General features: G+C 60.8%; 58 protein-coding genes and 1 pseudogene (2 of these 59 cut by a window edge). 31 read left to right on the top strand and 28 right to left on the bottom strand.

From position 1 onward, the window contains the following. From LCH64_RS15215 to gatC, 5 genes are all read right to left on the bottom strand, one after another. Positions 1–539, bottom strand: partial view of a calcium/sodium antiporter gene (locus LCH64_RS15215; RefSeq protein WP_226500648.1) — the 5' portion only. Its footprint begins 523 nt before the window's first position; only the first 539 of its 1,062 coding nucleotides appear in the window; it begins with the start codon at positions 537–539; its stop codon lies off the left edge, out of view. A 46-nt stretch (positions 540–585) separates the two neighbouring features. Continuing rightward, complete coding sequence (locus LCH64_RS15210) at positions 586–960, bottom strand: septal ring lytic transglycosylase RlpA family protein (protein WP_003221651.1); 375 nt, start codon at positions 958–960, stop codon at positions 586–588. 192 nt (positions 961–1,152) lie between these two features. Next, positions 1,153–2,598, bottom strand: a complete 1,446-nt coding sequence (gene gatB / locus LCH64_RS15205) for an Asp-tRNA(Asn)/Glu-tRNA(Gln) amidotransferase subunit GatB (RefSeq protein WP_003221653.1) — start codon at positions 2,596–2,598, stop codon at positions 1,153–1,155. Positions 2,599–2,608: 10 nt separating this feature from the next. Continuing rightward, on the bottom strand, positions 2,609–4,060 hold the full coding sequence (gene gatA / locus LCH64_RS15200; protein ID WP_003221655.1) for an Asp-tRNA(Asn)/Glu-tRNA(Gln) amidotransferase subunit GatA: 1,452 nt from the start codon (positions 4,058–4,060) through the stop codon (positions 2,609–2,611). Positions 4,061–4,076: 16 nt separating this feature from the next. Continuing rightward, positions 4,077–4,364, bottom strand: a complete 288-nt coding sequence (gatC, locus tag LCH64_RS15195) for an Asp-tRNA(Asn)/Glu-tRNA(Gln) amidotransferase subunit GatC (protein WP_003221657.1) — start codon at positions 4,362–4,364, stop codon at positions 4,077–4,079. Between the two features lie 211 nt (positions 4,365–4,575). Here gatC and mreB point away from each other — a divergent pair, with 211 nt between their 5' ends. The 8 genes from mreB (at position 4,576) to tldD (ending at position 15,772) form a co-directional block, all read left to right on the top strand. Beyond that, the gene (mreB, locus tag LCH64_RS15190) at positions 4,576–5,613 is read left to right on the top strand and encodes a rod shape-determining protein MreB (protein WP_002555108.1); all 1,038 of its coding nucleotides are present in this window, start codon (positions 4,576–4,578) and stop codon (positions 5,611–5,613) included. Between the two features lie 141 nt (positions 5,614–5,754). Further along, positions 5,755–6,879 (top strand): rod shape-determining protein MreC, encoded by a 1,125-nt coding sequence (gene mreC / locus LCH64_RS15185; protein WP_080593219.1) that lies wholly within the window; start codon positions 5,755–5,757, stop codon positions 6,877–6,879. Continuing rightward, complete coding sequence (mreD, locus tag LCH64_RS15180; protein WP_003221660.1) at positions 6,879–7,370, top strand: rod shape-determining protein MreD; 492 nt, start codon at positions 6,879–6,881, stop codon at positions 7,368–7,370. Before mreC ends, mreD begins: the two co-directional genes overlap by 1 nt. Positions 7,371–7,414: 44 nt before the next feature. Continuing rightward, complete coding sequence (locus tag LCH64_RS15175; protein ID WP_226500647.1) at positions 7,415–8,011, top strand: Maf family protein; 597 nt, start codon at positions 7,415–7,417, stop codon at positions 8,009–8,011. Between the two features lie 58 nt (positions 8,012–8,069). Further along, positions 8,070–9,527, top strand: coding sequence for a ribonuclease G (gene rng / locus LCH64_RS15170; protein WP_226500646.1), 1,458 nt, complete (start codon positions 8,070–8,072; stop codon positions 9,525–9,527). Positions 9,528–9,602: 75 nt separating this feature from the next. After that, positions 9,603–13,406, top strand: coding sequence for a YhdP family protein (locus LCH64_RS15165; protein WP_226500645.1), 3,804 nt, complete (start codon positions 9,603–9,605; stop codon positions 13,404–13,406). Between the two features lie 58 nt (positions 13,407–13,464). Then, a complete protein-coding gene (locus LCH64_RS15160; protein WP_003221670.1) occupies positions 13,465–14,325 on the top strand; it encodes a carbon-nitrogen hydrolase family protein in 861 nt (286 codons plus the stop codon). A 4-nt stretch (positions 14,326–14,329) separates the two neighbouring features. Beyond that, a complete protein-coding gene (gene tldD / locus LCH64_RS15155; RefSeq protein ID WP_007961588.1) occupies positions 14,330–15,772 on the top strand; it encodes a metalloprotease TldD in 1,443 nt (480 codons plus the stop codon). Between the two features lie 51 nt (positions 15,773–15,823). On the opposite strand, the gene yjgA is transcribed toward tldD, so the two are convergent. Then, positions 15,824–16,348 (bottom strand): ribosome biogenesis factor YjgA, encoded by a 525-nt coding sequence (gene yjgA, locus LCH64_RS15150; protein ID WP_003221672.1) that lies wholly within the window; start codon positions 16,346–16,348, stop codon positions 15,824–15,826. Positions 16,349–16,450: 102 nt separating this feature from the next. Here yjgA and pmbA point away from each other — a divergent pair, with 102 nt between their 5' ends. From pmbA to LCH64_RS15125, 6 genes and pseudogenes are all read left to right on the top strand, one after another. Beyond that, positions 16,451–17,803: a metalloprotease PmbA gene (gene pmbA, locus LCH64_RS15145; RefSeq protein WP_226500644.1), complete on the top strand. Its 1,353-nt coding sequence runs from the start codon at positions 16,451–16,453 to the stop codon at positions 17,801–17,803. A 248-nt stretch (positions 17,804–18,051) separates the two neighbouring features. Further along, positions 18,052–18,459: a FagA protein gene (locus LCH64_RS15140; protein ID WP_226500643.1), complete on the top strand. Its 408-nt coding sequence runs from the start codon at positions 18,052–18,054 to the stop codon at positions 18,457–18,459. Next, complete coding sequence (locus LCH64_RS15135) at positions 18,440–19,816, top strand: class II fumarate hydratase (protein ID WP_226500642.1); 1,377 nt, start codon at positions 18,440–18,442, stop codon at positions 19,814–19,816. The genes LCH64_RS15140 and LCH64_RS15135 overlap by 20 nt, the downstream gene beginning before the upstream one ends. 27 nt (positions 19,817–19,843) lie before the next feature. Then, positions 19,844–20,224, top strand: a pseudogene (locus LCH64_RS28270) (hypothetical protein); the annotation flags it as partial. A gap of 27 nt (positions 20,225–20,251) precedes the next feature. Beyond that, on the top strand, positions 20,252–20,863 hold the full coding sequence (locus tag LCH64_RS15130) for a superoxide dismutase (protein WP_103521622.1): 612 nt from the start codon (positions 20,252–20,254) through the stop codon (positions 20,861–20,863). 30 nt (positions 20,864–20,893) lie between these two features. Next, entirely contained in the window at positions 20,894–21,787 is an 894-nt protein-coding gene (locus LCH64_RS15125) for a ZIP family metal transporter (RefSeq protein ID WP_226500641.1), read from the top strand. A gap of 37 nt (positions 21,788–21,824) precedes the next feature. Here the strand turns inward: LCH64_RS15125 and LCH64_RS15120 are convergent, their stop codons facing one another. The 10 genes from LCH64_RS15120 to LCH64_RS15075 form a co-directional block, all read right to left on the bottom strand. Next, entirely contained in the window at positions 21,825–22,100 is a 276-nt protein-coding gene (locus LCH64_RS15120) for an HPr family phosphocarrier protein (protein WP_226500640.1), read from the bottom strand. Between the two features lie 15 nt (positions 22,101–22,115). After that, complete coding sequence (rapZ, locus tag LCH64_RS15115; RefSeq protein ID WP_226500639.1) at positions 22,116–22,973, bottom strand: RNase adapter RapZ; 858 nt, start codon at positions 22,971–22,973, stop codon at positions 22,116–22,118. A 2-nt stretch (positions 22,974–22,975) separates the two neighbouring features. After that, the gene (gene ptsN / locus LCH64_RS15110; protein ID WP_003221688.1) at positions 22,976–23,440 is read right to left on the bottom strand and encodes a PTS IIA-like nitrogen regulatory protein PtsN; all 465 of its coding nucleotides are present in this window, start codon (positions 23,438–23,440) and stop codon (positions 22,976–22,978) included. 12 nt (positions 23,441–23,452) lie between these two features. Continuing rightward, complete coding sequence (raiA, locus tag LCH64_RS15105) at positions 23,453–23,761, bottom strand: ribosome-associated translation inhibitor RaiA (protein WP_003221690.1); 309 nt, start codon at positions 23,759–23,761, stop codon at positions 23,453–23,455. A gap of 73 nt (positions 23,762–23,834) precedes the next feature. Further along, positions 23,835–25,328: an RNA polymerase factor sigma-54 gene (locus tag LCH64_RS15100; protein WP_045122294.1), complete on the bottom strand. Its 1,494-nt coding sequence runs from the start codon at positions 25,326–25,328 to the stop codon at positions 23,835–23,837. A gap of 186 nt (positions 25,329–25,514) precedes the next feature. Then, the gene (lptB, locus tag LCH64_RS15095) at positions 25,515–26,240 is read right to left on the bottom strand and encodes an LPS export ABC transporter ATP-binding protein (protein ID WP_003221693.1); all 726 of its coding nucleotides are present in this window, start codon (positions 26,238–26,240) and stop codon (positions 25,515–25,517) included. After that, positions 26,240–26,785, bottom strand: coding sequence for a lipopolysaccharide transport periplasmic protein LptA (gene lptA / locus LCH64_RS15090; protein ID WP_103485943.1), 546 nt, complete (start codon positions 26,783–26,785; stop codon positions 26,240–26,242). Before lptA ends, lptB begins: the two co-directional genes overlap by 1 nt. Then, positions 26,772–27,344, bottom strand: a complete 573-nt coding sequence (gene lptC, locus LCH64_RS15085) for an LPS export ABC transporter periplasmic protein LptC (RefSeq protein WP_103485944.1) — start codon at positions 27,342–27,344, stop codon at positions 26,772–26,774. The genes lptA and lptC overlap by 14 nt, the downstream gene beginning before the upstream one ends. An 8-nt stretch (positions 27,345–27,352) precedes the next feature. Beyond that, positions 27,353–27,877, bottom strand: coding sequence for an HAD family hydrolase (locus LCH64_RS15080; RefSeq protein ID WP_003221699.1), 525 nt, complete (start codon positions 27,875–27,877; stop codon positions 27,353–27,355). Then, positions 27,877–28,851, bottom strand: coding sequence for a KpsF/GutQ family sugar-phosphate isomerase (locus LCH64_RS15075; RefSeq protein WP_003221702.1), 975 nt, complete (start codon positions 28,849–28,851; stop codon positions 27,877–27,879). The genes LCH64_RS15080 and LCH64_RS15075 overlap by 1 nt, the downstream gene beginning before the upstream one ends. 275 nt (positions 28,852–29,126) lie before the next feature. Here LCH64_RS15075 and LCH64_RS15070 point away from each other — a divergent pair, with 275 nt between their 5' ends. From LCH64_RS15070 to hisC, 10 genes are all read left to right on the top strand, one after another. Beyond that, positions 29,127–29,936, top strand: a complete 810-nt coding sequence (locus LCH64_RS15070; RefSeq protein ID WP_226500638.1) for an ATP-binding cassette domain-containing protein — start codon at positions 29,127–29,129, stop codon at positions 29,934–29,936. Further along, entirely contained in the window at positions 29,936–30,733 is a 798-nt protein-coding gene (gene mlaE / locus LCH64_RS15065; protein WP_003221704.1) for a lipid asymmetry maintenance ABC transporter permease subunit MlaE, read from the top strand. Before LCH64_RS15070 ends, mlaE begins: the two co-directional genes overlap by 1 nt. Continuing rightward, a complete protein-coding gene (gene mlaD, locus LCH64_RS15060; protein ID WP_007967220.1) occupies positions 30,733–31,200 on the top strand; it encodes an outer membrane lipid asymmetry maintenance protein MlaD in 468 nt (155 codons plus the stop codon). The genes mlaE and mlaD overlap by 1 nt, the downstream gene beginning before the upstream one ends. Before the next feature lie 11 nt (positions 31,201–31,211). Continuing rightward, the gene (locus LCH64_RS15055; RefSeq protein ID WP_226500637.1) at positions 31,212–31,865 is read left to right on the top strand and encodes an ABC transporter substrate-binding protein; all 654 of its coding nucleotides are present in this window, start codon (positions 31,212–31,214) and stop codon (positions 31,863–31,865) included. Continuing rightward, positions 31,862–32,167, top strand: coding sequence for an STAS domain-containing protein (locus tag LCH64_RS15050; RefSeq protein ID WP_003221709.1), 306 nt, complete (start codon positions 31,862–31,864; stop codon positions 32,165–32,167). The genes LCH64_RS15055 and LCH64_RS15050 overlap by 4 nt, the downstream gene beginning before the upstream one ends. A 116-nt stretch (positions 32,168–32,283) precedes the next feature. Beyond that, positions 32,284–32,523, top strand: a complete 240-nt coding sequence (locus tag LCH64_RS15045; protein ID WP_003221710.1) for a BolA family protein — start codon at positions 32,284–32,286, stop codon at positions 32,521–32,523. Between the two features lie 22 nt (positions 32,524–32,545). Next, a complete protein-coding gene (murA, locus tag LCH64_RS15040) occupies positions 32,546–33,811 on the top strand; it encodes a UDP-N-acetylglucosamine 1-carboxyvinyltransferase (RefSeq protein ID WP_045122295.1) in 1,266 nt (421 codons plus the stop codon). 126 nt (positions 33,812–33,937) lie between these two features. Then, positions 33,938–34,573, top strand: a complete 636-nt coding sequence (gene hisG / locus LCH64_RS15035; protein ID WP_003221711.1) for an ATP phosphoribosyltransferase — start codon at positions 33,938–33,940, stop codon at positions 34,571–34,573. 125 nt (positions 34,574–34,698) lie between these two features. Beyond that, a complete protein-coding gene (gene hisD, locus LCH64_RS15030; protein WP_003221712.1) occupies positions 34,699–36,036 on the top strand; it encodes a histidinol dehydrogenase in 1,338 nt (445 codons plus the stop codon). Positions 36,037–36,038: 2 nt separating this feature from the next. Beyond that, positions 36,039–37,091, top strand: coding sequence for a histidinol-phosphate transaminase (gene hisC, locus LCH64_RS15025; protein WP_226500636.1), 1,053 nt, complete (start codon positions 36,039–36,041; stop codon positions 37,089–37,091). 122 nt (positions 37,092–37,213) lie between these two features. Here hisC and algW read toward each other — a convergent pair whose 3' ends face one another. Beyond that, complete coding sequence (gene algW, locus LCH64_RS15020) at positions 37,214–38,368, bottom strand: Do family serine endopeptidase AlgW (RefSeq protein WP_045122296.1); 1,155 nt, start codon at positions 38,366–38,368, stop codon at positions 37,214–37,216. 103 nt (positions 38,369–38,471) lie between these two features. On the opposite strand from algW, the gene LCH64_RS15015 reads away from it, so the two are divergent. The 3 genes from LCH64_RS15015 to cysN all read left to right on the top strand — a co-directional run bounded on the left by LCH64_RS15015 (position 38,472) and on the right by cysN (position 42,312). Then, positions 38,472–39,230 carry a Nif3-like dinuclear metal center hexameric protein gene (locus tag LCH64_RS15015; RefSeq protein ID WP_226500635.1) on the top strand — a complete coding sequence of 253 codons (759 nt, stop codon included), beginning with the start codon at positions 38,472–38,474 and terminating at the stop codon, positions 39,228–39,230. A gap of 256 nt (positions 39,231–39,486) precedes the next feature. Next, positions 39,487–40,404, top strand: coding sequence for a sulfate adenylyltransferase subunit CysD (gene cysD / locus LCH64_RS15010; RefSeq protein ID WP_003221715.1), 918 nt, complete (start codon positions 39,487–39,489; stop codon positions 40,402–40,404). 9 nt (positions 40,405–40,413) lie between these two features. Next, positions 40,414–42,312 (top strand): sulfate adenylyltransferase subunit CysN, encoded by a 1,899-nt coding sequence (gene cysN / locus LCH64_RS15005; RefSeq protein ID WP_003221716.1) that lies wholly within the window; start codon positions 40,414–40,416, stop codon positions 42,310–42,312. A gap of 978 nt (positions 42,313–43,290) precedes the next feature. Here the strand turns inward: cysN and LCH64_RS15000 are convergent. From LCH64_RS15000 to LCH64_RS14990, 3 genes are read right to left on the bottom strand one after another with little or no spacing between them, the layout of a single operon-like run. After that, positions 43,291–44,196, bottom strand: coding sequence for an acyltransferase (locus LCH64_RS15000; RefSeq protein ID WP_226500634.1), 906 nt, complete (start codon positions 44,194–44,196; stop codon positions 43,291–43,293). After that, positions 44,197–46,296: a phosphate acetyltransferase gene (gene pta / locus LCH64_RS14995; RefSeq protein ID WP_226500633.1), complete on the bottom strand. Its 2,100-nt coding sequence runs from the start codon at positions 46,294–46,296 to the stop codon at positions 44,197–44,199. Between the two features lie 60 nt (positions 46,297–46,356). Further along, positions 46,357–46,683 (bottom strand): DUF3565 domain-containing protein, encoded by a 327-nt coding sequence (locus LCH64_RS14990; RefSeq protein ID WP_080593221.1) that lies wholly within the window; start codon positions 46,681–46,683, stop codon positions 46,357–46,359. On the opposite strand from LCH64_RS14990, the gene LCH64_RS14985 reads away from it, so the two are divergent. The 3 genes from LCH64_RS14985 (at position 46,652) to LCH64_RS14975 (ending at position 48,989) form a co-directional block, all read left to right on the top strand. Next, entirely contained in the window at positions 46,652–47,137 is a 486-nt protein-coding gene (locus LCH64_RS14985) for a peptidylprolyl isomerase (RefSeq protein ID WP_003221719.1), read from the top strand. The genes LCH64_RS14990 and LCH64_RS14985 overlap by 32 nt on opposite strands. A 124-nt stretch (positions 47,138–47,261) precedes the next feature. Then, positions 47,262–47,744, top strand: a complete 483-nt coding sequence (locus LCH64_RS14980) for a glutathione peroxidase (protein ID WP_103486179.1) — start codon at positions 47,262–47,264, stop codon at positions 47,742–47,744. A 141-nt stretch (positions 47,745–47,885) separates the two neighbouring features. Continuing rightward, a complete protein-coding gene (locus LCH64_RS14975) occupies positions 47,886–48,989 on the top strand; it encodes an NADH:flavin oxidoreductase (protein ID WP_226500632.1) in 1,104 nt (367 codons plus the stop codon). A gap of 326 nt (positions 48,990–49,315) precedes the next feature. Here the strand turns inward: LCH64_RS14975 and LCH64_RS14970 are convergent, their stop codons facing one another. Together LCH64_RS14970 and cysZ are read right to left on the bottom strand one after the other, a co-directional pair. Further along, positions 49,316–50,515, bottom strand: coding sequence for a glycosyltransferase family 1 protein (locus tag LCH64_RS14970; protein WP_226500631.1), 1,200 nt, complete (start codon positions 50,513–50,515; stop codon positions 49,316–49,318). Between the two features lie 54 nt (positions 50,516–50,569). Further along, on the bottom strand, positions 50,570–51,322 hold the full coding sequence (gene cysZ / locus LCH64_RS14965; protein ID WP_007968036.1) for a sulfate transporter CysZ: 753 nt from the start codon (positions 51,320–51,322) through the stop codon (positions 50,570–50,572). A 311-nt stretch (positions 51,323–51,633) separates the two neighbouring features. Here cysZ and trxB point away from each other — a divergent pair, with 311 nt between their 5' ends. Further along, positions 51,634–52,596 (top strand): thioredoxin-disulfide reductase, encoded by a 963-nt coding sequence (trxB, locus tag LCH64_RS14960; RefSeq protein ID WP_003221727.1) that lies wholly within the window; start codon positions 51,634–51,636, stop codon positions 52,594–52,596. 183 nt (positions 52,597–52,779) lie between these two features. Here trxB and LCH64_RS14955 read toward each other — a convergent pair whose 3' ends face one another. From LCH64_RS14955 to LCH64_RS14930, 6 genes are all read right to left on the bottom strand, one after another. Beyond that, complete coding sequence (locus LCH64_RS14955) at positions 52,780–53,118, bottom strand: HopJ type III effector protein (RefSeq protein ID WP_003221728.1); 339 nt, start codon at positions 53,116–53,118, stop codon at positions 52,780–52,782. Further along, positions 53,111–53,407, bottom strand: coding sequence for a DUF1244 domain-containing protein (locus LCH64_RS14950; protein ID WP_226500630.1), 297 nt, complete (start codon positions 53,405–53,407; stop codon positions 53,111–53,113). The genes LCH64_RS14955 and LCH64_RS14950 overlap by 8 nt, the downstream gene beginning before the upstream one ends. Before the next feature lie 68 nt (positions 53,408–53,475). Further along, entirely contained in the window at positions 53,476–53,847 is a 372-nt protein-coding gene (gene folX / locus LCH64_RS14945; RefSeq protein WP_003221732.1) for a dihydroneopterin triphosphate 2'-epimerase, read from the bottom strand. After that, a complete protein-coding gene (gene folE, locus LCH64_RS14940; protein WP_003221735.1) occupies positions 53,848–54,408 on the bottom strand; it encodes a GTP cyclohydrolase I FolE in 561 nt (186 codons plus the stop codon). 21 nt (positions 54,409–54,429) lie between these two features. Beyond that, a complete protein-coding gene (gene folM / locus LCH64_RS14935) occupies positions 54,430–55,140 on the bottom strand; it encodes a dihydromonapterin reductase (protein WP_226500629.1) in 711 nt (236 codons plus the stop codon). A gap of 179 nt (positions 55,141–55,319) precedes the next feature. Beyond that, positions 55,320–55,461, bottom strand: the 3' end of a protein-coding gene (locus tag LCH64_RS14930; protein WP_226500628.1) for an antibiotic biosynthesis monooxygenase. 428 nt of this gene lie beyond the right edge of the window; 142 of the gene's 570 nt are visible here — the last part of the coding sequence; its start codon lies off the right edge, out of view — the gene reads right to left on this strand; the stop codon is at positions 55,320–55,322.

The raw sequence follows: 55,461 nt of genomic DNA, 5'->3' as shown, positions 1-55,461 counted from the left end.
TGCCCGGCGAACACCAGCAGCGCCAGCCCGACAGCGATCATCAGCAGACTGCTGAACCACGGCGCCTTCGGGGTTTGCGGCAATTCCGAATGCGGGCGCGCCGAGTGCCGCGACTGGCGCAGCAGCAAGCCCAGATACAACGCCAGCACGGCGAGCAGCAGCACGCCGTCGAAGCGGCTGATCTGTTCATTCCAGGCGAGGACGAACACCAGCAGACTGGCGCCGATCATCAGCGGAATATCCAGACGCACCAGTTGTCGCGAAACCCGCAACGGAATGATCAGTGCCGACAGGCCGAGGGTCACGAGGATGTTGAAGATGCTGCTGCCGATCACGCTGCCGACGGCGATGTCGGGGTTGTGCGCGAGGGTCGCTTGCAGGCTGACTGCCATCTGCGGGGCACTGCTGCCGAGGGCGACGATGGTCAGGCCGATGATCAGTGGTCGCACATGCAAGCGTGCGGCGAGACGCACGGCGGCGCGCACCATCAGTTCGGCGCCGAGGATCAGCAGTAGCAGGCCACTGAGCAGTTCGATCACGTTGATCAGCGGTAAATCGGCTAGCGCGAAAATGGCGGGTGCTCCATCAGTCGTCGAGGGCCTGCACGCGAACCCGTGCCGTACCGCTGCCGAGCATACCGAGTTGTTCGGCGGCTTCGCGTGAAACATCAATCAGACGGCCACGGGTATGCGGTCCGCGGTCGTTGATGCGCACCACGCAGGATTTGTCATTTTTCAGGTTGGTGACCTTCACCCGCGTACCGAATGGCAGTTGGCGATGGGCGGCGGTCAGGGAATGCTGGTTGAACGCTTCGCCGCTGGCGGTGCGTTTGCCGTGGTGTTGGGCGCCGTAGTAGGAGGCGACCCCGGTCTGGTCGTAACCGTGCGGGTCGATGATGTCGTTGCTGGCGCAACCGGCGAGCAAGGAGAGCAGGGCGCAGGCGCCGAGCAGGCGTTTCATTCGAAAGCTCCCAAAATAATTGTGGCGAGGGAGCTTGCTCCCGCTCGGCCGCGAAGCGGTCGCAAAACCGGCAACCGCATTCTTTCTGGAAGAGTGCGGTTGCCGACTTGGGTCTGCTGCGCAGACCAGCGGGAGCAAGCTCCCTCGCCACAGGGGATCAGAGCCAGTAACAAATGCTGGCTCCATTTGTGGTCAGCCTTCGAGCTTGCTTTTCAGCAGTTCGTTCACTTGCTGCGGGTTGGCCTTGCCTTTCGAAGCCTTCATGGCCTGACCGACGAAGAAGCCGAACATCTTGCCGCGTTTGGCTTCGTCTGCCGCGCGGTATTGCTCGACCTGCTCGGCGTTGGCCGCGAGCATTTCGTCCAGCACCGCCGAGATGGCGCCGGTGTCGGTCACTTGCTTGAGACCGCGCTTGTCGATGATCTCGTCCGCCGTGCCTTCGCCGTTGGCCATCGCTTCGAACACCACTTTGGCGATCTTGCCGGAGATGGTGTTGTCCTTGATGCGCTGCAGCATGCCGCCCAGCAGCTCGGCGGACACTGGCGACTCGTCGATGTCCAGGCCTTGCTTGTTGAGCAGGCTGCCCAACTCGACCATCACCCAGTTCGCCGCCAGTTTGGCGTCGCCGCCGATGGCGGCGACTTTCTCGAAGTAGTCCGCTTGCTCACGGCTGGTGGCCAGCACGTTGGCGTCGTACGCCGACAGACCGAACTGGCTCTGGAAGCGCTCGCGTTTTTGCGGTGGCAGTTCCGGCAGGGTGGCACGCACCTCGCCGAGGAACGACTCTTCGATGACCACTGGCAGCAGGTCCGGGTCGGGGAAGTAACGGTAGTCGTTGGCTTCCTCTTTGGAGCGCATCGGACGGGTCTCGTCCTTGTTCGGATCGTACAGACGGGTCTGCTGGATCACTTTGCCGCCGTCTTCGATCAGCTCGATCTGCCGCTGGATCTCGGAGTTGATCGCCTTCTCGATGAAGCGGAACGAGTTGACGTTCTTGATCTCGCAGCGGGTGCCGAACTCGACCTGGCCTTTCGGACGTACCGACACGTTGCAGTCGCAACGCAGCGAACCTTCGGCCATGTTGCCGTCGCAGATGCCCAGGTAACGCACGAGCGCGTGGATCGCCTTGACGTAAGCCACGGCTTCCTTGGCACTGCGCATGTCAGGCTCGGAAACGATTTCCAGCAGCGGCGTGCCGGCACGGTTCAGATCGATGCCGGTGGCGCCGTTGAATTCTTCGTGCAGGCTCTTGCCGGCGTCTTCTTCCAGGTGCGCGCGGGTGATGCCGACACGTTTGACGGTGCCGTCTTCCAGCGCGATGTCCAGGTGGCCCTTGCCGACGATCGGCAATTCCATCTGGCTGATCTGGTAGCCCTTCGGCAGATCCGGGTAGAAGTAGTTTTTGCGGGCGAACACGTTGTGCTGACCGATCTCGGCGTCAATCGCCAGACCGAACATCACCGCCATGCGCACCGCTTCCTGGTTCAGCACCGGCAATACGCCGGGCATGCCCAGGTCGATCAGGCTGGCCTGGGTGTTCGGCTCGGAGCCGAACTGGGTAGAACTACCGGAAAAGATTTTCGACCGGGTAGTGAGCTGAGTGTGAATCTCCAGCCCGATCACGACTTCCCATTGCATGTGTGTCTCCTCAGAAGCCGGTTGGGGTGCGGGTGTGCCAGTCAGTGTTCAACTGATACTGGTGCGCAACATTGAGCAAACGGCCTTCCTGGAAATACGGCGCAAGCAACTGCACGCCAACCGGCAGACCGTCGACAAAACCGGCCGGCATCGACAGGCCCGGCAGGCCCGCGAGGTTGGCGGTGATGGTGTAGACGTCTTCCAGATAGGCAGCGACCGGGTCGCTGTTCTTGGCGCCGAGCTTCCAGGCCGGGTTCGGCGTGGTTGGGCCGAGGATGATGTCGACTTCATTAAAGGCAGCCATGAAGTCGTTCTTCACCAGGCGACGGATCTTCTGCGCTTTCAGGTAGTAGGCGTCGTAGTAACCGGCGGACAGCGCGTAGGCACCGACCATGATCCGGCGCTGCACTTCCGGCCCGAAGCCTTCGCCACGGGAGCGCTTGTACAGATCGATCAGGTTTTCCGGGTTCTCGCAGCGATGGCCGAAACGCACGCCGTCGAAACGCGACAGGTTCGAGGAGGCCTCGGCCGGGGCAATCACGTAGTACGCAGGAATCGCGTGCTGCATGTTCGGCAGGCTGATTTCCTTGATCACGGCACCGAGCTTCTGCAGCTCTTTGATGCTGTTCTGGATCAGGTCGGCGATGCGCGGGTCGAGACCGGCGCTGAAGTATTCCTTCGGCACGCCGATGCGCAGGCCCTGCAGCGAAGTGTTGAGGCTGGCGGAGTAATCCGGAACCGGCTCATCGATGCTGGTGGAGTCGTTCTGATCGAACCCGGCCATGCCTTGCAACAAAATTGCGCAGTCTTCGGCAGTGCGCGCCAACGGGCCGCCCTGATCGAGGCTGGAGGCGTAAGCGATCATGCCCCAGCGCGAAACACGACCGTAGGTCGGTTTCAGGCCGGTGAGGTTGGTGAATGCAGCTGGCTGACGAATCGAACCACCGGTGTCGGTGGCCGTGGCCGCCGGCAACAGACGAGCGGCAACTGCTGCAGCCGAACCACCGGACGAACCGCCCGGGACGTGTTCCAGGTTCCACGGGTTTTTCACCGCGCCGTACCAGCTCGACTCGTTGGCCGAACCCATGGCGAATTCGTCCATGTTGGTCTTGCCCAGAGTCACGGCACCGGCAGCGGCCAGTTTCGCGACCACGGTGGCATCGTACGGGGCCTTGAAGTTGTCGAGCATCTTCGAGCCGCAGCTGGTGCGGATGCCCTGGGTGCAGAACAGGTCCTTGTGAGCGATCGGCGCACCGAGCAGGGCGCCGCTCTCACCGTTGGCCCGGCGCGCGTCGGCGGCTTTCGCCTGCTCGAGTGCCAGCTCTTCGGTGAGGCTGATGAAACTGTTGAGCTGCGGATCGAGCTGGGTAATACGCGCCAGCAGGACTTTGGTCAGCTCTTCGGAGGAAAACTTTTTATCGGCGAGACCGCGGGCGATCTCGGCCAGAGTCATTTGATGCATTGCAGGCTCTTTCCCTTTAGTCGATGACTTTCGGAACCAGATACAGGCCGTTTTCGACCGCTGGTGCGATGGACTGATAGGCCTCGCGGTGATTGGTCTCGGTCACGACGTCGGCGCGCAGGCGCTGACTGGCTTCCAGCGGGTGGGCCAAAGGCTCGATACCGTCGGTATCGACGGCCTGCATTTCGTCGACCAGCCCGAGAATGCTGTTGAGGGCGGAAGTAATGTGCGGAAGATCGGCATCATTCAGGCCAAGGCAGGCCAGATGAGCGATTTTTTCCACGTCGGAGCGTTCTAGCGCCATCGGGATTCTCCAGTGGAAAACAGAACGGACGGCGTCCGTGTGTTAGATTGTCGGAACACTACCGCACTTCTACGGTCATAAGGCCGCGATTGTGGGGCTTGGTGCACAGAAACGCGGCCAATTTAACATATTGGCGCCTTGCCCAAAATCCCTGTCGTTGTTAGAGTTTGCCGCACTTTTTTACCCACGCGTTGCCTAGGGTCCCTTTCCCATGTTCAAGAAACTGCGTGGCATGTTTTCCAGCGATCTTTCCATTGACCTGGGCACTGCCAACACCCTTATTTACGTGCGCGAGCGCGGTATCGTCCTGAATGAGCCATCGGTTGTGGCCATTCGGACACACGGTAACCAGAAAAGTGTCGTTGCTGTCGGCACCGAAGCCAAGCGCATGCTCGGTCGTACGCCGGGCAACATTGCTGCCATTCGTCCGATGAAGGACGGCGTGATCGCCGACTTCAGCGTCTGCGAAAAGATGCTGCAATACTTTATCAACAAGGTTCACGAAAACAGCTTTCTGCAGCCCAGCCCTCGTGTGCTGATCTGCGTTCCATGCAAATCCACCCAGGTCGAGCGTCGTGCCATCCGTGAATCGGCCCTTGGTGCCGGTGCCCGTGAAGTGTTCCTGATCGAAGAGCCAATGGCTGCTGCGATCGGTGCCGGCCTGCCGGTTGAAGAAGCACGCGGTTCGATGGTCGTCGATATCGGTGGTGGTACCACTGAAATCGCGCTGATCTCCCTGAACGGTGTGGTCTATGCCGAATCCGTCCGCGTCGGCGGCGACCGCTTCGACGAAGCGATCATCACCTACGTGCGCCGCAACTACGGCAGCCTGATCGGTGAATCGACTGCAGAGCGCATCAAGCAGGAAATCGGTACGGCCTACCCGGGCGGCGAAGTGCGCGAAGTCGACGTTCGCGGTCGCAACCTGGCCGAAGGCGTTCCACGCGCATTCACCCTGAACTCCAACGAAGTGCTGGAAGCTCTGCAAGAGTCGCTGGCTACTATCGTTCAGGCGGTGAAAAGCGCGCTGGAGCAATCGCCGCCGGAACTGGCTTCCGACATCGCCGAGCGTGGCCTGGTGCTGACCGGTGGTGGCGCGCTGCTGCGTGACCTCGACAAGCTGCTGGCCCAGGAAACCGGTCTGCCGGTGATCGTTGCCGAAGATCCGCTGACCTGTGTTGCTCGCGGCGGTGGCCGTGCATTGGAAATGATGGACAAGCACACCATGGACCTGCTCTCCAGCGAATAAGCGCCGGGTTGCAATACGTGGGTGAGCGCACAGGCAGCACTTTGCAGTGCTGCCTGTTGGCGTTTATCTTCTGTCAGTCTTCATCCAGGCCGGTTTGATGCCGTATGAATAAACAGAACATTTGCCTGGGAGGAGCGGCTTATTAAACCGCTTTTCGCCAAAGGCCCTTCGTTGGGTGTGCGCCTGTTGGTGTTGGCCGTGCTGTCGGTCGCACTGATGGTGGTCGATGCCCGCTTCGACCTGCTCAAACCCGCGCGCAAACAAGCGTCGCTGGTGTTGATGGACGCCTACTGGATCACCGACCTGCCCGGACGGCTGTGGGAAGGGGTCGCCAGTCAGTTCGGCAGTCGCACCGAGCTTGTCGCCGAAAACGAAAAACTCAAGACCGAAAACCTGCTGTTGCAGGGCCGCATGCAAAAGCTTGCCGCCCTCACCGAGCAGAACGTGCGGCTGCGCGAGTTGCTCAATTCCTCTGCACTGGTCAACGAAAAGGTCGAAGTGGCCGAGTTGATCGGCATGGACCCCAATCCCTTCACCCATCGCATCATCATCAATAAAGGTGAGCGCGATGGCGTGGTGCTCGGTCAGCCGGTGCTCGATGCACGCGGTCTGATGGGCCAGGTGGTCGAGTTGATGCCGTACACCTCCCGTGTGCTGCTGCTGACCGACACCACTCACAGCATTCCTGTACAGGTGAACCGTAACGGTCTGCGGGCGATTGCCAGCGGTACCGGCAATCCGGAACGCCTGGAACTGCGGCACGTTGCCGACACCGCCGACATCAAGGAAGGCGACCTGCTGGTCAGCTCCGGCCTCGGTCAGCGCTTCCCGGCCGGTTATCCGGTGGCCACGGTCAAGGAAGTCATCCACGATTCAGGCCAGCCTTTCGCGATTGTCCGTGCGGTGCCAACCGCTGCGCTGAACCGCAGCCGTTATCTGCTGCTGGTGTTCAGCGACAACCGCACCGCCGAAGAGCGCGCCAACGATGCGGCGCAGGCCCAGGAAAATCTTGATGCGCAGGGCGGTGGCCCGGTGCTTCCGGCCACAGTGCCGAAAATCGTCAACAGCCCGGCTGCCGCTGCAGCAACAACCGCCCCCGCAGCACCTGCCGCCGCGGCCAGCACTACGCCGGCCAAACCGGTAGCGAGCAAACCGCCTGCGACCAAGCCTGCGGCAGCGAGTAAACCGCCGGCGTCCCAGCCTGCTGCGCGTCCGGCGGCGAAACCGCCGGTCACCGCGCCGGCCAATACCGGGAGACAAGAATAATGGTTGGGGCTACTGCTTCCCGTAACGGCTGGATGGTCTGGCTGACATTTCTCATCGGTCTGCTGCTCAGCGTGTCGCCGATGCCGCAATTCATGGAAATCCTGCGTCCGCTCTGGCTGGCGCTGCTGCTGGCATTCTGGGCGTTGGCCTTGCCGCAAACCGTGGGCATGGTCACGGCGTTTTGCCTGGGGTTGGCCGAAGACGTGCTGTACGGCACGCTGCTTGGCCAGAACGCCTTGATCCTGACCCTGATCACCTTCCTGGTGCTGTCCTTGCAACAACGCCTGCGGATGTTCCCGATGTGGCAGCAATGCCTGGTGATCCTGGTGATCTTCGGCCTCGCCCAGCTGGTTCAATTGTGGCTCAGTGCCCTGACCGGCAACCGCCAGCCAACTCTGGCGCTGGTGCTGCCAGCCTTGACCAGCGCCTTGCTCTGGCCTTGGGTCAGCTTTGCTTTGCGTGGATTGCGCCGCCGCTACAAAATCAACTGATTCGGTCAGGCATGTGCCCGCACCTCGACAAGGGAGATGTCTTGATGAAGCCGCTTTACCTCGCCTCTGGTTCGCCGCGTCGGCGTGAGTTGCTCACGCAGATCGGCGTGCCGTTCGCCGCCATCAGTGCGGACATCGATGAAACCCCGCTTCCCGAAGAATCGCCGTCGGCTTATGTCGAACGCCTCGCGCGTGGCAAGGCCGAGGCCGGTCGACGCATGCGGGTGTCCGACGCGGCGTTTTGCGTTCTGGGCGCGGACACCGCGGTGGTGCTCGACGGCAAAATTCTTGGCAAACCGGTGGACGAAGCCGACGCATGCGCCATGCTGATGATGTTGTCCGGCAAGGAGCATGAAGTGCTGACCGCCGTCGCGGTGCTGGAAGGCCAGCGTTGCGAGTCGCGAGTGGTGCGCAGTCTGGTGCGGTTCCGCCCGATCAGCCGTGAAGAAGCGGCGGCCTACTGGGCCAGCGGTGAACCTCGGGACAAGGCCGGCGGTTATGGCATTCAAGGCCTCGGCGCGGTGTTTGTCGCCGGGCTCAATGGCAGCTATTCGGCTGTGGTCGGGCTGCCGGTTTGCGAAACCGCAGAACTGTTGGGCCATTTCGGCATACCCTGTTGGCAAAACCTGAACGCGCAATGAGCGTCGTACGAATCAAGATGCGGCCATTATCGTGAACATGCCTGAACGAGACCCTGCCATGAGTGAAGAGATTCTGATCAACATCACGCCGATGGAATCGCGCGTGGCGGTGGTCGAAAACGGTGTGCTGCAAGAAGTCCACGTTGAGCGCACGCAAAAGCGCGGGATCGTCGGCAACATCTATAAAGGCAAGATTGTCCGGGTGCTGCCGGGCATGCAGGCGGCATTCGTCGATATCGGTCTGGATCGTGCGGCCTTCATTCACGCTTCGGAAATCTCCCTGCGCGAAGGCCCGGCGGTGGAAAGCATCAGTGCGCTGGTGCACGAAGGCCAGAGTCTGGTGGTGCAGGTGACCAAGGACCCGATCGGCTCGAAAGGTGCACGACTGACGACTCAGCTGTCGATTCCGTCGCGTTATCTGGTGTACATGCCGCGCACCGCCCACGTCGGTATTTCCCTGAAAATCGAAGACGAAGCCGAGCGCGAACGCCTCAAGCAGGTGGTCAGCGATTGTGTGGCCAAGGAAGGGATCAAGGAGGCCGGTGGCTTCATCCTGCGGACCGCCGCCGAGGGGGCCGGGGCCGATGAAATCCTCATGGACATTCGCTACCTGCGCCGTCTGTGGGATCAGATCAGCGAGCAGATCAAGACCATTGGCGCGCCGAGCGTGATCTACGAAGATCTCGGTCTGGCCCTGCGCACCCTGCGCGACCTGGTCAGCCCGAAGATCGAGAAGATCCGTATCGACTCCCGGGAAACCTTCCAGAAAACCACGCAGTTCGTCGCCGAACTGATGCCGGAAATCGCCGATCGTCTGGAACACTATCCGGGCGAGCGGCCGATTTTCGACCTGTATGGCGTCGAAGACGAAATCCAGAAAGCCCTCGAGCGCAAAGTGCCGCTCAAGTCCGGCGGTTATCTGGTGGTCGATCCGGCGGAAGCCATGACCACCATCGACGTCAACACCGGCGCGTTCGTTGGCCATCGCAATCTCGAAGAAACCATCTTCAAGACCAACCTCGAAGCGGCCACCGCGATTGCCCGGCAGATGCGCCTGCGCAATCTGGGCGGGATCATCATCATCGACTTCATCGACATGGAAGATGAAGAGCATCAGCGTCAGGTGCTGCGCACCCTGGAAAAACAGCTCGAACGTGATCACGCCAAGACCAACATCATCGGCATCACCGAGTTGGGCCTGGTGCAGATGACCCGCAAGCGCACCCGCGAAAGTCTTGAACAAGTGCTGTGCGAGCCATGCAGCAGTTGCCAGGGGCGTGGCAAGTTGAAGACTCCGGAAACCATCTGTTACGAGATTTTCCGCGAGATTCTGCGTGAAGCCCGGGCCTATCAGGCTGAGGGTTATCGGGTATTGGCGAACCAGAAAGTGGTGGATCGGCTGCTCGACGAAGAATCCGGTAACGTCGCCGAGCTTGAAGGGTTCATCGGCCGCACCATACGCTTTCAGGTCGAAACCATGTATTCCCAGGAACAATATGACGTGGTGCTGCTCTGAACCCCTGCAGCACATTTAATCCACAACGGCTGGCCTCAGCTTTTAGTAGTTTTATTGCCATGGGAGCCAACTGACATGGAGCGTCTGACACGCATTTTGGCCGCACTGACCCGCTGGGGGCTGGGCCTGTGCGCGTTGGTTCTGGTGCTGATGGCGTTGTACGTCAGCCTCGGTCGGGAACTGACGCCGCTGGTGGCGGAATACCGCACCGATATCGAAGACAAGGCCACGGCCGCGCTCGGCATGCCATTGCAGATCGGCGAACTGGAGGGCAACTGGAGCGGATTCGCGCCGATTCTGCTGGCCCACGATGTGATGGTCGGTGACGGCGCCAATGCCTTGCGTCTGGATCGGGTGCGCGTGGTGCCTGATCTCTGGGCCAGTGTGCTGGCGCGCGAAGTACGCATCGCCCATCTGGAACTGAACGGCCTGAAGATCAGCGTCAAGCAAGCGCAGGACGGCACCTGGGCACTGGAAGGCCTGCCGGTGCAGAACGACCAGCCGCTTGATCCCGAACAATTGTTCAATCGCTCACAGATTATTCAGCAACTGTCGGTGCTCGATAGTCAGGTGACCGTGCAGCCGCTGGATCAGGCGCCGATGACCTTTACCTACGTCGGCCTCAATCTGAAAACCGGCAGCAGCCGTCAGCGTCTCGACGCCCGTCTGACCTTGCCCGACGGGCAGCCGGTGGCGATGAGCCTGCGTACGCGGATTCGCCCCTCTCAATTGCCCGACAGTTCGCTGGAGGGTTATGTCAGCCTGCCGCAAAGCGATTGGTCAAAGTGGCTGCCCGAGCGTTTGACCCAGCAGTGGAATTTTTCCCAGATCAAGGCCGGCGGCGAGCTGTGGGTGAACTGGAACGACGGCGCCCTGCAAAGCGCCGCCGTGCGTTTGAATGCGCCGCAGGTGACCGGCGCTTATGCCGAGCGCAAACCGATCAAGATCAGCAATCTGGCGCTCAACGGTTATTACCAGCGGGATGACGAGGGCGCGATCGTTACCCTCGATTCGTTGGCGATGAATGTCGGCGAGACCCGCTGGGAATCCCATGTGCAGCTCAAGCAGACGGTGGCCACCGATAAAGCCGATGAGCTGTGGCACTTGCAGGCCGACCGCCTTGATCTGACACCGCTCACGCCGTTGCTCAATGCGCTGGGGCCGTTGCCCGAAAGCGTCGCCACGGTCGTCGACCACCTGAAGGTGACGGGCGGACTGCGCAACGTGCTGCTGGATTTTCGTCCGAACGCCACCGACGGCTCGAAATTCGGCTTCGCTGCCAACCTCGATAATGTCGGTTTCGATGCCTATCACGGTGCCCCGGCGGCGCGAAACGTCAGTGGCAGCCTAAGCGGCAACCTCGACGGCGGTGAACTGCGCATGGACAGCAAGGATTTCGTCCTGCACCTCGACCCGATCTTCGCCAAGCCATGGCAATACATTCAGGCCAACGCCCGCTTGACCTGGAAACTCGACAAAGACGGTTTCACCCTGATCGCGCCTTACCTGAAAGTGCTGGGCGAAGAGGGCAAGATTGCCGGCGACTTCCTGATCCGCCTGCACTTCGACCATAGCCAGGAAGACTACATGGACCTGCGCGTCGGACTGGTCGATGGCGACGGTCGTTACACCGCCAAGTACCTGCCCGAAGTCTTGAGCCCGGCCCTCGACGAGTGGTTGCGTACGGCGATCCTCAAAGGCGCAGTGGACCAGGGGTTCTTCCAGTACCAGGGTTCGTTGAACAAGAACGCCAAGGATGTCGATCGCAGTATCAGCCTGTTCTTCAAGGTGCATGACGCCGAACTGGCGTTCCAGCCGGGCTGGCCGCATGTGAGCAAGGTCAGCGGCGACGTGTTCATCGAGGACAGCGGCGTGCGCATCGTGGCCGACAAAGGCCAGTTGCTCGACACGCAGGTCAGTGACGTCTTCGTCAACATTCCCCATGTGCAGGCCGGACAACATACCCATCTGTTCCTCGACGGCGGTTTTTCCGGTGGGCTGGGCGACGGACTGAAAATCCTGCAGACCGCGCCGATCGGCACCGGCGAAACCTTTGCCGGCTGGGAAGGCGAGGGCGATCTGCAGGGCAAGGTCAAACTCGATATTCCGCTGGAAAAGGGTGATCAGCCGAAGATTGTCGTCGACTTCAAGACTGCCAATGCGCGTCTGAAACTGGCGGAGCCGAAGCTTGAACTGAGCCAGCTCAAAGGCGATTTCCGTTTTGACAGCGCGAAGGGGCTGAGCGGGCAGAACATCGCGGCGCAGGCGTTCGACAAGCCAGTCACCGCGCAGATTTTTGCCGATGGCAGCGCCAACAAGATCAAGACCCGGGTTGCGGCCTCCGGGCAGGTCGAGGTGAAAAAACTCACTGACTGGCTGGGCGTGACTCAGCCGTTGCCGGTGTCCGGGACCATTCCCTATCAGTTGCAGGTCAACCTGGACGGCAGCGACAGCCAGCTGACGGTCAGCTCCAACATGAAAGGTGTGGCGGTGGATCTGCCGGCACCGTTCGGCATGTCGGCCCAGCAGGGCCGGGACACGGTATTCCGCATGACCCTGCAAGGTCCGGAGCGGCGCTACTGGGTCAGCTACGATCAGCTGGCCAGTTTCACTTTCGCGGCGCCACCGAGCAATTTCGCCGATGGCCGCGGCGAATTGTTCCTCGGTACGGGCGATGCGGTTCTGCCGGAGGCCAAGGGTTTGCGCATTCGTGGTGTGCTGTCGGAGCTGGACGTCGCACCGTGGCAGGATCTGGTCAGCAAATACGCCGGCAATGACCCGGGTGGCAGCGCCAAGCAACTGCTCAACAGTGCCGACTTCAAGGTCGGCAAGCTCACCGCTTTTGGCACCACGCTCGATCAGGCGGCAGTGCAGGTCAACCGCAAACCGTGGGCCTGGAATCTGTCGCTCGACAGCCAGCAGGCCAAGGGCTCGGCCAGCCTGCCTGATGCCAAGGGCGCACCGATTGGGGTCAATCTGCAATACGTGCGCCTGCCGGCGCCGGATCCGACGGTGCAGGCTGACGAGAACTCGCCCGACCCGCTGGTTTCGGTCGACCCGACGAAGATTCCTGCGCTGGATATCACCATCAATCAGTTGTACCTCGGCCCGGATCTAGTGGGCGGCTGGTCGCTCAAGGTGCGGCCAACGGCCAAAGGCATTGCCCTGAACAATATGGACATGGGCCTCAAGGGCATCCTGTTGCAGGGTAATGGTGGCTGGGAAGGTACACCGGGGGCGACCAACAGTTGGTTCAAGGGCCGGATCAGCGGCAAGAACCTCGCCGATGTGCTCAAGGGCTGGGGCTTTGCACCGAGCGTGACCAGTGAAGAGTTTCACATGGACGTCGATGGCCGCTGGCCCGGTTCGCCGGCATGGCTGGCGACCAAGCGTTTCTCGGGCACGCTGGATGCCTCGCTCAATAAAGGTCAGTTCGTTGAAGTGGAGGGCGGCGCGCAGGCGTTGCGGGTGTTCGGTCTGCTCAACTTCAACTCCATCGGCCGCCGCCTGCGTCTGGATTTCTCCGACTTGTTCGGCAAGGGCCTGAGCTACGACCGGGTCAAGGGCCTGCTGGTGGCCAACGCCGGTGTCTATGACACTCGCGAGCCGATTCGCCTGACCGGGCCGTCGAGCAATCTGGAACTCAACGGTACGCTGGATCTGGTGCGTGAGCAGGTCGATGCGAAATTGCTGGTGACCTTGCCGGTGACCAACAACCTGCCGATTGCCGCGTTGATTGTCGGCGCGCCTGCGGTGGGCGGGGCGTTGTTCCTGATCGACAAGCTGATCGGTGACCGTGTGGCACGCTTCGCCAGCGTCAAGTACACCGTCAAAGGCCCGTGGAAAGAACCGAAAATCACCTTCGACAAGCCTTTTTGAACAGCCATATCCCAAGCCTATGGAGTAGCATGGCCGCATACCTGTTGCGGAGCGCGCCATGTCTTTAGCGGTGATTCAAATGGTCAGCCAGAGTGATGTGCTGGCCAATCTGGCGCAGGCTCGACGCCTGCTCGAACAGGCCGCGGCCGGCGGCGCGAAGCTGGCGGTGCTGCCGGAAAACTTCGCTGCCATGGGCCGTCGCGATATCGCCGACATCGGCCGCGCCGAAGCGCTCGGCGAAGGACCGATCCTGCCGTGGTTGAAACAGACCGCCCGTGACCTCAAGTTATGGATCGTGGCCGGTACCTTGCCGTTGCCGCCGCTCGGGCAACCGCAGGCCAAGTCCCACGCCTGTTCGCTGCTGGTCAACGATCAGGGTGAAACCGTCGCGCGGTATGACAAGCTGCACCTGTTCGATGTCGATGTGGCGGACAATCGCGGGCGGTATCGCGAATCCGATGACTATGCTTATGGCAGTGGCGTGGTGGTGGCGGACACGCCGGTCGGCCGCGTCGGTCTTAGCGTGTGTTACGACTTGCGCTTCCCGGAGCTGTACAGTGAACTGCGCGCCGCCGGTGCCGAGTTGATCACCGCTCCATCGGCCTTTACCGCGGTGACCGGTGCGGCGCATTGGGACGTGCTGATTCGCGCCCGGGCCATCGAGACCCAGTGTTATGTGTTGGCAGCAGCGCAGGGCGGAACCCATCCGGGGCCGCGGGAAACCTTCGGTCATGCGGCGATTGTCGACCCGTGGGGCCGTGTGCTGGCGCATCAGGATCAAGGCGAAGCGGTGCTGTTGGCCGAACGCGACAGTGATGAACAAGCGTCCATCAGGGCGCGAATGCCGGTGACGAGTCATCGGCGGTTTTTCTCGCAGGGCGCACAGCGGCCTGCTTCAGAACATGAATTTAAGGCGTAAACCTATGAGCGAGTTGTTGTCCTCAGTCAGTGATCACCTGTTGGCGCCCGGCGGCGTGACGATCGAGAGCCTGCAAGGCGTGCTCGGCGATCTGGCAGGCCCGGGCATCGATGCTGCCGACCTGTATTTCCAGGGTCAGATCTCCGAGTCGTGGTCGCTGGAAGACGGCATCGTCAAGGAAGGCAGCTTCAACCTCGATCAGGGTGTTGGCGTGCGTGCGCAGTCCGGTGAGAAGACCGGTTTTGCCTACAGCAACGCGATCACCCTTGAAGCGCTGGGCGCTGCGGCTCGTGCCGCGCGTTCGATCTCCCGCGCCGGGCAGAACGGCACGGTGCAGGCGTTCAGCACTCAGGATGTCGCGCAGCTGTATGCGCCGGACAATCCGCTGGAAGTGTTGAGCCGCGCCGAGAAAGTCGAGCTGCTCAAGCGCATCGACGTCGCTACGCGCGCCCTCGACCCACGGATTCAGCAGGTCAGCGTGAGCATGGCCGGGGTCTGGGAGCGGATTCTGGTAGCGTCCACCGACGGAGGCCTGGCCGCTGATGTGCGACCGCTGGTGCGTTTCAACGTCAGCGTGATCGTCGAGCAGAATGGCCGTCGCGAGCGCGGCGGGCATGGCGGCGGCGGGCGTACCGACTACCGTTATTTCCTCGCCGAAGACCGTGCCATGGGTTATGCCCGTGAAGCGCTGCGTCAGGCCCTGGTGAACCTCGAAGCGATTCCGGCACCGGCCGGCACCTTGCCTGTCGTCCTCGGTTCGGGCTGGTCCGGCGTGCTCCTGCACGAAGCGGTCGGCCACGGTCTGGAAGGCGACTTCAACCGCAAGGGCAGTTCGGCCTACAGCGGGCGGATGGGCGAAATGGTCGCTTCCAAGCTCTGCACTATTGTCGATGACGGCACGTTGAGCGGTCGTCGCGGTTCGCTGAGCGTCGACGACGAAGGCACCCCGACCGAGTGCACCACGCTGATCGAAAACGGCGTGCTCAAGGGCTATATGCAGGACAAGCTCAATGCGCGCCTGATGGGCGTGGCCCGTACCGGTAACGGTCGTCGCGAGTCTTATGCACATTTACCGATGCCGCGCATGACCAACACCTACATGTTGGGCGGCGAGAGCGATCCGGCGGAAATCATCGCGTCGGTGAAGAAAGGCATCTACTGCGCCAACCTTGGCGGCGGTCAGGTCGACATCACCAGTGGCAAGTTCGTGTTCTCCACCAGCGAGGCGTACCTGATCGAGGACGGCAAGATCACTGCGCCGGTCAAGGGCGCGACGTTGATCGGCAACGGTCCCGAGGCGATGAGCCGGGTGTCGATGGTCGGTAACGATCTGGCGCTGGACAGCGGTGTGGGCACGTGCGGCAAGGATGGGCAGTCGGTGCCGGTGGGTGTCGGTCAGCCGACGCTGAAAATCGATGCGATCACCGTGGGTGGCACGGGCGCATAAGAAGAGGTGGAGCTTCGGGTGGCGCGCATTGCGGCCACCCGCTGACGACTATCAACGCAGGCCGCGTTGCGTATCGTCCAGCTCACGGATGTACTTGAAGATCTTGCGGCTGGAAGCAGGAGGTTTGTTTTGCGCAACCTCGTGCTGAGCCTGACGGATCAGGGAACGCAGTTGTTGGCGATCGGCGTCCGGGTACTCGACGACGAATTTCTCCAGCACGGCATCGTCACCGGCGATCAGGCGGTCACGCCAGCGTTCGAGGTTGTGGAAACGCTCGTTGTACTGACGGGTGGAGGCATCGAGTTGATCGAGCAGTACCAGAATCGCGTCAGTGTCCTGATCGCGCATCAGTTTGCCGATGAACTGCAGGTGCCGTTTACGCGCGATGTTCGCGGTGTGCTTGGGCGCATCGGCCAGGGCCCGGCGCAAAGCGTCGGTCAATGGCAGTTTTGCCTGCAAGTCGGGCTTGAGTGTTGTAAGGCGCTCGCCAAGGTCAACCAGAGCATGCAGCTCGCGTTTGACCTGAGATTTGCTTTTTTCTCCCGTATCGAGGGAGTCGTCGTAAGAATCAACCATGGTGGCAGTCCGCAAAGAAACGCCGCCATGATAACCAGTCGGGGGCCGCTTGTCCGGCCCGGTCGCTCGATGACCCCAGCCGAAAGCAGAATTTGAGTGGAGATGAGCATGAGTGCAGTTCAAAGCGTCGGCCCGCAGGCATTGCCGGCACTGCAGGAACAGGTCGAGCAGATCATCGCCGAAGCCAAGCGTCAGGGCGCCAGCGCCTGCGAAGTCGCGGTGTCGCTGGAGCAGGGTTTGTCGACGTCGGTGCGCCAGCGTGAGGTCGAGACGGTCGAGTTCAATCGCGATCAGGGTTTTGGCATCACCTTGTATGTTGGCCAGCGCAAAGGCTCGGCCAGCACTTCCGCCACCGGCCCTGACGCGATTCGCGAAACCGTTGCCGCTGCACTGGCCATCGCCAGACACACCTCTGAAGACGAAGCTTCGGGCCTCGCCGATGCGGCGCTGATGGCCAGGGATCAGCAGGATTTCGATCTGTTTCACGAGTGGGACATCACCCCCGAGCAGGCCATCGAGAAGGCGCTGATCTGTGAAGCCGCCGCGTTCGACGCCGATGCGCGGATCAAGAACGCCGACGGCACCACCCTCAGCACGCATCAGGGCTGCCGTGTGTATGGCAACAGCCACGGTTTCATCGGCGGTTACGCGTCGACCCGGCACAGCCTGAGCTGCGTGATGATCGCCGAAGCCGATGGCCAGATGCAGCGCGATTACTGGTATGACGTGAACCGTCAGGGCAGCTTGCTGGCGGATCCGGTGAGTATCGGCCAGCGTGCCGCGCAACGCGCCGCGAGCCGTCTGGGCGCGCGTCCGGTGCCGACCTGCGAAGTGCCGGTGCTGTTTTCCGCCGAGCTGGCGGGCGGGTTGTTCGGCAGTTTCCTGTCGGCGGTGTCCGGCGGCAGCCTGTACCGCAAATCGTCGTTTCTCGAAGGCACTTTGGGGCAGAAGCTGTTTCCGGAATGGCTGACCATCGACGAGCGTCCGCACCTGATGCGCGCCATGGGCAGTGCGTCCTACGACGGCGATGGTCTGGCCACTTACGCCAAGCCGTTCGTCGAGAAGGGCGAACTGGTGTCGTACATCCTCGGCACGTACTCCGGGCGCAAACTCGGCATGCCGAGCACCGCCAACGCGGGTGGCGTGCACAACCTGTTCGTCACTCACGGTGACGAAGACCAGGCGGCGCTGTTGAAGCGCATGGGCCGTGGGTTGTTGGTCACCGAATTGATGGGCCATGGCTTGAACATGGTCACCGGCGATTATTCGCGCGGGGCGGCGGGTTTCTGGGTCGAAAACGGCGAAATCCAGTTCGCGGTGCAGGAAGTGACCATCGCTGGCAATATGCGCGACATGTTCAAGCAGATCGTCGCAGTCGGTAATGATCTGGAACTGCGCAGCAATATTCGTACGGGCTCGGTGCTGATCGAGCGGATGACTGTCGCGGGCAGTTAAGCCCCAGCGGTCAGACAAGAAAGGCGCGCCACCTCATCGGTGGCGCGCCTTTTTTCTTGGCCCCACACAAAACCCTGTGGGAGCGAGCCTGCTCGCGAAAGCGATTTCACAGCCGACCGCAGCGGCGATTGACACGACGCCTTCGCGAGCAGGCTCGCTCCCGCAATGGAGTCTGTGTATCAAGTACTCTTGTTTTGGTTCTCATTATCATCTAATAATGAATCTCATCTCCGAACGAGTCCCGGATCATGAGTTCTGCCTTGCATGAGCAGCCGTACCTCGAAAGCTGGCGCTGGATGAGTCGCCAGATCCGTTGCGCGATGGATCCTGACGAACCGCGCCTGATCGAACATTACCTGGCCGAAGGCCGTTATCTGGCCTGCTGTACGGCGACTTCCCCGTGGACCATCGCTGAAACCTCCTTCCGTCTGCTGCTCGACACAGCCACCGACATCGCGTTGCCGTGGCACTGGCGCAGCCTGTGTCTCGATCAAGCCTGGCGCCCGCTGCGTGAAATGGAGCGCCTGTCGCTGTGCAACTGCCGGCTCCAGCGCTGGCAGCGCTACACCTGGCAACTGGCGACCTGCGAGTTGCTTCCCTCGATTCCTCTCATTGAACCGGTGCAAGGATTTTCAGATGAACAAGACACGTATTGAGCGCGACAGCATGGGCGAATTGCAGGTGCCGGTGGACGCTCTCTACGGCGCGCAGACCCAGCGCGCAGTGGATAACTTCCCGATCAGCGGCCAATCGATGCCGAGGCAATTCATCCGTGCGCTGATCCTCGCCAAAGCCGCTGCCGCCCGGGCCAACGTCGAACTCAACCAGATCAGCGCCGCCCAGGGCAAAGCCATCAGCGATGCGGCCCAAGGCCTGCTCGAAGGCGACTTCATGCAGCATTTTCCGGTGGATATCTTCCAGACCGGCTCCGGCACCAGCTCCAACATGAACGCCAACGAAGTGATCGCGACCCTCGCCAGCCGTCTGCTCGACGAGCCGGTCAATCCGAACGATCACGTCAACTGCGGCCAAAGCAGCAACGACATCATTCCGACCACCATCCACGTCAGCGCTGCCCTGGCTTTGCATGAACAATTGCTGCCGGCGTTGCTGCACCTGGTGCAGGTGATCGAAAACAAAGCCGAACAGGTGCATCACCACGTCAAAACCGGTCGCACCCATTTGATGGACGCGATGCCGGTGCGCATGAGCCAGGTGCTCAATGGCTGGGCGCAACAGCTCAAGGCCAATATCGGTCACCTGCAGGATTTGCTGCCGAGCCTGCAATCGCTGGCACAGGGCGGTACGGCGGTGGGTACCGGGATCAATGCGCATCCTGAGTTCGCCGCACGTTTCAGCCGCCAACTGAGCCAGCTGACCCATGTGCAATTCACTCCGGGCAAGGATCTGTTCGCGCTGATCGGCTCGCAGGACACCGCCGTCGCCGTTTCCGGCCAGCTCAAGGCCACCGCGGTGTCGCTGATGAAAATCGCCAACGACCTGCGCTGGATGAACTCAGGGCCGCTTGCCGGTCTCGGCGAGATCGAGCTCGAAGGGCTGCAACCGGGTTCGTCGATCATGCCGGGCAAGGTCAACCCGGTGATCCCGGAAGCCACGGCGATGGTCGCCGCGCAAGTGATCGGCAACGACTCGGTGATCACCATCGCCGGCCAGTCGGGCAATTTCGAACTGAACGTGATGCTGCCGATCATCGCCCAGAACCTGCTCAGCAGCATCGAACTGCTGGCCAATGCCAGTCGTCTGCTCGGCGACAAGGCCATCGCCAGCTTCAAGGTCAATGAGTCGCGGCTCAAGGAAGCACTGTCGCGCAACCCGATTCTGGTTACCGCGCTCAACCCGATCATCGGCTATCAGAAGGCCGCCGAAATCGCCAAGCAGGCCTACAAACAGGGGCGTCCGGTGATCGACGTCGCGCTGGAACACACCGATCTGTCGCGCAGCCAACTGGAAGAGTTGCTCAACCCCGAGAAACTCACCGCCGGCGGCGTGTAAATCCCGCAACCGCTTTGGAGGCTCACCATGGAGCACTGGAAACGCACGATCGAACGGGCCAATCGCTGCTTCATGCTGGGCGAGCTGATTGATGCTCGTGAAGCTTATCTGCAAGCCCTGGCCCTGGCGCAAGTGCTGTTCGAGCGCTGGGCCGATGCCGACGAAGCGGTGGCGGCCTGCGTCATCTCCCACCACAACCTGGCGGATCTGCACCTGCGCCTGAATCAGCCGGAGGAGAGCGCCGAGTACCTCTGCGCGATTCATCAACGGCTGTTGCAAACCATGCAGGACGAGCGCCTGCGTCCGGCGCTGCGTGAAGCGGCGTTGCGCCAGAGCAGCAAGACCTACGTCGAACTGCTGAATTTCATCAGCGAGCACGGCGAATACCCGCGCACCCAGCGCCTGCTGCCTCACATCACCATGGAGTCCACTGAAATGGCTTTTACCTTGCCTGCCCTGCCGTACGCCTACGACGCCCTGGAACCGCACATTGATGCGCAAACCATGGAGATTCACTACACCAAGCACCACCAGACGTACATCAACAACCTCAATGCCGCCGTCGAAGGCACTGAGTACGCCGAGTGGCCGGTGGAAAAACTGGTCGCCAGCGTCCAGCAGTTGCCGGAAAAACTCCGCGCAGCGGTGATCAACCAGGGCGGCGGCCACGCCAACCATTCGCTGTTCTGGGAAGTCATGGTGCCCAATGGCGGTGGCAAGCCAGATGGCGCATTGGCCAAGGCGATCGATGAGCAACTGGGCGGCCTCGATAGTTTCAAGGACGCCTTCACCAAAGCCGCACTGACCCGTTTCGGCAGCGGCTGGGCCTGGCTCAGCGTCACTCCCGACAAGAAACTGATCGTGGAAAGCAGCGGTAATCAGGACAGCCCGCTGATGAATGGCAATACGCCGATTCTCGGTCTGGATGTCTGGGAGCACGCCTACTACCTGCGTTATCAGAACCGCCGTCCGGAATACATCAACGCGTTCTACAACGTGATCAATTGGCCTGAAGTCGCCGCGCGTTATCAGGCCGCACTGGTTTAAGCCATCTATAAAAACAATCCAGGGCTGACTATGGGCACTGAAACACTGTCGATTGGCGGTGGGCGCATGTTTCGTTACGCGGTCGGGTCGCTGTTGCTGCTGGCGGGCATGACTCTGCTTGCGGCGCACGGCCTGGAATGGCTGGATCTGCAGCCGAAGCTGTCGCGGGCCTTGCAGGGTGGGGCGATCTGCGCGCTCGGCACGGCGCTCGGCGCGGTGCCGGTGTTGGTGATCCGGCGCATGCCGCAGATGCTCAGCGATACGCTGCTGGGTTTCGGCGCCGGCGTGATGCTGGCAGCGACTGCGTTTTCGCTGATCGTGCCGGGCATTGGTGCCGCCGAAACTCTGGGCCTGACACCGTGGGCAGCCAGCGGGCTGATCTGCTTCGGCATCATGCTCGGTGCATTCGGCTTGTATCTGGTGGACCTGAAATTGTCCGGCGCCTCACCGGAAATGCTCGTCGGTACCCCTGAGCGCCCGGTGATTGCGCCGCGGATCTGGCTGTTCGTCTTCGCCATCATTGCCCACAACATCCCGGAAGGCATGGCGGTGGGTGTCTCTGCAGGTGGTGGCATGCCGGATGCCGACAGTCTGGCGATGGGCATTGCCTTGCAGGATGTGCCAGAGGGATTGGTGATTGCGCTGGTGCTGGCCGGGGCGGGGATGTCGCGGGCCAGGGCGTTCTTGATCGGGGCGGCTTCAGGGCTGGTCGAGCCAGTGTTTGCGCTGCTCTGTGCGTGGCTGGTCAGTCTGGCGGAGCTGTTGTTGCCGTTGGGGCTGGCGCTGGCGGCGGGGGCGATGTTGCTGGTGGTGACGCATGAAGTGATCCCCGAGTCGCGACGCAATGGTCATGACAAGCTGGCCAGTCTTGGCTTGCTGATCGGGTTCTGTCTGATGATGGTGATGGATACGGCGCTGGGCTGATTGGCAGAGAGGGAGCAAGCTCCCCCTCCATGCAGGATCAACCACCTTCATCGAAGTAGTTGTTGATCAATGCCACCAGCGCATCCAGCGCTTCCTGCTCCTGATGGCCTTCGGTACTCAGATAGATCTTGGTGCCTTTGCCGGCGGCCAGCATCATCATCGCCATGATGCTTTTGCCATCGACCGTGGTTTCGGGTGTACGCCCCACTCTGATCGTGCAATCCGGGAACTTGCCCGCTACCCCGACGAATTTGGCCGACGCTCGGGCATGCAGGCCCAGCTTATTGATGATTTCGATTTCCAGAGCAGGCATCGCGGTGTGAATCCTTTAAGTGAGGTCGCGGTGGCGAACCTGGACGTTCTTCAGGGTTTTCTGCAGGGCCTGACCCAGGCGTTCGGTCAGGTAAACGGAGCGGTGATGCCCGCCAGTGCAGCCAATGGCAATGGTGACGTAGGCGCGGTTGCTCGCGGCAAAACGCGGCAGCCATTTATTCAGGTAGCCGTAGATGTCTTGAAACATCTCGTCAACCTCCGGCTGCGCCGCCAGATATTCGGCGACCGGTGCATCGAGACCGGATTGTGCGCGCAATTCAGGCTTCCAGTACGGATTGGGCAGGCAGCGCACGTCGAACACCAGATCCGCATCCACCGGCATGCCGCGCTTGAAGCCGAACGACTCGACCAGGAAGGCCGTGCCCGGCTCCGGCTGGTTCAGCAGGCGTAGCTTGATGGTGTCGCGCAACTGGTACAGGTTCAGATTGGTGGTGTTGACCTTGAGGTCGGCCAAGTCGGCAATCGGCCCGAGCAGGGCGGTTTCGTCGTTGATCGCTTCGGCCAGCGAGCGGTTGGCCGTGCTCAGCGGGTGACGACGGCGGGTTTCCGAAAAGCGCTTGAGCAGGGTTTCTTCGTCGGCATCCAGATACAGCACATCGCACTGGATGTGCCGGGCGCGGACTTCTTCCAGCAACTCGGGGAAACGCGACAGGTGGCTCGGCAGGTTGCGCGCATCAATCGACACCGCCACCAGCGGCTGGGCCAGTTCGGTGTGGATCAGCGCACGTTCGGCCAGTTCCGGCAGCAGACCGGCCGGCAGGTTGTCGATGCAGTAGTAGCCGTTGTCCTCAAGGACATCCAGGGCAGTGCTTTTACCCGAGCCGGAGCGGCCGCTGACGATGATCAAGCGCATGATTAATGCCCGTTTTGCTCGCTCAGGACGACCTGATACAAGGCTTCGTTACTCGGTGCGCTGCGCAGTTTTTCGCGCACTTCCTTGCGATCAAGCATGCTGGCGATCTGGCGCAGTAATTCCAGGTGGGCATCGGTGGCAGCTTCCGGGACCAGCAGGACAAACAGCAGGTCAACCGGCGCACCGTCGATGGCATCGAAATCGATAGGCGCATCAAGGTGCATCAAAGCGCTGACAGGCGCTTCACAGCCTTTGAGGCGACAGTGGGGAATGGCGATGCCGTTGCCGAAACCGGTGGAGCCGAGTTTCTCACGGGCGATCAGCGCCTCGAAGACATCTTGCATCTCCAGACCCGGCACTTCGCGGGCGATCAGGTTGGCAATCTGTTCGAGGGCTTTCTTTTTACTGCCGCCCGGCACGTTCACCAGGGAACGGCCGGGGGTCAGGATACTTTCAAGTCGGATCATGGGTTGGGGGTGTTAACGACCTGTCGCGCCCTGGAGGAGGCTCTGGGTCTTTTCCTTATGCTTTTTGAGTTGGCGATCCAGCTTGTCGGTCAGTGCGTCGATCGCAGCATACATGTCGGTATCTTCTGCGTTGGCGACCACTTCGCTGCCGGGAATATGCAAGGTGGCTTCGATTTTCTGCTTCAGCTTTTCGACGCACATCGTGACCTGCACGTTGGTGATCTTGTCGAAATGGCGCTCCAGTCGTTGGAGTTTTTCCTCGATATAGGAACGCAGAGGTTGGGTCACTTCCAGTTGGTGTCCACTGATGTTGACTTGCATACAGCTTCTCCTTCGTTGCCAGTGCATAAAGCGGCAGGCCGAAGAGCCTGCCACTGGAACGCTGTAACGTGGCTTACATCAACCGCTTGCGTTCGCTCGAAGGCGCGATCCCGAGGGATTCGCGGTACTTGGCGACGGTGCGGCGAGCCACCTGAATGCCTTGTGCCTCCAGTAAACCAGCGATCTTGCTGTCACTCAACGGCTTTTTCTGATTTTCCGCCGCAACCAGTTTCTTGATGATCGCGCGAATCGCCGTGGACGAGCATTCGCCGCCTTCGGAGGTGCTGACGTGGCTGGAGAAAAAGTATTTCAGTTCATAAATGCCCCGTGGGGTATGCATGAATTTCTGGGTAGTGACGCGGGAAATCGTCGATTCGTGCATACCAACCGCCTCGGCGATGTCGTGCAGGACCAACGGCTTCATGGCTTCGTCGCCGTACTCCAGGAAACCGCGCTGATGCTCGACGATCTGGGTCGCCACTTTCATCAGGGTTTCGTTGCGGCTTTGCAGGCTCTTGATGAACCAGCGCGCTTCCTGCAACTGATTGCGCATGAAAGTGTTGTCGGCGCTAGTGTCGGCGCGACGGACGAAACCGGCGTACTGTGCGTTGACCCGCAGACGGGGCACCGACTCCTGATTCAGCTCGACCAGCCAGCGTTCGTTGTCCTTGCGCACAATGACGTCCGGCACCACGTACTCGGCTTCAGTCGATTCGATCTGCGAGCCCGGGCGCGGATTCAGGCTCTGCACCAGTTCGATGACCTGACGCAGCTCATCTTCCTTGAGCTTCATACGCCGCATCAGCTGGCTGTAGTCGCGACTGCCGAGCAGATCGATGTAATCGCTGACCAGACGCTTGGCTTCGTTCAGCCACGGAGTCTTGGCCGGGAGCTGGCGCAGTTGCAGCAACAGGCATTCGCCGAGGTTGCGGGCGCCGATGCCGGCGGGTTCGAACTGCTGGATGCGGTGGAGGACGGCTTCGATCTCGTCCAGCTCGATGTCGAGTTCCGGATCAAAGGCGTCGAGAATTTCTTCGAGGGTTTCGTCGAGGTAGCCCTGATTGTTGATGCAATCGATCAGGGTCACGGCGATCAGGCGGTCGGTGTCGGACATCGGCGCCAGGTTCAATTGCCAGAGCAAATGGCTCTGCAGGCTTTCCCCGGCAGAGGTGCGGGTGGTGAAGTCCCACTCGTCGTCATCGCTGCTGGGCAGGCTGCTGGCGCTGGTCTGGTAGACATCTTCCCAGGCGGTGTCGACCGGCAGCTCGTTGGGAATGCGCTCGTTCCATTCACCTTCCTCCAGGTTGTCCACCGTCGGGGCGGTTTCCTGGTATGACGGTTCCTGAATGTCGGTGTTGGGCTTTTGTTCGGCGTTGTCGGCCAAAGGATCGGAGTTGTCGAAGTCGTCGCCTTCTTCCTGGCGTTCGAGCATCGGATTGGATTCCAGGGCCTCCTGGATTTCCTGTTGCAGGTCCAGGGTCGACAATTGGAGCAGGCGGATGGCCTGTTGCAGCTGCGGTGTCATCGTCAGCTGCTGGCCCATTCTCAAGACTAGCGATGGTTTCATGGCAGGGGCTTAACACCTTATTCGCCGGCGCGCATGCGCCATCCACTACAGGGCGCCGAAGCGCCAAACTTAAGCAAATTATATGCCTGAAACTGTCGTGTTTGCCTAGAGCGCTGTAACAATAAAAGCGTATAAAAGCCTGCTTCATCGATACAGCACCCGGAGGCTGGCCAAGTGCCTTGGTGCTTACAGGCGGAACTCGTGGCCCAGATACACTTCCTTCACCAGATCGTTGGCAAGGATGGTCGCAGCATCGCCTTCGGCAATCAGTTGACCGTCGTTGACGATGTAGGCGGTTTCGCAGATATCCAGAGTCTCACGCACGTTGTGGTCGGTGATCAGAACACCGATGCCCTTGGCCTTGAGGTGGTGGATGATCTGCTTGATGTCGCCGACCGAGATCGGGTCGACACCGGCGAACGGTTCGTCGAGCAGGATGAATTTCGGTGCGGTCGCCAGTGCGCGGGCGATTTCCACCCGGCGGCGTTCACCACCGGACAGGCTCATGCCGAGGTTGTCGCGGATGTGGCTGATGTGGAATTCCTGCAGCAGGCTTTCCAGTTCCTTGCGACGACCGGCCTTGTCGAGTTCCGCGCGGGTTTCGAGGATGGCCATGATGTTATCGGCCACCGACAGTTTGCGGAAGATCGACGCTTCTTGCGGCAGATAGCCGATACCGGCCTTGGCGCGGCCGTGCATCGGCTGATGGCTGACGTCCAGATCATCGATCAACACGCGGCCCTGATCGGCCTGCACCAGGCCGACGATCATATAGAAGCAGGTCGTCTTGCCGGCGCCGTTCGGGCCGAGCAGGCCAACGATCTGGCCACTGTCGATCGACAGGCTGACGTCGCGCACAACCTGGCGGCTTTTATAGGCCTTGGCCAGGTGTTGAGCTTTCAGAGTTGCCATTACTGGGTTTTCTCGTCGGTTTTCTTCTTCGGCTGGATCACCATGTCGATGCGCGGACGCGCCTCGGTGACTTTACTGCCGGTAGCGCGGCCGGCGCTGGCCAGTTTTTTCACCGTGTCATAGACGATTTTTTCGCCCTGAGTGGTGTTGTTGTCCTTGTCGACAACCTTGGCCTTGTCGATCAGCACGACGCGGTTTTGCGCAGCGTGGTACTGGATCGTCACGCCCCAGCCCTGTACAGGCTTGGTGTCGCCCTGGGTTTGCAGTTGCTCGAAGTAGGCAAGGTTGCCCACCGAGGTCACTACGTCGATATCGCCGGTAGGGGTACGGGTGATGGTCACCGTATTACCCTTAACGATCATCGAACCCTGGGTAATGATCACGTCACCTTTATAGGTGGCGATGCCGTTCTTGTCGTCCAGTTGGGCGTCGTCGGCCTGAATGCGGATAGGTTGCTGCTGATCGTTCGGCAGAGCCCAGGCGCTCACGCTTCCCAGTGCTGCGCCCAGACTGAGCAAAATAGGGAGGGTTTTAACGAGCCTCATACTGTCCTCTTACGTTCGATAGCAGGTGTATCCTGCTTTCCTTCAAATACGCCTTCATTCCCACGCCAGTCGATACACCGCCAGCGCCGTCGATTCTAACGGGTTGCGCGGTCTGCGCATATTGCTGCTGCGGGAACACTGTCATGCGTGTGCTGGTGATCAAGGTGTCGCGGTTCTTTTCGTCAGTACGCTTGACGCGTACGGAATCGATCAGTTCGACCTCGGTGCCGCCCGAATTCACTTCACCGCGCTCGCTGGTCACGTGCCACGGAAACTCGGTGCCGCGGAACATGTTCAGGTCGGGTTTGGTGACAAGCGTCACATCCGTCGCTTTCAGGTGCTCGGCCTTGTCCGACGTCATCTCGTATTGCAGCTTGCCGTCCGGGAGGTACTGAAAGGTGTGTGTATTGGTGGCGTACCAGTCGATGGCAGTGTCTTCGGCCTTGGCTGCAGGCTTGTCGAGGAAGCGTTCCGGACTGATATTCCAGTAGCCGACCGCTGCAAACATGGCAGCGATACAGCCGAACAGCAGGAAGTTGCGAAATTTTTTGCTAAACATGATTTGGCTCACAGGTACGCGGCGTTGGCCGCATCGAGGCGGCCCTGGGCGCGCAGGATCAATTCGCAGAATTCGCGGGCGGCACCTTCGCCACCACGGGCCCGAGTGACGCCATGGGCGTGTTCGCGCACGAAATCGGCAGCATTGGCGACGGCCATGCCCAGGCCTACGCGGCGGATCACCGGCAGGTCAGGCAAGTCGTCACCGAGGTAGGCGACCTGTTCATAGCTTAGGCCCAGTTGCTGCAGAAGACCGTCCAGAACCACCAATTTGTCTTCGCGGCCCTGAAACAGATGCGGGATGCCGAGGTTCTTCGCCCGGCGCTCAACCACCGGCGTCTTGCGGCCACTGATGATGGCCGTCTCGACACCGGCATTCATCAGCATCTTGATGCCTTGGCCGTCGAGGGTGTTGAACGTCTTGAATTCGCTGCCGTCTTCAAGGAAGTACAGGCGCCCGTCGGTGAGGACGCCGTCGACGTCGAACACCGCCAGTTTGATCGCTTTGCCGCGTTGCAGCAGATCGCTTGTCATTACATCACTCCTGCACGCAGCAGATCGGAGAGGTTGAAGGCGCCAATCGGGCGATCTTCTTCGTCCACGACCACCAGTGCGTTGATTCGGTGGTCTTCCATGATTTTCAGCGCTTCGGCGGCGAGCATCTCGGGCCGTGCGGTCTTGCCGTGTGCGGTCATGACCTGGTCGATGGTGGCGCTGCGGATGTCGATGCTGCGATCCAGGGTGCGGCGCAGGTCGCCGTCGGTGAAGATCCCGGCCAGCTTGCCATCGGCTTCAAGGATGACGGTCATCCCCAGACCCTTGCGGGTCATTTCCATGAGCGCGTCCTTGAGCAGGGTGCCGCGTTGTACCTGCGGCAGCTCTTGCCCGGCGTGCATGACGTTTTCCACTTTCAGCAGCAGGCGTCGACCCAAGGCACCGCCCGGGTGGGAAAAAGCAAAATCTTCGGCGGTGAAACCACGCGCTTCCAGCAGCGCCACGGCCAGGGCATCGCCCATGACCAGCGCTGCGGTGGTCGAGGAAGTCGGCGCCAGGTTCAGCGGGCAGGCTTCGTGCTCGACGTGAACATTGAGATTGACTTCGGCGGCCTTGGCCAACGGCGACAGAGGATTGCCGGTCAGGCTGATCAACTGGATACCCAGGCGCTTGATCAGGGGCAGCAAGGTGACGATTTCGTTGGTCGAGCCGGAGTTGGAGAGGGCGAGAATCACGTCGTCACGGGTGATCATGCCCATGTCGCCATGACTGGCTTCGGCGGGGTGGACGAAAAATGCCGGGGTGCCGGTGCTGGCCAGGGTCGCGGCAATCTTGTTGCCGACGTGCCCGGATTTGCCCATGCCGACCACGACCACACGGCCTTTGCTGGCCAGAATCATCTCGCAAGCGCGTACGAAATCGGCGTCGATATGGGGCAACAAGCCTTGTACGGCTTCCACTTCGAGGCGGATGGTGCGTTGTGCCGATTGAATCAGGTCGCTGGATTGGCTCATGTCAGAAATCGTATAGCCCGATGAAAAGGCGGCGATTATAGCGGTTATGTTGAAAAGCCTCACGCAAGTTCGTTGTGCTTTGTCATTCCTCGTAACCAAAACCCTGAAAAAGCGCGGCCGCGCCTGTCATATCGCTGAACACAGGGGGGCATGGGCCTTGGGCGCTTGGCCTTTGCAGTGATATAGTTCGCCGCCAGTTCGGCCTGCCCGGGAGGTATGTGCTTTCTTCGGAAAGCCAGGCGTCCGAGTGAGAGGCTGCATCGCAAGGAGTTTAGATGAGTGCCGATAACGCCTACGTGGTCGAGCTGAAGGGAGTCTCCTTCAAGCGCGGTGCGCGCAGCATTTTCAATAACGTCGATATTCGCATCCCGCGTGGCAAGGTTACCGGCATCATGGGACCTTCCGGGTGCGGCAAGACCACTTTGTTGCGCTTGATGGGTGCACAGTTGCGTCCTTCCAGCGGCGAAGTCTGGGTCAACGGCCAGAACCTGCCGACGCTGTCGCGCAGTGATCTGTTCGATGCGCGCAAGCACATGGGCGTGCTGTTTCAGAGCGGCGCGCTGTTTACCGATCTCGATGTCTTCGAGAACGTCGCTTTCCCCCTGCGCGTTCATACCCAATTGCCGGATGAAATGATCCGCGACATCGTTCTGCTCAAATTGCAGGCGGTCGGTCTGCGCGGCGCCATCGAGCTGATGCCCGACGAACTGTCCGGCGGCATGAAGCGTCGCGTGGCGCTCGCCCGGGCAATTGCGCTCGATCCGCAGATTCTCATGTACGACGAGCCTTTCGTCGGTCAGGACCCGATCGCCATGGGCGTGCTGGTACGCCTGATCCGTCTGCTCAACGATGCGCTGGGGATCACCAGTATCGTGGTCTCCCACGATCTGGCCGAAACCGCGAGCATCGCTGACTACATCTATGTAGTGGGTGATGGTCAGGTGCTGGGGCAGGGCACGCCGGACGAGTTGATGAATTCGGATGAGCCGCGTATTCGCCAGTTCATGACCGGCAACCCCGATGGCCCGGTGCCGTATCATTTTCCAGCGACGGATTACCGCGCAGATCTTCTGGGGAAGCGCTGATGCGCAGAATTTCATTAATAGAACGCGTACGCCGTTTCGGCGAGGCGGCGATCGACGCCGTTGCGGTGTTTGGTCGTGCGACCCTGTTCCTGTTCCACGCCCTGCTGGGTCGTGGCGGCATCAGCGGCGGTTTTGGCCTGTTGGTCAAGCAGCTGCATTCGGTTGGCGTGATGTCGCTGGTGATCATCGTCGTGTCCGGGATTTTCATCGGCATGGTGCTGGCGCTGCAGGGCTTCAGTATTCTGTCGAGCTACGGTTCGGAGCAGGCGGTGGGGCAGATGGTGGCCCTGACGTTGCTGCGTGAACTGGGGCCGGTGGTGACCGCCTTGCTGTTTGCCGGGCGTGCCGGTTCGGCGCTGACCGCGGAAATTGGCAACATGAAGTCCACCGAGCAGCTTTCCAGCCTGGAAATGATCGGTGTCGATCCGCTCAAATACATTATTGCCCCGCGTCTGTGGGCCGGTTTCATTTCCCTGCCGGTGCTGGCGATGATTTTCAGCGTGGTGGGGATCTGGGGCGGTTCGTGGGTGGCTGTCGACTGGCTTGGCGTGTATGAAGGTTCCTACTGGGCGAACATGCAGAACAGCGTGAACTTCACCAGCGATGTGCTCAACGGCGTCATCAAAAGTATCGTTTTCGCCTTCGTCGTGACCTGGATCGCCGTATTCCAAGGCTATGACTGTGAGCCCACTTCCGAGGGCATCAGTCGCGCCACCACCAAGACCGTGGTATTCGCCTCGCTGGCGGTACTGGGCCTGGACTTTATTCTGACCGCTTTGATGTTTGGAGATTTCTGATGCAAAACCGCACCCTGGAAATCGGTGTCGGCCTGTTCCTGCTGGCAGGGATCCTGGCCTTGTTGCTGCTTGCCCTGCGGGTCAGTGGCCTGTCTCCGACTTCGACCACCGACACCTATAAACTGTATGCCTACTTCGACAATATCGCCGGTTTGACGGTCAGAGCCAAAGTGACCATGGCCGGTGTGACCATCGGCAAGGTCACGGCCATCGATCTGGATCGCGACAGCTTTACCGGGCGGGTAACCCTGCAAGTGGATAAAAAGGTCGACAACCTGCCGACCGACTCCACAGCGTCTATCCTGACCGCTGGCCTGTTGGGCGAGAAGTACATCGGTATCAGCGTGGGCGGGGAAGACACCCGTCTGAAGGATGGTGGAACCATCCACGACACGCAGTCGTCTCTGGTACTGGAAGACCTGATCGGTAAATTCCTGCTCAATACCGTTAGCAAAGACGCCAAATGAGGAGCTTTTGAATGATCTCTACCTTGCGACGTGGCCTGTTGGTGTTGCTCGCGACACTGCCACTGCTGGCTAACGCTGCGCCTGGACAGTCGGCGCACGATCTGGTTCAGGACACCACGAACCGGATGCTGGCCGACCTGTCGGCCAATAAAGAGAAGTACAAGAAGGATCCGCAGGACTTCTACACGGCGCTGAACACCATCGTCGGTCCCGTGGTGGATGCCGAGGGCATTTCCAAGAGCATCATGACCGTCAAGTATTCGCGCAAGGCAACGCCTGCGCAGATGCAGACGTTCCAGGAAAACTTCAAGCGCGGTCTGTTCCAGTTCTATGGCAACGCTTTGCTCGAGTACAACAACCAGGGCATTACCGTTGATCCTGCCAAGGATGAGTCCGGCGATCGCACCAGCGTCGGCATGACCGTCAAGGGCAACAACGGCGCGGTCTATCCAGTGCAATACACGCTGGAGAAGATCAACGGCGAGTGGAAGCTGCGCAACGTGATCATCAACGGCATCAACATCGGCAAGCTGTTCCGTGACCAGTTCGCCGATGCGATGCAGCGCAATGGCAACGATCTGGACAAGACCATCAATGGTTGGGCCGGTGAAGTGGCCAAGGCCAAGGAAGAAACCGACAAAGCTGCCGCGAAGCCAGCGCAATGAGTGAGGCGGCAATACGTATGAGTGACGTCGACGAGCTATTGCTCAGTGGAGTACTGGATTACCGCACAGGTCCCGACCTGCGCAAGGAAGGCCAGGCGCTGATCAAGTCCAGCAAGGCGACGTCGCTGGTCATCGATTGCTCGGCAGTGAAGAAGTCCAGCAGCGTCGGCTTGTCCCTGCTGCTGTGCTTCATGCGCGATGCCCAGGCGGCCGGCAAGGTTGTCAGCATCCGCGCGATGCCGGAAGACATGCGCGAAATCGCTCAGGTCAGTGAACTGACCGAGTTGCTGGCGCACCCCTGAACCCGCATCGATAAAAAAGCCCCCCGTCAGAGTCCTGCCAATGCGGGGTTCGCAGGCGCGGGGCTTTTTTGTATGATGTCCGACCCGTGCGCACAGGGCGCCGATTGAGGTTGAGCATGCAGGCCGTAGAAGTGAAGAGCTTCCTTGAAGGGAAGCTGCCAGGAACGCAGGTGGAAGTTGAAGGCGAAGGCTGCAACTTTCAGCTGAACGTGATTAGCGATGAACTGGCGGCGTTAAGCCCGGTCAAGCGTCAGCAGAGCATCTATGCCCATTTGAACCCGTGGATCGCCGATGGCAGCATCCATGCGGTCACTATGAAATTTTTCAGCCGCGCGGCCTGGGCCGAGCGCACCTGAGCCCAAGGGCGTCGAGATTCTTATGGATAAATTGATTATTACCGGTGGCGTTCGTCTTGATGGCGAAATCCGTATCTCCGGGGCGAAGAACTCCGCCCTGCCGATTCTGGCTGCCACCCTGCTGTGCGATGGCCCGGTGACCGTTGGCAACCTGCCGCACCTGCACGACATCACCACCATGATCGAGCTGTTCGGTCGCATGGGCATCGAGCCTGTGATCGACGAGAAACTCAGCGTCGAAATCGATCCACGCACCATCAAGACCCTGATCGCACCGTACGAACTGGTGAAAACCATGCGTGCCTCGATCCTGGTACTGGGCCCGATGGTTGCGCGTTTCGGCGAAGCCGAAGTCGCCCTGCCTGGCGGTTGCGCCATCGGTTCGCGTCCGGTCGACCTGCACATCCGTGGCCTCGAAGCCATGGGCGCGGTGATCGACGTCGAAGGCGGCTACATCAAGGCCAAGGCGCCTGAAGGCGGCCTGCGCGGCGCCAGCTTCTTCTTCGATACCGTCAGTGTGACCGGTACCGAAAACATCATGATGGCAGCTGCCCTGGCCAAGGGCCGCAGCGTCCTGCAGAACGCCGCGCGCGAGCCGGAAGTGGTTGACCTGGCGAACTTCCTCAACGCCATGGGCGCCAAGGTTTCCGGCGCCGGCACCGACACCATCACCATCGATGGCGTCGAGCGTCTGGGTTCGTGCTTCTACAAGGTCATGCCTGACCGTATCGAAACCGGCACCTACCTGGTGGCCGCTGCGGTCACCGGTGGCCGCGTGAAGGTCAAGGACACCGATCCGACCATCCTCGAAGCCGTTCTGGAAAAGCTCCGTGAAGCCGGCGCTGAAGTCACCAGCGGTGAAGACTGGATCGAGCTGAACATGCACGGCAAACGCCCGAAAGCGGTCAACGTGCGCACCGCGCCGTACCCGGCGTTCCCGACCGACATGCAGGCACAGTTCATCTCGCTCAACGCCATTGCCGAAGGCACAGGCGCAGTGATCGAGACGATCTTCGAAAACCGTTTCATGCACGTTTACGAACTGCACCGCATGGGCGCCAAGATCCAGGTCGAAGGCAACACTGCGATCGTCACCGGTACTGAAGTCCTGAAGGGCGCGCCAGTGATGGCCACCGACCTGCGTGCTTCGGCCAGCCTGGTGATCTCGGCACTGGTGGCCGAAGGCGACACGCTGATCGACCGCATCTACCACATCGACCGTGGTTACGAGTGCATCGAAGAAAAACTGCAGATGCTGGGCGCCAAGATCCGTCGCGTTCCGGGCTAGTAGCTGCACTGGGCACAGGGAAGTGTCCACTGAATTCGTTTCGAGTCGAGCCGGTATCCGGCTCGATGTGTGTCCGGCGCCGATTGCGACCGGACATGAGTACCTTGATAAGGACTGACGTTTCCCATGTTGACCATCGCACTGTCCAAGGGCCGCATCCTTGACGACACCCTGCCGCTTCTCGCTGAAGCGGGCATCGTGCCGACCGAGAATCCGGACAAGAGCCGCAAGCTGATCATCCCCACCACTCAGGATGACGTACGTCTGTTGATCGTGCGTGCCACCGACGTGCCGACCTATGTCGAGCATGGCGCGGCCGATCTCGGTGTCGCCGGTAAAGACGTGTTGATGGAATACACCGGCCAGGGCCTGTACGAGCCGCTGGATCTGCAGATTGCCCAGTGCAAGCTGATGACCGCCGGCAAGATCGGCGCGGCCGAGCCCAAGGGCCGTTTGCGCGTGGCGACCAAGTTCGTCAACGTCGCCAAGCGTTACTACGCCGAGCAGGGCCGTCAGGTCGACATCATCAAGCTCTACGGCTCGATGGAGCTGGCGCCGCTGATCGGCCTGGCCGACAAGATCATCGACGTGGTCGACACCGGCAACACCCTGCGTGCCAATGGCCTGGAACCTCAGGAACTGATCGCCACGATCAGCTCGCGCCTGGTGGTCAACAAGGCTTCGATGAAGATGCAACACGCCCGAATCCAGGCGTTGATCGATACCCTGCGCAAGGCAGTGGAATCGCGACACCGCGGCTGATGTACCTGCGCGACCTTGAGTCGCGCCCGTCTATCCGCCTCATAGCCAGAATCTCAGGTGCCCAAGCGGAAACGACTGCTAAGTTAGGGCGCCTGAGTTTTTGCCATTCCTATGAGGCTCTCGCTATGACCGCACCGACTGCAATTCGCCGACTCAACGCTGCTGACCCGGATTTCGCGCATCATCTGGATCATCTGCTGAGCTGGGAAAGTGTGTCTGACGACTCGGTCAATCAGCGCGTGCTGGACATCATCAAGGCTGTGCGCGAGCGCGGTGACGCGGCGCTGGTCGAATTCACCCAGAAGTTCGACGGCCTCGAAGTGGCGTCGATGGCTGACCTGATCCTGCCGCGCGAGCGTCTGGAGCTGGCCCTGACTCGCATCACCGTGGCACAGCGCGAGGCGCTGGAAAAAGCCGCGGCGCGGGTGCGCAGCTATCACGAAAAACAGAAACAGGATTCCTGGAGCTACACCGAGGCCGACGGCACCGTGCTCGGGCAGAAGGTCACGCCGCTGGATCGCGCCGGCCTGTATGTGCCGGGCGGCAAGGCGTCGTACCCGTCTTCGGTGTTGATGAACGCGATTCCGGCCAAGGTCGCCGGCGTGACCGAAGTGGTCATGGTCGTGCCGACCCCGCGCGGTGAAATCAATGAGCTGGTGCTGGCGGCGGCCTGCATTGCCGGCGTTGACCGGGTGTTCACCATCGGCGGCGCGCAAGCGGTTGCCGCGCTGGCTTACGGCACCGAAAGCGTGCCGCAGGTGGACAAGGTCGTCGGCCCGGGCAACATCTATGTCGCCACCGCCAAGCGTCACGTGTTCGGTCAGGTCGGCATCGACATGATCGCCGGCCCGTCGGAAATTCTCGTGGTCTGCGATGGCCAGACCGATCCGGACTGGATCGCCATGGACCTGTTCTCCCAGGCCGAGCACGACGAAGACGCCCAGGCGATTCTGGTCAGCCCGGACGCCGAGTTCCTCGACAAGGTTGCCGCCAGCATCGACAAGTTGCTGCCGACCATGGACCGCGCAACCATTATCGAAACCTCGATCAATGGCCGTGGTGCGCTGATCCATGTGCGCGACATGGCGCAAGCCATCGAAGTCGCCAACCGCATCGCTCCGGAACACCTGGAGCTGTCGGTCGCCGACCCGCAAGCGTGGTTGCCGCAGATCCGTCACGCCGGCGCGATTTTCATGGGCCGCCACACCTCCGAGGCGCTGGGCGACTACTGCGCCGGTCCGAACCACGTGCTGCCGACCTCCGGCACCGCGCGCTTCTCCTCGCCGCTGGGTGTGTACGACTTCCAGAAACGTTCGTCGATCATCTTCTGCTCCGAGGCTGGTGCGTCCGAGCTGGGCAAGACCGCTTCGGTGCTGGCGCGTGGCGAATCCCTCAGCGCACACGCACGCAGCGCCGAATACCGCATCAAAGATGCAGACTTTCTGCAAGGGCAGGGGGAGTGAAGATGAGTAAATTCTGGAGCCCGTTCGTCAAGGATCTGGTGCCGTATGTGCCGGGCGAACAGCCGAAGCTGACCAAACTGGTCAAGCTCAATACCAACGAAAACCCCTACGGCCCGTCGCCCAAAGCACTGGCAGCGATGCAGACCGAGCTCAACGACAACCTGCGCCTGTACCCGGACCCGAACAGCGATCTGCTGAAAACCGCTGTCGCCCACTACTACGGCGTGCAGAGCAATCAGGTGTTCCTCGGCAACGGTTCGGACGAAGTGCTGGCGCACATCTTCCACGGTCTGCTGCAACACGAGCAGCCGCTGCTGTTCCCGGACATCAGCTACAGCTTCTATCCGGTGTATTGCGGTCTGTACGGCATCCAGTTCGATGCCGTGCCGCTGGACGCGCAGTTCCAGATCAACCCGGCGGACTACGCCAAACCGAACGGCGGGATCATTTTCCCCAATCCGAACGCACCGACCGGTTGCCTGCTGGCACTGGAAGCGGTCGAGCAGATTCTCCAGGCCAGTCCGGATTCGGTGGTGGTCGTGGATGAGGCGTACATCGACTTCGGCGGCGAAACCGCGATCAGCTTGGTGGATCGTTACCCGAACCTGCTGGTGACCCAGACGCTGTCCAAGTCGCGCTCGCTGGCCGGGCTGCGCGTCGGTCTGGCGGTGGGTCATCCGGATCTGATCGAAGCGCTGGAGCGGATCAAGAACAGCTTCAACTCCTATCCGCTGGATCGCCTGGCGATTGTCGGTGCGGCGGCGGCGTTCGAGGATCGCGAGTATTTTGACAAGACCTGCCGTCTGGTCATCGAAAGTCGCGAATGGGTGATCGCCCAGTTGCAGACCAAAGGCTTTGAAGTGCTGCCGTCGGCGGCGAACTTCATCTTCGCCCGGCACCCGCAACACGATGCAGCAGGGCTGGCGGCCAAGTTGCGCGAGCAGGGCGTGATTGTGCGTCACTTCAAGCAGGAGCGGATTGCCCAGTTCCTGCGGATTTCGATCGGTACGCCGGAGCAGAACCAGGCGCTGATCGACGGCCTCGGCGACCTCTGATACAGCGCTGCCCCCTGTAGGAGTGAGCCTGCTCGCGATAGCGGACGGACATTCAACATTTATGCTGACTGACCCGGCGCCATCGCGAGCAGGCTCACTCCTACATTGTTTTGGGAAGGCGCTTACTCTTCTTCTTTGACCGGCGCCGGCGGTGGACGCAGGCCGATTTCAGCGGTCAGCTTCAGTTCCTTGCCGTTGCGCATGACCTGAATGGTGACCTTGTCGGTCGGCTTGATCCGCGCCACCTGGTTCATTGACTTGCGGCCATCACCGGCCGGTTCGCCGTCGATACTCAGAATCACGTCACCCAGTTGCAGGCCGGCCTTCTGTGCCGGGCCATCGCGGAAGATCCCCGCCACGACAATTCCCGGACGCCCGGACAGGCCAAACGATTCGGCCAGTTCCTGGGTCAGCGGCTGCACTTCAATACCGAGCCAGCCACGAATCACCTGACCGTGCTCGATGATCGACTTCATCACTTCCATCGCCAGTTTCACCGGTATCGCAAAACCGATGCCCTGCGAGCCGCCGGACTTGGAGAAGATCGCGGTGTTGATCCCGGTGAGATTGCCGTTGGCATCGACCAGTGCGCCGCCGGAGTTGCCCGGGTTGATCGCCGCGTCGGTCTGGATGAAGTCTTCGTAGTTGTTCAGGCCCAGCTGGTTGCGCCCGGTGGCGCTGATGATGCCCATGGTCACGGTCTGGCCGACGCCGAACGGGTTGCCGATGGCCAGCGCGACGTCGCCGATGCGAATGCTGTCGGAGCGGCCGACGGTGATTGCCGGCAGGTTTTTCAAGTCGATCTTCAGTACCGCGAGGTCGGTTTCCGGATCGCTGCCGATGACGCGGGCGAGGGTTTCACGACCGTCCTTTAGCGCCACCACGATCTGGTCGGCGCCGGTGGTCACGTGGTTGTTGGTCAGAATGTAGCCTTCCGGGCTCATGATCACGCCGGAGCCGAGGCTCGATTCCATGCGTTTCTGCTTCGGCGAGTTGTCACCGAAGAAACGCCGGAACTGCGGATCTTCAAACAGCGGATGCGCCGGTTTGGCGATGACCTTGGTGGTGTAGAGGTTGACCACCGACGGTGCGGCGATGACCACTGCGTCCGCATAGGACACCGGCCCCTGCTGCACGCTGGTGGTTTGCGGGGCCTGTTGCAGGTTGACGTCGAGGCTGGGTAGCCCGACCCACTGCGGGTAACGTTGAATAATCAACAGAGCGATAAGCACACCGGCCAACAGCGGCCAGCCGAAAAAACGCAGCGCCTTGAGCATTAAGCACGTCCTGGAAAAGTTGCAGGCGGGGTCAGACCGCCCATAATGTCGCGCATTATACGAGGCCGCGCGTGCCTCTGAACGGGATATTTAGGAGTCTTTCATGGCCGTCGCCCTCAGCACCCTGGTCGAAGAAGCCGACCGTTACCTCGGCAGTGCGAAAATCGCCGATTACTGCCCCAACGGCCTGCAGGTCGAAGGCCGTCCGCAGGTGATGCGTATCGTCAGCGGCGTGACTGCCAGTCAGGCGTTGCTCGATGCCGCGGTGGAAGCCGAGGCCGATCTGGTGCTGGTACATCACGGCTATTTCTGGAAGGGCGAGAACCCGTGCATCACCGGCATGAAGCAGCGGCGCCTGAAGACGCTGCTCAAGCACGACATCAGTCTGCTCGCCTATCACCTGCCGCTGGATCTGCACCCGGAGGTCGGCAACAACGTGCAACTGGCGCGTCAGCTGGACATTACCGTCGAAGGGCCGCTGGACCCGGATAATCTGAAGATTGTCGGGCTGGTCGGCTCGTTAAATGAGCCGATGACCCCACGTGATTTCGCGCGTAAGGTTCAAGAGGTCATGGGCCGCGAACCGCTGCTGGTCGAAGGCAGTGCGATGATCCGCCGGGTCGGCTGGTGCACCGGTGGCGGGCAGGGCTATATCGACCAGGGCGTAGCGGCGGGTGTTGATCTGTTCCTCAGCGGTGAAGCCTCCGAGCAGACCTTCCACAGCGCTCGGGAAAACGACATCAGCTTCATCGCCGCCGGCCATCATGCCTCCGAGCGCTATGGCGTGCAGGCGCTGGGCGATTATCTGGCGAAGCGTTTTGCCCTCGAACACATCTTCATCGACTGCCCGAACCCGATCTGAGACTAAACATCTGTCCAGTGTGGGAGGGGGCTTGCTCCCGAAAGCGGTGTGTCATTCAACAATGATTTTGACTGATCCTCCGCCTTCGCGAGCAAGCCCGCTCCCACAGGAACAGTGTTTCACGGCCGAACTGGTGGGCATATTCATATGCCCTTTCGATCTAGTAGGCGCCCTGATTAGAAGAGGTCGCTGTGCTAGGATTCCCCGCTCGAACACGGCCCGCTGGCCGTTCATAAGAAAGCTTTCGTGAGTAGCCATGGTCGACAAACTGACGCATCTGAAACAGCTGGAGGCGGAAAGCATCCACATCATCCGCGAGGTGGCCGCCGAGTTCGACAACCCGGTGATGCTGTACTCCATCGGTAAAGACTCCGCCGTGATGCTGCATCTGGCACGCAAGGCGTTCTTCCCGGGCAAACTGCCGTTTCCGGTGATGCACGTCGACACTCGCTGGAAATTCCAGGAGATGTACAAGTTCCGCGACAAGATGGTCGAAGAGCTGGGCCTGGACCTGATCACTCACATCAACCCCGACGGCGTGGCGCAGAACATCAACCCGTTCACCCACGGCAGCGCCAAGCACACCGACATCATGAAGACCGAGGGCCTGAAGCAGGCGCTCGACAAGCATGGTTTCGACGCAGCGTTCGGCGGCGCCCGTCGCGATGAAGAGAAGTCCCGCGCCAAGGAGCGTGTGTACTCATTCCGCGACAGCAAGCATCGCTGGGACCCGAAGAATCAGCGTCCGGAGCTGTGGAACGTCTACAACGGCAAGGTCAACAAGGGCGAATCCATTCGTGTATTCCCGTTGTCGAACTGGACCGAACTGGACATCTGGCAGTACATCTACCTCGAAGGCATCCCGATCGTGCCGCTGTACTTCGCCGCCGAGCGCGAAGTGATCGAGAAGAACGGCACGCTGATCATGATCGACGACGACCGTATCCTCGAACACCTGTCCGACGAGGACAAGGCACGCATTGTCAAAAAGAAAGTGCGTTTCCGTACCCTTGGCTGCTACCCGTTGACGGGCGCGGTGGAGTCCGAGGCTGAAACCCTCACGGACATCATTCAGGAAATGCTCCTGACGCGAACTTCCGAGCGCCAGGGCCGGGTCATCGACCACGATGGCGCAGGCTCGATGGAAGACAAGAAACGTCAGGGTTATTTCTAAGGGGTTGTCATGTCGCACCAATCTGATTTGATCAGCGAGGACATCCTCGCCTACCTGGGCCAGCACGAGCGTAAAGAGCTGCTGCGCTTTTTGACCTGCGGTAACGTCGATGACGGCAAGAGCACCCTGATCGGGCGCCTGCTGCACGACTCCAAGATGATCTACGAAGATCACCTGGAAGCCATCACCCGCGATTCGAAGAAAGTCGGCACCACCGGTGACGACATCGACCTGGCATTGCTGGTCGACGGCCTGCAGGCCGAGCGTGAGCAGGGCATCACCATCGATGTCGCCTACCGCTATTTCTCCACCGCCAAACGCAAATTCATCATCGCCGACACCCCCGGCCATGAGCAATACACCCGCAACATGGCCACCGGTGCGTCCACCTGTGACCTGGCGATCATCCTGGTCGACGCCCGTTACGGCGTGCAGACCCAGACCCGTCGGCACAGCTTCATCGCCTCGTTGCTCGGCATCAAGCACATCGTCGTCGCCATCAACAAGATGGACCTGAAGGACTTCGATGAAGGCGTGTTCGAGTCGATCAAGGCCGACTACCTGAAGTTCGCCGAAGGCTTGAAGATGAAGCCGACCAGCATGCACTTCGTGCCGATGTCTGCCCTCAAGGGCGACAACGTGGTGAACAAGTCCGAGCGCTCGCCTTGGTACAAAGGCCAGTCGCTGATGGAAATCCTCGAGACCGTGGAAGTGGCGGGCGACCGCAACTTCACCGATCTGCGTTTCCCGGTGCAGTACGTCAACCGTCCGAACCTGAACTTCCGCGGTTTCGCTGGCACCCTCGCCAGCGGCATCGTGCACAAGGGCGACGAAGTGGTGGTTCTGCCGTCGGGCAAGAGCAGCCGCGTCAAATCCATCGTCACCTTCGAAGGTGAGCTGGAGCAGGCCGGCCCGGGTCAAGCGGTGACGCTGACCATGGAAGACGAAATCGACATCTCCCGCGGCGACCTGCTGGTGCATGCCGACAACGTGCCGCCGGTCACCGACAGCTTCGAAGCGATGCTGGTGTGGATGGCTGAAGAGCCGATGCTGCCGGGCAAGAAATACGACATCAAACGCGCGACCAGTTACGTGCCGGGCTCCATCGCCAGCATCGTCAACAAGGTCGACGTGAACACCCTCGAAGAAGGCCCGGCGAGCGCGTTGCAGCTCAACGAAATCGGCAAGGTGAAGATCGCGCTCGACGCGCCGATCGCCCTCGACGGTTACGACAGCAACCGCACCACTGGCGCGTTCATCGTCATCGATCGTCTGACCAATGGCACCGTCGGCGCCGGCATGATCATCGCTCAGCCAGTGGCTCACGGGACTGCCTCGCACCACGGCAAACTGGCTCACGTTGCCACTGAGGAACGTGCCCAGCGCTTTGGCCAGCAACCGGCTACCGTGTTGTTCAGCGGTCTGTCGGGCGCGGGCAAGAGCACGCTGGCCTATGCGGTCGAGCGCAAGCTGTTCGACATGGGCCGTGCGGTGTTTGTGCTGGATGGTCAGAATCTGCGTCACGACCTGAACAAGGGGCTGCCGCAGGATCGTGCTGGCCGTACTGAGAACTGGCGGCGTGCTGCGCATGTGGCGCGTCAGTTCAACGAGGCTGGTCTGCTGACCTTGGCGGCGTTTGTTGCGCCGAGTGCAGAAGGTCGCGAACAGGCCAAGGATCTGATCGGTAAGGAGCGTCTGCTGACGGTTTATGTGCAGGCTTCGCCGGCGGTGTGTGCCGAGCGTGATCCGCAGGGCTTGTATGCTGCGGGTGGCGATAATATTCCGGGTGAGTCGTTCCCGTATGACGTGCCGCTGAATGCTGATCTGGTGATCGACACGCAGTCGTTGTCGTTGGAAGAAAGCGTCAAGCAGGTGCTGGATCTGCTGCGTCAGCGTGGCGCGATTTAAGCGTTAGCTGGAAATGAAGAGCCCGTGGATGAGTGATCATCGGCGGGCTTTTTTATTGTGGGGTATTTGGTTTTTGGCGGTGGCGGCCTTTGGGCCGACCATGCTCTTGGGTTTTGGGTGTATATCCGTTGCTGCGGTAACGGCGGCTTGGGGTTCCGCCCTTACGGCGGGTCACTTTTTCCAGACGCCGAAAAAGTAACCAAAAACGCTTGCTCCTGCGTTCGGCCCGCTCGCTGGGGCTCGGGGTCCCTTCGCTGCGGGATTGATCCGGGCGCAGCGCCTACGGTTTGCTTCGCTGCACCTCCTCTCGCTGTGTTTGGCTGCGCCAAACGGTCGCTGCGCTCCCACCCCCGGATCAATCCCTCCACTCAGCCTTCCGACGTCGCCTGTGGATCAAGATCAAGATCAAGAGCGACAGCCGAGCTTGCGCTCATCCTGGAGTGGGGCGGCATGCGCCGCGTGCGGGTTGTACTTATCTTCCTGTAGGAGCTGCCGCAGGCTGCGATCTTTTGATCTTGATTTTGTGGGAGCTGGCTTGCCAGGGATGGCGGCCTGCCAGCCGACCAGTCTCTAACTGACCACACCCAATCCAACTGTAGGAGTGAGCCTGCTCGCGATGGCGGCCTGACAGCCGACCAGTCTCCAGCTGAACACACCCAATCCAACTGTAGGAGTGAGCCTGCTCGCGATGGCGGCCTGACAGCCGACCAATCCCTGACTGAATGCACCCAACCCAAAACTGTAGGAGCGAGCCTGCTCGCGAAAGCGGCCTGCCCCCAATCAATCCCCAACTGAATGCACCCAATCCCAATGTGGGGGCTGGCTTGCCAGCGATGGCGGCCTGCGAGCCGACCAATCTCTAACTGAATACACTTGATCCAACTGTAGGAGTGAGCCTGCTCGCGATAGTGGTGTGTCATTCAACATTGGGAGTGGCTGATCCACCGCTATCGCGAGCAGGCTCACTCCTACAGGGGATTAGCGTTTGCCTGCGAATTCTCGGTGCATCTGTTCCAGCAGCGCATCCTTGTCCTGCCACAGCTGGTTGATCCAGCCCTGGAATTGCAGGCGATATTCGCCGTCCTGGTCGTAATTCTTGCCGATGAAGGCTGGCGGGATTTTCAGTTCTTCAAAGTGCACCACCACGTCGCGCACGTTGCCGCACAGCAGATCCCAGAAACCCGGGCGCCCGCCCGGGTAGTGAATGGTCACGTTGACGATCGACTCCAACTGTTCGCCCATGGCATCGAGCACAAACGCGATGCCGCCGGCCTTGGGCTTGAGCAGGTATTTGAACGGTGACTGCTGTTGCGCATGTTTGCCTTCGGTGAAGCGTGTGCCTTCGACGAAGTTGAAAATCCCCACCGGGTTGTTGCGGAATTTCGCGCAGGTCTTGCGCGTGGTTTCGAGGTCTTTGCCTTTCTTTTCCGGGTGCTTTTCCAGGTAGGCCTTGGAGTAGCGCTTCATGAACGGGAAGCCCAGCGCCCACCACGCCAGACCGATCACCGGGACCCAGATCAGCTCCTGCTTGAGGAAGAATTTCAGTGGCTGGATACGGCGGTTGAGTACGTATTGCAGCACCAGGATGTCGACCCAGCTCTGGTGGTTGCTGGTGATCAGGTACGAGTGTTGGTAGTCCAGACCTTGCAGGCCGCTGATATGCCAGCGCGTGCGGCGCACCAGGTTCATCCAGGCTTTGTTGTTGCTGATCCACGCTTCGTGGGTGTGGCTCATCAGCCACAGTGAGGCGCGGCGGGCGAGGTCGAAGGGCAGCACTTTGATCAGCGCGACGCAGAACAGGAACGAGCACAGCAGAATCGTATTGAGTGCCAACAGCAGCGCGGCGATCACGCCGCGAATCGGGGCGGGCAGGAAGTCCAGCATTTACACATCCATAGGTCGGTTGGCGGCTTGAATCGCGGTCAGGGCGATGGTGTAGACGATGTCGTCGACCTGCGCGCCGCGCGGCAGGTCGTTCACCGGTTTGCGCAGGCCTTGCAGCATCGGGCCGAGGCTGACGCAGTCGGCGCTGCGCTGCACGGCTTTGTGGGTGGTGTTGCCGGTGTTCAGGTCGGGAAACACGAACACCGTGGCGCGACCGGCCACCTGGCTGTTCGGTGCCAGTTGCCGGGCGACGTCTGCGTTGGCAGCGGCGTCGTATTGCAGCGGGCCGTCGATCAGCAGCGAATGCTGTTGCTCGTGGGCGAGCAGGGTGGCTTCGCGGACTTTCTCGACTTCTTCGCCGCTGGCCGATTCGCCGCTGGAGTAACTGATCATCGCCACGCGCGGGGTGATGCCGAATGCGGCAGCCGAGTCGGCGCTTTGCAGAGCGATCTCGGCCAGTTCTGTTGCGCTCGGGTGTGGGTTCATCACGCAGTCGCCGTAGACCAGCACTTCTTCGGGGAACAGCATGAAGAACACCGACGACACCAGCGTGCAGCCCGGTGCGGTCTTGATCAGTTGCAGGGCCGGGCGGATGGTGTTGGCGGTGGTGTTGATCACGCCCGAGACCAGACCGTCGACCTCATCCAGCGCGAGCATCATGGTGCCGATCACCACGGTGTCTTCCAGTTGCTGTTCGGCCATCGGCGCGTTGAGGCTTTTGCTTTTGCGCAGGGCGACCATCGGCTCGATGTAGCGCTCGCGGATCAGGTCCGGATCGAGAATCTCCAGCCCCGGCGGCAACTCGATACCTTGCGCGCGGGCCACCGCCTCGACGTCCTCGGGTTTGGCCAGCAACACGCAACGGGCGATGCCGCGCTCCTGGCAGATTGCTGCCGCTTGCACGGTGAGCGGCTCGCTGCCTTCGGGCAGGACGATACGTTTGTTCGCCGACTGCGCCCGTTGAATCAGTTGATAGCGGAATACCGCGGGTGACAGGCGCATTTCCCGCGGCGTGCCGCAGCGCTGATGCAGCCACTTGGCGTCGAGGTGGCTGGCGACGAAGTCGGTGATGATCTCCGCGCGCTCGCGGTCATCGATGGGGATTTCCTTGTTCAGGCCATTGAGCAGGTTGGCGGTGTCGTAGGAACCGGTGCTCACCGACAACACCGGCAGGCCGGCCTGCAACGCGCCACGGCACAGATCCATGATGCGCGGATCGGGCAGGGTGTCGCTGGTCAGCAACAGGCCGGCCAGCGGTACGCCGTTCAACGCCGCGAGGCTGACCGCAAGAATGATGTCGTCGCGGTCACCCGGGGTCACCACCAGCACGCCGGGTTTGAGCAGCTCCACGGTGTTGCGCATGGTACGGGCGCAGATGATGATTTTGGTCATGCGCCGGGTTTCGTAATCGCCGGCGTTGAGCACCTGCGCGCCCATCAGTTCGGCGACGTCACGGGTGCGCGGTGCGTTGAGTTCGGGCTGGAACGGAATGCAGCCGAGCAGGCGGAAATCACCGCTGCGCAACAGCGGCGAATGCTCCTTCAGACGTGTGGCGAAGGCATCCATGCTTTCATCGGTCTTGACCTTGTTGAGGATCACGCCGAGGACTTTCGGGTCTTTCGGGCCGCCGAACAGTTGCGCCTGCAATTCGACGCGGCCGGAGAGTTCGGCGAGCACTTCGTTCTCCGGGGCCGAGACCAGAATCACTTCGGCATCCAGACTCTTGGCCAGGTGCAGGTTAACCCGCGCGGCGTAACTGGCGCTGCGAGTAGGCACCATGCCTTCGACCACCAGCACGTCTTTACCGATGGCGGCTTGCTGATAAAGGGCGATGATTTCTTCGAGCAACTCATCGAGCTGGCCGTCGCCGAGCATCCGCTCGACGTGGGCCAGGCCCAGTGGCTGCGGCGGTTTCAGGCCGTGGGTGCGCGCCACCAGTTCGGTGGAACGCTCAGGGCCGGTATCGCCCGGATGCGGCTGGGCAATCGGTTTGAAGAAGCCGACTTTCAGTCCGGCCCGCTCCAGGGTACGCACCAGCCCGAGGCTGATGGAGGTCAGACCCACGCCAAAATCGGTGGGCGCGATAAAAAAAGTTTGCATGCGGATTCTCTAAGGGTGCATGGCAATGGTGGCGATCTATACGTGACCGCCTACCGCAATTCAGTCGCCAAGGTTATCGCTAACCGAGCCTTGTGCGCACCAACCGCAGGCAAAGGGTTGGCCTATTTTTTCAATACGTTGCGCCGGATCAAGAACCCAGGCTCGTGATTGCCACGGCGGCTGGTGACGCAGGTGCTGGGTGTGGCCACAGGAAAGCTCGGCCACCCAGTGACCGTCTTCATCCTGATGGAAGCCGGTGATCGTCGAATCCCGTTTGTCCGGGTTGTGTTCGCTTTCGCGCGATTGCTTCGCTAAACTTGGCCTTTCTATATTCTTATGCAAAAGGTCTCGCCCCATGCTGATCGCCGCCAATAAGGCTGTCTCCATCGACTATACCCTGACCAACGACGCTGGTGAGGTCATCGACAGCTCCGCCGGCGGCGCTCCGCTGGTCTACCTGCAAGGCGCAGGCAACATCATCCCGGGCCTGGAAAAAGCTCTGGAAGGCAAAGCTGTCGGTGACGAGCTGGAAGTTTCCGTTGAGCCGGAAGACGCTTACGGCGAATACGCCGCTGAACTGGTCAGCACCCTGAGCCGCAGCATGTTCGAAGGCGTTGACGAGCTGGAAGTCGGCATGCAGTTCCACGCTTCGGCGCCGGACGGCCAGATGCAGATCGTGACCATCCGTGACCTGGACGGCGACGACGTCACCGTCGACGGTAACCACCCACTGGCCGGTCAGCGCCTGAACTTCAAAGTGAAGGTCGTTGCCGTTCGTGATGCCAGCCAGGAAGAAGTCGCTCATGGCCACGTCCATGGCGAAGGTGGCCATCACCACTGATTTTCTGCGCTAAGCTTCGAGTACTGGAGAGGCGCCTGCGGGCGCCTTTTTAGTCCGCGGCTGTCCTTGGTGGCCTCGCCAAGTGGCTGTTTCGAGTAGAACACGGGAATCCCTGGAGTACGTCATGAGTGCTTTTCACGACCTTAAGTTGACAGCCCTGGATGGTCAGGAGCTACCGCTGGCGCCTTTCAAGGGCCGAGTCGTGCTGGTGGTCAACGTCGCCTCCAAATGCGGCTTGACCCCACAGTACGCGGCACTGGAAAACCTCTATCAGCAATTCAAAGACAAAGGCTTCAGTGTGCTGGGCCTGCCGTGCAATCAGTTTGCCGGTCAGGAGCCAGGTACCGAACAGCAAATCCAGGAGTTCTGCAGCCTGAACTATGGTGTGACGTTTCCGTTGTCGAGCAAGCTTGAAGTCAACGGCCATGATCGTCATCAGCTGTACCGCTTGCTGGCGGGCGAGGGCGCGGAGTTTCCGGGGGATATCACCTGGAACTTCGAGAAATTCCTGCTCGGCAAGGATGGCCGGGTATTGGCGCGATTCTCGCCGCGCACGCCGCCGGATGATCCGACCATTGTCCACGCGATTGAAAAAGCGCTGGGCTGAAATACAAAAATCGCGGCCATTGAGCTGCGATTTTTTTTGCCTAACTTTTGACCCTTAATCATTCAGATCAATAGTGCTGTTCAAAGGCATGGACTGTTCATATTATCGCCGTCATAAAGTCATTCCCTGTGGAGCCTTCCAATGCCGGTTCAAGCCCTGTTCAAACCGTTCCACCTCGGTGCCCTCGAACTGCCGACCCGTGTGGTCATGGCGCCGATGACCCGCTCGTTTTCCCCAGGTGGCGTGCCCAACTCCAAAGTGATCGAGTACTACCGTCGCCGCGCTGCGGCCGGTGTTGGTCTGATCATCACCGAAGGCACCACCGTCGGTCATAAGGCTTCCAACGGTTACCCGAACGTGCCGCAGTTCTTCGGCGAAGCGCCACTGGCCGGCTGGAAGAAGGTGGTTGATGCGGTACACGCTGAGGGCGGCAAGATCGTTCCGCAACTGTGGCACGTCGGCAGCGTGCGCCGCATCGGCACCGAGCCGGACGCCAGCGTCCCGGCTTACGGCCCGACGGAAAAACTCAAGGATGGCCAGGTCGTGGTGCACGGTATGACCAAACAGGACATTCAGGAGGTGATCGCCGCGTTCGCCCAAGCGGCGAAGGATGCGCAAAGCATCGGTATGGACGGCGTGGAAATCCACGGCGCCCACGGCTATCTGATCGACCAGTTCTTCTGGGAAGGCAGCAACCAGCGCACCGATGAATACGGCGGCAGCCTGGCCAACCGTTCGCGGTTCGCCATCGATTTGATTCAAGCGGTGCGCGCGGCAGTCGGTGAAGGCTTCCCGATCATCTTCCGTTTTTCGCAGTGGAAGCAGCAGGATTACACCGCGCGTCTGGTGCAGACCCCGGAGGCGCTGGGCGAATTCCTCAAGCCCTTGGCCGACGCCGGGGTGGACATTTTCCACTGCTCGACGCGGCGTTTCTGGGAGCCTGAATTTGATGGTTCCGAGCTGAACCTGGCGGGCTGGACGCGCAAGCTGACCGGCAAACCGACCATCACCGTGGGCAGCGTCGGTCTGGACGGCGAGTTCCTGCAGTTCATGGTCAACACCGATAAAGTCGCGCAACCGGCGAGCCTGGAGAAACTGCTGGAGCGTCTGAACAACGACGAATTCGATCTGGTGGCGGTAGGCCGTGCGCTGCTGGTGGATCCGGACTGGGCGCTGAAAGTCCGTGAAGGGCGTGAGCAGGACATTCTGCCGTTCAGCCGTGAGGCGTTGATGACCCTGGTTTAAGCGTCGCCATTACCAACCCCTTCGCGAGCAAGCCCGCTCCCACATTTTGAAATGCATTCCAAGTGTGGGAGCGGGCTTGCTCGCGAAGAGGGCATCAGAGTCGACGATATCTAAGGCAATGTCTGCGCATTCGGCACCATCTGCTCCCACATTTTGAAATGCGTTCCAAATGTGGGAGCAGGCTTGCTCGCGAAGAGGGCATCAGAGTCGACGATTATCTAAGGTAATGTCTGCGCATTCGGCACCACCTGCTCCCACATTTTGAAATGCATTCCAAATGTGGGAGCGGGCTTGCTCGCGAAGAGGGCATCAGAGTCGACGATTATCTAAGGTAATGTCTGCGCATTCGGCAACACCTGCTCCCGCACACACGCGCCACGCAAATGCTTTTCAAACTGCTCGATGATCGCCGCCCAGCCCTGGCGACTGGCATGCTGCCGCGCATTCAGACGCACACAGCGCAAGCGCTCGTCCTCTTCCAATAACCACGCCGCCGCATCGCAAAACGCTTCCTCATCCCCGGGCATCGCCAGCACGCCGTTGTAGCCGTGACGGATGTGCTGCGCCGCCGCAGCCTGATCGTAAGCGACCACCCCCAGACCGGACGCCAGTGCTTCAAGTACCACGTTGCCGAAGGTTTCGGTCATGCTCGGAAACAGAAAGATATCGCCGGACGCATAGTGCGCCGCCAGCGCTTCGCCGCGTTGTGAGCCACAGAAAATCGCCTGCGGGATTTGCTTTTCCAGCGCCAGACGTTGCGGCCCGTCGCCGACCACGATCAGCTTCAGATTGCGCTGTGGATAAGTGCTGCACAGGGTGTCGAAGCAGCGCTTGAGCAGGCCGAGGTTCTTCTCCGGGGCCAAACGTCCGACGTGAATCACCGCGATGTCCTGCTCGGACAAACCCCATTGTTCACGCAAGCCGTTCAGGCGCTTGGCCGGGTGAAACAACTGGCTGTCTACGCCACGGGACAGCAGGGCGAGGCGATCGAAATGCCGACGCTCCAGTTCCAGGCGCTGACTGACACTGGGCACCAGGGTCATCGCCGAACGGTTGTGAAACCAGCGCAGATAATGCGTGAGCAAGCGCGTCAGCAAACTCAGCCCGTACTGATTGGTGTACTGCTGAAAATTGGTGTGAAAGCCGCTGACCACCGAGATCCCCAATCGCCGCGCCGCGCGCAAGGCCGACAAACCGAGCGGCCCTTCGGTGGCGATGTACAAAACGTCCGGGCGCTGGCGTTTCCAGCGCCGCAGCAGCTTGTGCATCGACGACTGACCCCATTGCAGTCCGGGATAACCCGGCAACGGCCAGCCCCGGCACAACAGCAAGGCATCGTCCTCGACGCGCTGCGGATCGCCCGCCTGACGCGGGCGCACCAGCTCCACCTGATGCCCACGCGCGCGCAAGCCATCGCACAAGCGGCCAAGGGTATTGGCCACTCCGTTGATTTCCGGTGGGAAGGTTTCGCTGATCAGGGTGATATGCAGAGCTGTCGTCATGACCTCAGTGTCGGCTGAGGCCATGTCGTGCCTGTGACGTTCGGATGATGGATTTGTGACTGGCTGTCTGGGAGCGGCCTAGCGCTGCGTGACGAGGTTCTCCGCACCCCGTTCACGCACCCAGAACAACGTCGCCCCGGCCACCGCAGCCGGCATCATCAGAATGTTGACCACCGGAATCAGCAACGCCAGATAGACAATCCCTCCAAAACTCATGCTCTGCCAGCGCTTCTGGCGCAGCCAGGCGAGCATTTCGTTCCAGCCCAGTTTGTGGTTGTCCGCCGGGTAGTCGATGTACTGGATCGCCATCATCCACACGCCGAACAGCAGCCACAGCGGCGCGGCGACGATGTTCACCACCGGGATGAACGAGAGGATGAACAGGCCGATTGCCCGGGGCAGGAAGTAGCCAAGTTTGCGCATTTCCCGGGCGAGGGTACGCGGGATCATCGCGATCAGTTCGCCCCAACTGAAGGCCGGGAAGTCGTCGGTGCCGCGCACCACCACTTCGACTTTTTCCGCGAGGAAACCGTTGAACGGCGCGGCGATCACGTTGGCGAGCATGGTGAAGGTGAAGAACACCATCAACGCCACCAGCACCACGAACAGCGGCCAGAGGATATAGCTGAGGAAACTCAGCCAGTCGGGCAGCGATGGCATCAGGCTGTCGACCCACAGGCTGAACTGATGGCCGGCCAGATAGATCAATCCGACGAACAGCACCAGGTTGATCGCCAGCGGCAGCAACACGAACAGGCGCAGGCCGGGGCTGAGAACCAGTTTGAGGCCTTCGCGCAGGTATTGCGGGCCGGACAGAACAGGTGCGGGCATAAGGTGCTCCGAGCAAGGGAAAACGCGCCGACCTTACCGACTTTGCAACAGGTGCGAAAGCGCGGCAGAGCGATCGACATTCACTGTAACAAAGACGTCGATCTGGTCGGAGTCTGCGCATAGAGACCACCTATGAGCTGGATTGTTAAACCGTATTTCCTTAATCTTGCCCCCCTCGATACGCTGCACCCAACTTTTTACAGGACTGTCGAGCTCATGCCTTCCCCAAGGTTATCCACAGTCCTTTTTTATTCCCGCCGGCAGTCCGGCGTTCCGCGCCAGTCTTTCGGCCCGGTCAACAGGAGCAGGTCATGTCTGAAGTCCGTCATTCGCGAGTGATTATTCTCGGTTCCGGCCCTGCCGGTTACAGCGCCGCGGTCTACGCCGCCCGTGCCAACCTCAAGCCACTGCTGATCACCGGCATGCAGGCTGGCGGTCAATTGACCACCACTACCGAAGTCGACAACTGGCCAGGCGACGTTCACGGCCTGACCGGTCCGGCGCTGATGGAGCGGATGCGCGAGCACGCCGAGCGCTTTGAAACCGAGATCGTTTTCGATCACATCAACGCCGTGGACTTCGCTGCCAAGCCATACACCCTGACCGGCGACAGCGCGACTTACACCTGCGACGCCCTGATCATCGCCACCGGCGCCAGCGCTCGTTACCTGGGCCTGCCGTCGGAAGAAGCGTTCATGGGCAAAGGCGTTTCGGCCTGCGCGACCTGCGACGGTTTCTTCTACCGCAACAAGCCAGTGGCTGTGGTCGGCGGCGGCAACACCGCTGTTGAGGAAGCACTGTACCTGGCCAACATCGCCAGCACCGTGACCCTGATCCACCGTCGCGAAACCTTCCGCGCCGAGAAGATCCTGATCGACAAGCTCAACGCCCGTGTGGCCGAAGGCAAGATCATCCTCAAGTTGAACGCCAACCTCGACGAAGTGCTGGGCGACAACATGGGCGTGACCGGTGCGCGTCTGAAGAACAACGACGGCAGCTTCGACGAAATCAAGGTCGACGGCGTATTCATCGCGATCGGCCACACTCCGAACACTTCGCTGTTCGAAGGCCAGTTGACCCTGAAAGACGGTTACCTGGTGGTGCAGGGCGGCCGTGACGGCAACGCGACTGCAACCAGCGTCGAAGGCATCTTCGCTGCCGGTGACGTGGCCGACCACGTTTACCGTCAGGCCATCACCTCGGCCGGCGCCGGTTGCATGGCGGCACTGGACACCGAGCGTTACCTGGACGGTCTGCAGAACGCTTCGTTCTAAATCGCAGACACAAAAAAACCGGCTTCGGCCGGTTTTTTTTGTGCCCGTATTTCCGCTACATCGCATAACCCTGTGGGAGCAGGCTTGCTCGCGAAAGCGGTGTGCCAGACAAAGAAAAGTCGCTTGGCACGGCGCCTTCGCGAGCAAGCCCGCTCCCACAGGGGATGGCGTTGTCTATGGGAATCAGCGGCGGGTCAGGGGCTGCGTTTCGAACTTCACACCCGCCAGACCGTGCTTGATCAGCGCACGGATATTACCGTGGTCGCTGCCCTCAGGCGTCGCCACCACCGAACGGTAATGTTCACCGAACGCCAGCAGCGCTTCTTCATCGCTCAAGCCTTCCAGCAGTGCCAGGCCCAGGGTCTTGCACGAGCCTTCGTTCTGCCCGGCGGCGTTTTCCACGCCACCGTTGTTGAACGCTTGAGGCTGATAGTCGTAACCAGCGGCGATGAAAGCCAGGGTGTCGGCGAAAGCGTGTTCGCCGCTTTTGAGGCTGGCGCGCAGGGTGTTCAGATCACTCATTGAGTTTTCCTTTGGCGAACGCCGCTTGTTGCTCGGCGCTGGCTTCTTGCTGATATTGGGCTTTCCACTCGGCGTAAGGCATGCCGTAAACCACTTCGCGGGCGTCATCGAGGCTGACCTCGATCTGCTGCTCATCGGCGGCAGCCTTGTACCACTTGGACAGGCAGTTGCGGCAGAACCCGGCGAGGTTCATCAGGTCGATGTTCTGCACGTCCTTGCGGCTGTCCAGGTGGGCGACCAGCCGGCGGAAGGCGGCGGCTTCGAGTTCGAGGCGTTGTTGCTCGGTCATGATGGGCTCTGTGCAGTCTATTCGTGGCGCGGATGATAAAAGTCTGGCACGCGATGCGCCAGACATGCTCAGCGGCTGGCGGCGAGGGTGATCGACACCGACTCGGCAAACCGCAGCGCATGCGGCTTGTCGACTTCGACTTCGGCGTACAGGACCGCGGTATTGGTCATCACCAGGTCCAGCAATTCCTGGGTCAGGCGTTCGAGCAGCGCAAAGCGATTGCCCTCGACGTGGGCGATGATCGCCTTGGTGATGGTGCGATAGTTCAGCGCGTGGTCGATGTCGTTGTCGCGCACCGCTTCCTGCGCGGCGTACTGGATGGTGAGGTTGATCAGCACATCCTGCTTGTTGAGGATCTCGTCCTCGTTGATCCCGATAAAGGTGCGCAAGCGCAGATCCTTGACCCGGATGCGCGCCATTCCCGGTTGAAGTTGTGACATTTACTTGCTCCGTCCAATCAATTGCAGGAACTCCTGGCGGGTGTTGCTCGACTCGCGAAAGGCGCCGAGCATGACCGAGGTGTTCATGGTCGAATTCTGTTTCTCGACACCGCGCATCATCATGCACATGTGCCGGGCCTCGATGACCACCGCGACGCCGGCGGCATCGGTGACCTGTTGCACCGCATCGGCAATCTGCCGGGTGAGGTTTTCCTGAATCTGCAGGCGCCGGGCGAACATGTCCACCAGCCGCGCGATCTTCGACAGCCCCAGCACCTTGCCTGTCGGAATATAAGCCACATGGGCCTTGCCGATGAAGGGCAGCAGGTGATGTTCGCACAACGAGTAGAGCTCGATGTCGGCGACGATGATCATCTCGTCGCTGTCGGAAGCGAACAGCGCGCCATTGACGATCTCATCCACACTCTGTTCGTAGCCGTGACACAGATACTGCATGGCTTTCGCCGCGCGCAGCGGCGTGTCGAGCAAGCCTTCGCGGTCGGGATCTTCGCCGAGGCCGATGAGGATCTCGCGGTAATTCTCGGGCAGGGAACGGGTCATGGCAGATCCTCGCGCAGCAACTTATTTGACGTGACGTCCGCCGTTGACGGTCAGGGTCGTGCCGGTGACATAGGGGTTGTCGAGCAGATAGCGCAGGCTCTGGTAGATCACTTCGCTGCCGGGCTCGATGCCCAGCGCGGATTTGGCCAGCGCCTTGGCGCGGTACGCCGCGTCGTCGTCGGGATTGAACAATAGCAGGGCCGGTGCAATGCCGTTGACCTTGATTGCCGGCGCATAGCGCGCGGCGAAGGACAGGGTCAGGCTGTCGAGTCCGGCCTTGCTGGCACAATAACCGATGTGTTTGCTGCTGCCCTTGCGCGTGACATCGTCGCTGATGTGGATGATGTCGGCCGGGGTCGAGCGCTTGAGCAGGTCGGCGCAGTGCAGGTTGATCAGGTACGGCGCGAGCATGTGCACATTGAGCATGCGTGTGAAGGCGTCGGCTTCACTGCCCGGGGTTTCCGCCAGCCATTCGGAGGCGTTGTGCACGATGGCGCGCAGGCTATCGGTGCGGGTCTTCAGTTCATCGATGAAGGCAAGGATGGCAGCTTCGCTGGAAAAGTCCGCGAACACGCCGATAGCGCCCAGATCCTGCAGGGTTTGCACGCCGGGACGTTCGCTGCGGTAGGTAAAGATGACCCGATGGCCGTCCTCAAGCAAACGCTGCGCGCAGTGCAGACCGACACGCTGGCCGGCACCGGTAATGAGGATCGGGGCGGAAGAAGTGGTCATGAACGGCTCGCGTCGCGGTGGGAGTAAAAACTATAACAGCGACGCGGGGTGCCCACCTATCGCAAGACGGGTGCTGTGCTTTTGTGGGAGCCGGGCTTGCTCGCGAAGGCGGTGTGCCAGGCACGGATGCATCAACTGGCACGACGCTTTCGCGAGCAAGCCCGCTCCCACATGGGCTCTCAGCGGTTTTGAGACATTGGTTCAACAGGCAGTCGAGGTGCTGGAACACTGCTCAACCAGTTGGCCAGCAACCGCGTTGACAACGGAATAAAGAAATACACCATCAACGGCGTCAGGCACGCCGTGCTGATCAACACCCGC

It is taken from the genome of Pseudomonas sp. MWU16-30322, from assembly GCF_020515535.1.
In the GTDB taxonomy this organism is placed as follows: Bacteria; Pseudomonadota; Gammaproteobacteria; order Pseudomonadales; family Pseudomonadaceae; genus Aquipseudomonas; species Aquipseudomonas fluorescens_H.
This window is presented reverse-complemented; position numbering and strand designations above follow the sequence as displayed.

Excerpts from the sequence above, each read along its gene's own strand:
- LCH64_RS15210 (WP_003221651.1), bottom strand. The coding sequence starts at position 960 with ATGAAACGCCTGCTCGGCGCCTGCGCCCTGCTCTCCTTGCTCGCCGGT.
- gatB (WP_003221653.1), bottom strand. The coding sequence starts at position 2,598 with ATGCAATGGGAAGTCGTGATCGGGCTGGAGATTCACACTCAGCTCACT.
- gatA (WP_003221655.1), bottom strand. The coding sequence starts at position 4,060 with ATGCATCAAATGACTCTGGCCGAGATCGCCCGCGGTCTCGCCGATAAA.
- gatC (WP_003221657.1), bottom strand. The coding sequence starts at position 4,364 with ATGGCGCTAGAACGCTCCGACGTGGAAAAAATCGCTCATCTGGCCTGC.
- mreB (WP_002555108.1), top strand. The coding sequence starts at position 4,576 with ATGTTCAAGAAACTGCGTGGCATGTTTTCCAGCGATCTTTCCATTGAC.
- mreD (WP_003221660.1), top strand. The coding sequence starts at position 6,879 with ATGGTTGGGGCTACTGCTTCCCGTAACGGCTGGATGGTCTGGCTGACA.
- LCH64_RS15175 (WP_226500647.1), top strand. The coding sequence starts at position 7,415 with ATGAAGCCGCTTTACCTCGCCTCTGGTTCGCCGCGTCGGCGTGAGTTG.
- rng (WP_226500646.1), top strand. The coding sequence starts at position 8,070 with ATGAGTGAAGAGATTCTGATCAACATCACGCCGATGGAATCGCGCGTG.
- LCH64_RS15165 (WP_226500645.1), top strand. The coding sequence starts at position 9,603 with ATGGAGCGTCTGACACGCATTTTGGCCGCACTGACCCGCTGGGGGCTG.
- LCH64_RS15160 (WP_003221670.1), top strand. The coding sequence starts at position 13,465 with ATGTCTTTAGCGGTGATTCAAATGGTCAGCCAGAGTGATGTGCTGGCC.
- tldD (WP_007961588.1), top strand. The coding sequence starts at position 14,330 with ATGAGCGAGTTGTTGTCCTCAGTCAGTGATCACCTGTTGGCGCCCGGC.
- yjgA (WP_003221672.1), bottom strand. The coding sequence starts at position 16,348 with ATGGTTGATTCTTACGACGACTCCCTCGATACGGGAGAAAAAAGCAAA.
- pmbA (WP_226500644.1), top strand. The coding sequence starts at position 16,451 with ATGAGCATGAGTGCAGTTCAAAGCGTCGGCCCGCAGGCATTGCCGGCA.
- LCH64_RS15140 (WP_226500643.1), top strand. The coding sequence starts at position 18,052 with ATGAGTTCTGCCTTGCATGAGCAGCCGTACCTCGAAAGCTGGCGCTGG.
- LCH64_RS15135 (WP_226500642.1), top strand. The coding sequence starts at position 18,440 with ATGAACAAGACACGTATTGAGCGCGACAGCATGGGCGAATTGCAGGTG.
- LCH64_RS15130 (WP_103521622.1), top strand. The coding sequence starts at position 20,252 with ATGGCTTTTACCTTGCCTGCCCTGCCGTACGCCTACGACGCCCTGGAA.
- LCH64_RS15125 (WP_226500641.1), top strand. The coding sequence starts at position 20,894 with ATGGGCACTGAAACACTGTCGATTGGCGGTGGGCGCATGTTTCGTTAC.
- LCH64_RS15120 (WP_226500640.1), bottom strand. The coding sequence starts at position 22,100 with ATGCCTGCTCTGGAAATCGAAATCATCAATAAGCTGGGCCTGCATGCC.
- rapZ (WP_226500639.1), bottom strand. The coding sequence starts at position 22,973 with ATGCGCTTGATCATCGTCAGCGGCCGCTCCGGCTCGGGTAAAAGCACT.
- ptsN (WP_003221688.1), bottom strand. The coding sequence starts at position 23,440 with ATGATCCGACTTGAAAGTATCCTGACCCCCGGCCGTTCCCTGGTGAAC.
- raiA (WP_003221690.1), bottom strand. The coding sequence starts at position 23,761 with ATGCAAGTCAACATCAGTGGACACCAACTGGAAGTGACCCAACCTCTG.
- LCH64_RS15100 (WP_045122294.1), bottom strand. The coding sequence starts at position 25,328 with ATGAAACCATCGCTAGTCTTGAGAATGGGCCAGCAGCTGACGATGACA.
- lptB (WP_003221693.1), bottom strand. The coding sequence starts at position 26,240 with ATGGCAACTCTGAAAGCTCAACACCTGGCCAAGGCCTATAAAAGCCGC.
- lptA (WP_103485943.1), bottom strand. The coding sequence starts at position 26,785 with ATGAGGCTCGTTAAAACCCTCCCTATTTTGCTCAGTCTGGGCGCAGCA.
- lptC (WP_103485944.1), bottom strand. The coding sequence starts at position 27,344 with ATGTTTAGCAAAAAATTTCGCAACTTCCTGCTGTTCGGCTGTATCGCT.
- LCH64_RS15080 (WP_003221699.1), bottom strand. The coding sequence starts at position 27,877 with ATGACAAGCGATCTGCTGCAACGCGGCAAAGCGATCAAACTGGCGGTG.
- LCH64_RS15075 (WP_003221702.1), bottom strand. The coding sequence starts at position 28,851 with ATGAGCCAATCCAGCGACCTGATTCAATCGGCACAACGCACCATCCGC.
- LCH64_RS15070 (WP_226500638.1), top strand. The coding sequence starts at position 29,127 with ATGAGTGCCGATAACGCCTACGTGGTCGAGCTGAAGGGAGTCTCCTTC.
- mlaE (WP_003221704.1), top strand. The coding sequence starts at position 29,936 with ATGCGCAGAATTTCATTAATAGAACGCGTACGCCGTTTCGGCGAGGCG.
- mlaD (WP_007967220.1), top strand. The coding sequence starts at position 30,733 with ATGCAAAACCGCACCCTGGAAATCGGTGTCGGCCTGTTCCTGCTGGCA.
- LCH64_RS15055 (WP_226500637.1), top strand. The coding sequence starts at position 31,212 with ATGATCTCTACCTTGCGACGTGGCCTGTTGGTGTTGCTCGCGACACTG.
- LCH64_RS15050 (WP_003221709.1), top strand. The coding sequence starts at position 31,862 with ATGAGTGAGGCGGCAATACGTATGAGTGACGTCGACGAGCTATTGCTC.
- LCH64_RS15045 (WP_003221710.1), top strand. The coding sequence starts at position 32,284 with ATGCAGGCCGTAGAAGTGAAGAGCTTCCTTGAAGGGAAGCTGCCAGGA.
- murA (WP_045122295.1), top strand. The coding sequence starts at position 32,546 with ATGGATAAATTGATTATTACCGGTGGCGTTCGTCTTGATGGCGAAATC.
- hisG (WP_003221711.1), top strand. The coding sequence starts at position 33,938 with ATGTTGACCATCGCACTGTCCAAGGGCCGCATCCTTGACGACACCCTG.
- hisD (WP_003221712.1), top strand. The coding sequence starts at position 34,699 with ATGACCGCACCGACTGCAATTCGCCGACTCAACGCTGCTGACCCGGAT.
- hisC (WP_226500636.1), top strand. The coding sequence starts at position 36,039 with ATGAGTAAATTCTGGAGCCCGTTCGTCAAGGATCTGGTGCCGTATGTG.
- algW (WP_045122296.1), bottom strand. The coding sequence starts at position 38,368 with ATGCTCAAGGCGCTGCGTTTTTTCGGCTGGCCGCTGTTGGCCGGTGTG.
- LCH64_RS15015 (WP_226500635.1), top strand. The coding sequence starts at position 38,472 with ATGGCCGTCGCCCTCAGCACCCTGGTCGAAGAAGCCGACCGTTACCTC.
- cysD (WP_003221715.1), top strand. The coding sequence starts at position 39,487 with ATGGTCGACAAACTGACGCATCTGAAACAGCTGGAGGCGGAAAGCATC.
- cysN (WP_003221716.1), top strand. The coding sequence starts at position 40,414 with ATGTCGCACCAATCTGATTTGATCAGCGAGGACATCCTCGCCTACCTG.
- LCH64_RS15000 (WP_226500634.1), bottom strand. The coding sequence starts at position 44,196 with ATGCTGGACTTCCTGCCCGCCCCGATTCGCGGCGTGATCGCCGCGCTG.
- pta (WP_226500633.1), bottom strand. The coding sequence starts at position 46,296 with ATGCAAACTTTTTTTATCGCGCCCACCGATTTTGGCGTGGGTCTGACC.
- LCH64_RS14985 (WP_003221719.1), top strand. The coding sequence starts at position 46,652 with ATGCTGATCGCCGCCAATAAGGCTGTCTCCATCGACTATACCCTGACC.
- LCH64_RS14990 (WP_080593221.1), bottom strand. The coding sequence starts at position 46,683 with ATGGAGACAGCCTTATTGGCGGCGATCAGCATGGGGCGAGACCTTTTG.
- LCH64_RS14980 (WP_103486179.1), top strand. The coding sequence starts at position 47,262 with ATGAGTGCTTTTCACGACCTTAAGTTGACAGCCCTGGATGGTCAGGAG.
- LCH64_RS14975 (WP_226500632.1), top strand. The coding sequence starts at position 47,886 with ATGCCGGTTCAAGCCCTGTTCAAACCGTTCCACCTCGGTGCCCTCGAA.
- LCH64_RS14970 (WP_226500631.1), bottom strand. The coding sequence starts at position 50,515 with ATGGCCTCAGCCGACACTGAGGTCATGACGACAGCTCTGCATATCACC.
- cysZ (WP_007968036.1), bottom strand. The coding sequence starts at position 51,322 with ATGCCCGCACCTGTTCTGTCCGGCCCGCAATACCTGCGCGAAGGCCTC.
- trxB (WP_003221727.1), top strand. The coding sequence starts at position 51,634 with ATGTCTGAAGTCCGTCATTCGCGAGTGATTATTCTCGGTTCCGGCCCT.
- LCH64_RS14955 (WP_003221728.1), bottom strand. The coding sequence starts at position 53,118 with ATGAGTGATCTGAACACCCTGCGCGCCAGCCTCAAAAGCGGCGAACAC.
- LCH64_RS14950 (WP_226500630.1), bottom strand. The coding sequence starts at position 53,407 with ATGACCGAGCAACAACGCCTCGAACTCGAAGCCGCCGCCTTCCGCCGG.
- folX (WP_003221732.1), bottom strand. The coding sequence starts at position 53,847 with ATGTCACAACTTCAACCGGGAATGGCGCGCATCCGGGTCAAGGATCTG.
- folE (WP_003221735.1), bottom strand. The coding sequence starts at position 54,408 with ATGACCCGTTCCCTGCCCGAGAATTACCGCGAGATCCTCATCGGCCTC.
- folM (WP_226500629.1), bottom strand. The coding sequence starts at position 55,140 with ATGACCACTTCTTCCGCCCCGATCCTCATTACCGGTGCCGGCCAGCGT.